This is a genomic window from Synechococcus sp. MIT S9504 (assembly GCF_047497135.1).
Taxonomy (GTDB): domain Bacteria; phylum Cyanobacteriota; class Cyanobacteriia; order PCC-6307; family Cyanobiaceae; genus Synechococcus_C.
The window spans coordinates 3,070,598-3,125,093 of sequence record NZ_CP138942.1; the positions used below are offsets into that span (position 1 = coordinate 3,070,598).

Below are 54,496 nucleotides of genomic sequence, written 5' to 3' on the forward strand. Positions count from 1 at the left end.
CCCGGCGTTGTGGACCTTCAGGTGCGTCGTCAGCTCAAGTTGATCACGAATCCATCCCGCTACTGCTCAAGGGCAGCCGAAGCATTTCGCAGAGACGTGCTTCCGGTCTTTGCCAGTGCGGACAGCCCCTTGCGCCAGGGAAGGACCGGCGCCCTGCCTCAGGAGATCAGCTCCGAAGACGCTGTCGAAAGCGGTCAGAATTGATCTGCTTCCGGAGTGATTCCCACGGTGTCATCCGCCACGCCCCGGGTCAGGAACTTGTTCTGTGTGATGTCGGTCTGATAGACGCAGCGCACAACAGGTTTGTCCCGCACTGAACCGATGTAGGCGAAAGTGTTCATGCGCTGTTTGCATTCACGCTCCTGAGCTGAAGTAATGGCCCCTTCCTTGCGTAGCACCGCCCAGTTCTCTCTTCGAATCACGCAACCAGGCTGCAGGGTCGGCTGGGTGACAAAACTGCTGGACGGATTCAGCGTCGTGTACATCTCGATATCCATCACAAAGGCACTGGCCCCCCACTGTCTGCAGAACTCCGGGTCTGGAACCGCCATGTCGAGCTGCTGGGAGCTGGCGATGTTGCCCTGGTCGCCCTGAGTGGTGCTGGTGACGGCACTACCGATTCCGATCCCAACAATCAACACTCCAGCCAGAACCGCAATGGTGGCTGTGTTCAAGCTCATGCCGTTGCCACCTGTCTTTGGGGGTGGTGGTGGCCCTCCATAGCCTCGACCGTCTCGACGGTCATCCCTGCGGGGCTGATCACGGCGACGTTCACCGTTTCTCCGGTCGTAGCCGGAGCCGGAACGGTCGTAGGGCGAACGACTCACAGCAGTTCAGGGGTTCTGGGAAGACCCATCGAATAGTTGAGGACGCGGCAGTCGGGGTTGTAACTCAACTTTCCGGCCTGGAGCAGCTCCCGGATACATCCTTCGAGTTCTGTGCCGATGCGACGCAGGTTGTAGTCATTCAGAGCTTGGCCGTCATGGCTTTTAACCAGCTCGCGGAAGCGTTGCTGGACAATCTCGATGGTGTGATCAGTCCAGACGAATTCGTTGTCGGGATCCAGGTCGAGGGTGAGTTGACTCGGGTCGGCGACCAGATCACCATTCTCGACCCGTGCCGTGAACAGGCGCACGTGACGGGTGGTGCTCTTCAGCAGGGTCTCGGCCATGAATCAAGCGGAGCGATGTGGACATCGCGCAGGCGTATTGCCAATGACTTTAGGAAGCGGAGAGGAGACCTCTCCTTTTAAGGTTGTTTTCAACTTGTGTTCAGAAGCATGCGCGTCGCCATCGCGGGGGCCGGACTGGCAGGTCTTTCCTGCGCCAAGTATCTGGCCGATGCTGGTCATACCCCGGTCGTGGTCGAAGCTCGCGACGTGCTTGGTGGCAAGGTCGCTGCCTGGAAGGACGAGGACGGTGATTGGTACGAGACCGGGCTTCACATCTTCTTCGGGGCCTATCCGAACATGCTTCAGATGTTCAAGGAGCTGAACATCGAAGACCGGCTTCAGTGGAAGAGTCATTCGATGATCTTCAACCAGCCGGAGGAACCTGGCACCTACAGCCGCTTTGATTTTCCTGATCTGCCAGCCCCTGTGAATGGTGTGGCCGCGATTCTGGGAAATAACGACATGCTGAGTTGGCCCGAGAAAATCAGCTTCGGATTGGGCCTTGTGCCAGCGATGCTCCGGGGGCAGGGGTATGTCGAAGAGTGCGATAAATATTCCTGGACCGAGTGGCTGCGGGTCCACAACATTCCCGAACGGGTGAACGATGAAGTGTTCATCGCCATGAGCAAGGCGCTGAATTTCATTGATCCCGATGAGATCTCCGCCACGGTCGTGCTTACGGCTCTCAATCGCTTCCTGCAGGAGAAGAGCGGCTCCAAAATGGCTTTCCTTGATGGTGCGCCGCCCGAGCGGCTCTGCCAGCCGATGGTGAAGCACATCGAAGCGCTCGGTGGTGAAGTTCATCTCGATTGCCCGCTGCGTGAAATCAAGCTCAATGACGATGGCTCTGTCGCTGCCTTCCATATCGGTGGCATCAAGGGCAAGGAGAGCTTCGACCTCACCGCTGATGCCTACGTGAGTGCTCTACCGGTGGACCCCTTCAAGTTGCTGCTGCCGCTGCCCTGGAAGCAGATGGACGTCTTCAAGAAGCTCGACGGCCTTCGCGGAGTGCCTGTGATCAACCTGCATCTCTGGTTCGATCGCAAGCTCACCGATATTGATCACCTGTTGTTCAGTCGTTCGCCGCTGCTCAGCGTCTACGCCGACATGAGCATCACCTGCAAGGAGTACGAGGACCCTGACAAGTCAATGTTGGAGCTCGTGTTTGCACCCGCCAAAGACTGGATCGGACGCTCGGACGAGGAAATCATCGAGGCCACGATGGGTGAACTCCACAAGTTGTTCCCCACCCACTTCGGTGGAGACAGCCCCGCCACGCTGCGTAAATACAAGGTGGTGAAGACACCCCTGTCGGTTTACAAGACAACGCCAGGATGCCAGCAGCTTCGTCCTGATCAGACCACGCCAATCAGAAACTTTTTCCTGGCAGGTGATTACACCATGCAGCGCTACCTCGCATCCATGGAAGGCGCGGTTCTGAGCGGCAAACTCTGTGCAGGGGCGGTGGACCGCAAGAGCGATCAGCTGGCATCATCGTCCCCTGTCAGCGAGCCGGTCTCGGCCTGAGTCATGCCTCTCGCAGCTCCGGACCTCGACGCAGCCTTCGAGGCCTGTCGTCGGGAGACCGCCGAGTGGGCCAAAACGTTCTATCTCGGAACGCTGCTGCTCCCCTATGAGAAGCGTCGGGCCATCTGGGCGATCTATGTCTGGTGCAGGCGCACGGATGAGCTGATGGATAGTCCGGAGGCTCAGGCTCGTCCTGTCGAGGAGCTGGCTGATCGTCTGAATCGCTGGGAGTTGAAAACCCGCGATCTGTTCAAGGGGTATGTCAACGATGAGCTCGATGCGGTGATGGTCGACACGCTCGAGAGGTTCCCCCAGAGCATTCAGCCCTATCTCGACATGATCGAGGGCCAGCGGATGGACCTCACCTGGACTCGCTATCCCCGTTTCGATGATCTCAGGTTGTACTGCTACAGGGTTGCAGGAACAGTTGGCCTCATGACTCAGGGGGTCATGGGTTTGGATCAGGCCTACAGCTCTGCTCCTTGGAGTGATCGGCCAGACACTTCAGATGCCGCCGTTGCCTTGGGAATCGCCAATCAGCTCACCAACATCCTCCGTGATGTCGGAGAGGATCGCGGTCGTGGTCGGATCTATCTGCCTTTAGAGGATCTCGAGCACTTCGGCTACAGCGAAGATGATCTGATGGCAGGTCGTATGAATCAGGCCTGGAAGGATCTGATGGCGTTTCAACTGCGTCGCGCCCGTGAGTGGTTTGATCGCTCCGAGGCCGGGGTGCGTTGGTTGTCCCGTGATGCCCGATGGCCTGTCTGGACCTCTCTGCGCCTCTACAGGGGAATTCTCGATGTGATTGAGCGCCACGACTACGACGTCTTCAATAAGCGTGCCTATGTGGGAAAGCTCAACAAGCTGCTTGATCTTCCTCGCTCCTTTGTCCTCGCTCAGTCTCGCTAGAGCGTGATGAACAAAAAAACCGGTCATCTCAGATGACCGGTCGGGAAAGTGTTTCAAACAGCCGTTTTCTGATCGGCAAGCAAATCCTTGAGCTTTGACAGTTCACCAGCCCAACGAGGATCGGGGGCTTCTTCAGCTTTGGCATCGCTGTGAACAACCTTGTTGACAGCTTTGCGCGCTGAGCCCGGTGCGTGACCGCCGGCCTGTCCGCGTCGGCCACCGCCGCCGCCGGCATTGCTGTCTCGTCGCTCCGAGCGCTCGACACGGAGTGCATTTCCTCCGAAATCCTTGCCGTTGAACTGCTCAATCACGGCATCAGCGACTTTTTCGTCATCGACGTTGGCGAAACCGAACCCCCGGCAGGCTCCGGTTTCGCGGTCGAGAACTGCTTTGAAGCGAACTCCCTCCCCAACGCTGGTGAGCTGAGCCTCAAGCTCTTTGCTCTCAAAATTCTGCGGCAAGTTGCCGATGTAAAGACGCACGCTCATGAAACGGGGAAGGGAAACGGAAGACTGCGTGTCAGGCCGATCGTTGTCGTCACTGCAAGGGCAGTTAATCACAGGACCCATCCGGGTCTGTCTGAACCGCTTGGTGGGACAACCAGGATCGGGCTGCGTTCAGCGCCTGCTCGCGAGTCGAAACACGACCATACGCACGCTCAAGGCTCAAGTGTCGAAGGAGGGCGCCCAAGGTTGGTCCTGGCGAGATCTTGAGGGCTTCCTGAAGGCTTGTGCCATTCAGTGGAGGGCGTGGATGGAAGAGGCTGTCCTGGAGATCTCTCCAGCGCTCAAGCCACTGCTGCTGGAGTCCTGCAGGCCAGGTCAGGATGAGCGCAGGCAGATCCTGTTCAAGATCCATGTGCAGCCGCAGTCGTTCTTGCTCAGTCAGTTCCTCGGGGCAAGGACGTCCTTCGCTGGATGTTGAACGCTTGATCCAGTAACGCAGACGTTCACAACGTCGTAACTCCCGGCGACTGAAGCGGAGCTCTTTCAGTCCGACATCCGGCAGCAGCTGGGTGAGCCTTGCCAGCGGCAGGGCTTGCCTGCGTTCCATGTCTGTCAGCAGTTCGCTTGTCTGCGCACCCCTGACAGGCCCTTCGTTCCCAGCTGCCGCGTCTTGCTTGGTCCAGGGCTCTAGCATCCCCAGCCCCTGGATGGTCGCCATGGCGCGGTCTGCGGCAGGTGCTGCGACAAGGCGCACCAGTTCGGCCTGTATCCGTTCCGGCGCGGCACGGGCAAGCAGGGCACGGTTGCGCTTGAGCATTTCCAAGGTTGGATCATCCAGGTGCATGTTCAGCTCCGCAATCAGGCGGAGGCCTCTCAACAAGCGAAGGGGATCCTCCCGAAGGTTGGCTTCACGGACTGCGACGATCCTGGCCTCCTGCAGATCCTCAAGGCCACCAGTGGGATCCAGCAGCCTTGGAGATCCGTCGAAGCTCAGGGCAATGGCATTCAGCCTGTAATCACGACGGTTCAGATCGTCGTCCAGCGTCTCTCCCTCCTGTCGGGCTAGATCGATCGTCCATCCCCCCAGCACCAGGCGGGCCATGTCCCGTTGTTCATCGAGCACAACGCAGGCACCTCCAAGCTTCTGGGCGAGCTGTCGTGTGCTCCTCAGAGCGTTGTCAGGCACCACCAGGTCCAGGTCAGGGGCATCAGAAAGCCTGTCCAGGAGGGCATCACGCACCGCTCCTCCCACCAGCACTGATCCTTTCGGGAGCTCTGTTGGCCGCACCGGCCAGCTGTTCGGTTTCAAACGCTGCCAGATGATTTCAGCCAGCTTGTCCCGATCTCCCGTCAGAATGGGTGTCGAACCGGAGCGGGGGGGCATGTGCATCTGTGTGGACTGCCGCTGGGTGGACCGCTGTCAGGCCTATCACGCTGTGGAGCGACAGCATGGAGCTCCTCATCTCGCCGAGACACCTGATCTGAAGCCTGCTGATCCTCGAATCCACATCAGCGTGATGGACCTGCCGGCCGGGCAGGTTGGTGTGGAATGGGATGTGCGCGGCTGTGGATCATTTCAACTGGATCGAGGTCGTTGGAGTCGACTCCGGCCCGGTGAGGAGGTTCCTACATGAGCGGCTGGCTGCTCGCTCTGCACAGCTCCACAGAAACTCTTGGGATCGCACTGGTGGGCGCAGAAGCCCCTATGCAGGAAGCCCGCGTGATCTGTCGTTCGCTTGGACGAGCTCTCACCAATGAGCTGGTGATCTCGCTTCAGCAGCTCCTTCCCGCTGATCAGTGGGCAGACATCAGCAGGCTTGCCGTGGCCACGGGACCAGGCGGATTCACGGGAACCCGTCTCACCGTTGTGCTGGCCCGCACGCTGGCTCAGCAGTTAGGTGCGCCCCTGCATGGAGTGAGCAGCTTCGCCTTGATGGCTCCCAGGCTGCGCGAACAGCTGCCGAAGCCGCAGCGGGACGCGCCGTTCTCAATTGTGCAGACCCTTCCCCGCAGAGGGAAGGTCGCCGGCCGCTACAGGATTGCGAACACAGAGGTGGAGGAACTGGAATCCCCTCGCTTGCTCAGCGATGGCGATCAGCCTGCACCAGCTGTTGCGATGGCCGTGGATGTGCCTGCGGATGTGCTGCAGCTGTTGCGCTGTTGTCATGAGTGTCATCAGCGCGATCTCCCAGGCCCATGGGATTCGGTCCTCCCGATCTATCCCACCTCGCCTGTGGGGCCAGTCTGATGGCGTTGGGTGGTCGCCTGCTGCTTCTCTGTGCTGCGGTTGTGGCCGGAGCCGCTGTGGGGGGTCCCCTGCGCCCCTACGTGGAAGCTGCTCTCACCAATCATCAGCCCCAGCGCATTCTCGTTCTCGGAGGCGATGCTGATCGAGAGCGCATGGGTCTGCATCTCGCCCGTCGCATGAACCTGCCTCTGGTCGTGAGCGGGGGAACCAATCCTGAATACGCCCAGTCCCTGGTGCGTGATGCAGGTCTCACGCAGGACAGGGTTCGACTGGATTACAGGGCTGAGGACACGCTTGGGAACTTCACGTCATTGGTGGATGAACTTGAGCGAGACGGGGTGCATCATCTGCTCTTGGTCACAAGCGAAGACCATCTGCCCCGGGCAATGGCTGTCGGCGGCATTGTTGCCGGCAGCCGTGGAATCCGGCTCACGGGCGTTCCAGTCAGCTGTCAGCCCAAATGCCGTGATGAAAGCCTGGGCAAGCGTTTTGGAGATGGATTGCGTGCTGCTGCCTGGGTGATCACTGGTCGGGATTTGAAGCCCTGGGCTCGCAGGAACTGGCCTCAGCTGTTCAGCGCTCAATAATCAAGCAGGGCGTTGATGCGTCTCTGGAGTTCGCGTGTGGCTGCTTCCAGGTCTGGCTTGCGTCTGCTGCTTGGTGCGGGAACGGGTTCGCCAATTCGCATTTCAAGCTTCACCAGTCGCGGCAGATTGCGACCCATGCCAAGGGCTCTGTGGCTGTTGAGAATGGCGACTGGCAGCAGTGGGGCTCCTGATCTCGCCGCCAGAAGCGCTGCGCCCGGCATGGGTTGGTTCACGCGCCCGTCAGACTGTCGGGTTCCATCGAGAAAGACGCCGATGGCCCAGCCTTCATTGAGTCTTGCCGTGGCGGTCCGGATCGCTTCACGATCGCTCGCACCACGCTTCACCGGATAGGCGCCGCAGGCCCGGATCACAAGGCCCAGGACAGGGATGCGGAACAGCTCGGCTTTGGCCATGAACGACACCGGTCGCCCAAGGGCATGGCCGAGCAAGGGTGGATCGAGATGGGACCCATGGTTGGCCACAACAACAAGTGGGCCTTCCATCGGCACGTTGATGTTGCCGCGGGTACTTCCTCGGAACAGCATCCTGAACACCGGAAACACCAGCAGGCCACTGACCAGCCTGTAAGTGAGGCTTGGACGCGGCGTCTTCAGTGGCTGCAGGCCGCTGGCATTGGTTGCAAGGTTGCTGCTCACATTCACAGACCCAGGTCGCCAGCGCTCGCCAGCTGAGAGGTGGTGACCCCTTTCATCGCACGTTTGGCCAGACCGCTGAGCACATTTCCAGGACCGATTTCAACCATGGTGTCCACACCGGAAGAGGTCATTGCCGCCATCGTTTCTCGCCAGCGCACGCCAGTGGTCATCTGGCGACGCAGTCGTTGCTTCAGCTCAACGGCATCGCGGCTGGGGGTGGGGTCGGTGTTGCTGAAGACCGGGAAACGTGCGTCTTCGAAAGCCACCCCGTCTAGATGGGAGGCGAAGGCCTCTGCCGCCTTCGCCATGAAGGGGGAATGGAAGGCACCTGAGACGGCAAGGGGAATGGCCCGCTTGCAGGTCAGTGCTTCGCTCAGCTCGTTCACGGCCTCTGGACGTCCTGACAGCACCACCTGGGCATCGCTGTTGTCATTGGCAATCACCACCCCCTCAGTGGCATTCACAAGGGTTTCCAGTTGGCTGCGATCGAAACCGATCACTGCCGTCATCGCTCCTCCCCCTGCGCTGGCCATGAGCTCTGATCGGCGTTGCATGAGCTCCAGGCCCGTCGCTGCATCAAATACACCAGCCGCATAGAGAGCCACCAGTTCGCCAAGGCTGTGCCCGGCCACCAGTTCGGGTTGCCTGCCCTGACGCAACAACTCATCGACAATCAGCGATTCCACTGCAAACAGGGCCGGCTGCGTGTTCCGGGTGTCGTTCAGGTTGGAGAGGCCGCTCGTCTCTGCACCCTCACCTCTGCAGATCGAGAGAAGGTCCCTGCCGAGCAGGTTCGAAGCCAGAGCGAAGCGTTCCTCCGCGCCAGGCAAGCTGAGGACGGGCTCGGCCATGCCGTTTTTCTGAGATCCCTGTCCGGGGAACACCCAGGCGATCGACATTCACAGTGGCGCAACGGTGCTGGGAGCCTAAGCGGGACCCTGCCAGCGGAACAGGGCGGCTCCCCAGCTCAGACCAGCTCCAAAACCACTGCTTGCCAGCAGCTGTCCAGGCCGGATTTGGCCATCCCGCACTGCTTCATCCAGAACCAGAGGGATGGTTGCCGCTGAGGTGTTGCCGTAGTGCGCCAGGTTGCTCAGCACCTTGGCCCTGGGAATCGCAAAGCGATCGGCAACGGCATCCAGGATGCGCTGATTGGCTTGATGCAGCAGCAGCCAGTCGATGGCCTCCGGGCCAATCTCACAGCGTTCAAGCAGGCATTGCAGGACCGCCGGGACTTCACGCACGGCGAACTTATACACCTCCTGACCGTTCATCTCGATCGGTCGGTAGCCACCCTGTCGATGGCGTGTATCGGCAGCCAGGGGTTTATCGCTGTCGAGTGCAGGCAGGTTGAGTACTCCACCGCGTGCTCCATCACTGCGCAACAGAAACCCCAGGAGTCCATCGTTGTCGGCAGCTTCAATGGCGACAGCTCCGGCTCCATCGCCGAACAGCACACAGCTGCGTCGGTCATCCCAGTCCACGAAACGGCTCAGCTGGTCGGCGCCGATCACAAGCGCCCGTCGCATGGCTCCTGTGCGCAGGTACTGAGCGGCCGTCACCAGCGAAAACAAAAAGCCGCTGCAGGCGGCTGTGAGATCAAACGCCACGGCATTCGAAGCCCCAAGCCTGGCCTGCACTGCTGGCGCTGAGCCAAACAGATCATCCGGAGTTGAGGTCGCCAGCAACACCAAGTCGAGGCTGTCGGCGGACCATCCGGCCATGTGCAGAGCAGATCGGCCGGCTTCAGCGGCAAGGTCGTTCAGGCTCTGATCGGGGCAGCTCACCCGTCGAGTGGAAATACCTGTGCGGCTGCGGATCCATTCATCGCTGGTCTCCACTCGTAGACCCAGCTGGTTGTTTGTGATCACCTGGGCTGCCTGGGCGCTACCGCTGCCGACCAGAGCGACGCCTCGAGAGTGCGGTGATGCTCCAGCCAAAAGAGGGTCCAAGCAGTGGCGTCAGTCAATCACAGTCCGCCAGAACGCCTGTCAGGCAAGGGGGTTGATCAGACCCTCAGTTCTGCGAGTCGAGTTGTGACTGCCGAGTTCTGCTCTGTTGAAGCCTGCTGGCTGCTTAAGCCCGGAAGGTGGCTTTGGCCCCAAGCTGGGCAAGATGGTCCATCACACCATGACTGGCGGCGGAATGGGCCAGCCGCAAGGCACTGACCACTGACAAGGCTTTGCTGCTGCCGTGGCCGATCACGCAGATGCCATTCACGCCCAGAAGCAGTGCTCCGCCATGTTCGGCGTGATCCAACCGCTTCTTGATGCGCTTGAGGTTCCTGCGCAGGAAGGCGGAACCCACCTTGCCTCGACGCCCACGTGGCAGTTCGGCTCTGAGCACACCAAGAAGCACACTGCCGACGGATTCAAGGAACTTCAGCAGGACATTGCCGGTAAAGCCATCACAGACCACCACATCGAACTCACCCGACAGCACATCCCGCCCCTCACAGTTGCCGGCGAAGTGCAGACGTGATTCCTCGATGAGCAGCTCATGGGTGCGAACGGAAAGATCATTGCCCTTGCATTCCTCCTCGCCGATGTTGAGCAGTCCGATCCTGGGTTGGCTCACCTGCAGCACATCCCTGCAGTAGATGTCTCCCAGCAGGGCGAATTGGTGCAGGTAGGAGGGCTTGCAATCCATGTTGGCGCCCACGTCGAGAACCAGCACTGGCTGGCCGGGATCTTTGGTGGGAAACAGGGCACCGATGGCGGGTCGGTCGATGCCGGCCAGTCTTCCCAGTCGGAAGATGGCTGAAGCCATGACAGCCCCGGAGTTGCCTGCTGAGTAAACGGCCTGGGCCTCGCCTCGCTTCACGAGATCCATGGCCACGTTGATGCTGGCGTCGCGTTTGCGTCGCACCACCGTGGCCTCCTCATGCATTTCCACGGAGTGGCCGCTGGTGATCAGTTCCAGCAGTCCTGCATCGATCGCCGCATTCAATGCTTCAGCCAGTCCTGCTGTAGAGGCGGCTTCCAGCACCCGGTCCGTTTCGCCGACGAAGCGGATTTTCACGGCCAGCCGTTCGATGGCCTGGAGGCATCCCTCCAGAATCGGAACGGGCGCGTTGTCACCCCCCATTCCGTCGACGGCCACCCAGACGCGGTCACGGTCATCGATTTCGAGTTCCTCGCCAGGGACCCCGCCCTGAAGGCGCCGGAGCGGATCCATCACGGGTTGGAGAACGGAGCCGGCCATGCTTCCGGCACTGTTCACCACAGTTCCCGCCATTGAAGTGACGGAACCTGCCACATTGCCGGCCGCATTGGCTGAAGTTGTTGCGGTGTCAACCAGGCTGGTCACTGCAGCATTGCGCCGGTACCAAATCACAAGGCGTCGAACAGCCTTGGATCGGCGGGCTTTGATCCTCGGCGCAGCGTCCGGGGTGAGGTCAGGATCCTTCGGAGGCAACAGAATCGACGATGCGCTGGAACAGGTAACCGGTGCCGCGAGCGGTGAGGATCAGCTCGGGGTTGGCCGGGTCGTCTTCCAATTTGGAACGAAGACGTGAGATATGAACATCCACGACCCGGGTGTCGACGTGGCGTTCAGGGGTGTAACCCCACACCTCCTTCAGGATCTCACCGCGGCTGAACGGTTCGCCCGATCGGCTCACAAGCAGTTCAAGCAGACTGAATTCCATCCCGGTGAGACGGATCCGTTCGTCGTTGCGGAACACCTGCCGCTTGTTGGTGTCGATCTTCAGGTCTGAGACCTGGATCACTCCGGAGTTGGGGATGCCGGCAGCGTGCTCTTTTTCCACGCGGCGCAAAACGCAGCGGATTCGTGCCTCAAGCTCCTTCGGACTGAAGGGTTTGATCACATAGTCGTCCGCTCCGAGCTCCAGACCGGTGATCCGGTCAGCGACATCGCCCAGCGCTGTAAGCATCACAATCGGAACATCCGACTCCTTGCGCAGTTCCTGACAGACCCCGTAGCCATCCAGCTTCGGCATCATCACGTCGAGCACGACCAGATCCGGGTTGCATTCCTGGAAGCTTTCCAGGGCTTCGGTCCCGTCGCAGGCAGTGACGACGTTGTACCCGATCATCGAGAGGCGGGTTTCGAGGATCCTGCGGATGCTGGCCTCGTCATCCACCACGAGGATGGTTTCCTTGGAGGTGGAGGGTGCTGAGGCCGTCATATCGCCGGCAAGGAGCGAAGATAGTGCTCACAAATAGGTGATTAGCGGGTTCAGTCGTTCACGTAGCGCCAACTTTCTTCATCATTCGACGTGCCCCGATCGGCCAATTTTTACGTCTGTCAGAGCTGTGGTGCCCAGACACGGCAGTTCTTTGGGCGGTGTAGCAGCTGCGGTAGCTGGAATTCTCTGGTGGAGCAATCGGCACCCAAGGACGACGGCCGCCGCCGTCGCTCCGGGGGCGATCCCTCAGCGGCACCGAAGGCGCGTCGTTCCACGTCGATGGCATCCCTCGGCGATCAGCCCCTTCAGCGCATCGGCAGTGGTTACGGGGAGCTCAACCGGGTTCTTGGCGGGGGACTGGTCCCTGGATCGCTGGTGCTGGTTGGGGGTGATCCTGGTATCGGCAAGAGCACACTGCTGCTGCAGAGCGCGTCGGCCATTGCGCGGGATCGTGTGGTGCTCTACGTGAGCGCCGAGGAATCTGCGCAGCAGGTGAAGCTGCGCTGGCAGCGGCTCACTGCTGACAGCAGTGATCTGCAGCTGCTGGCGGAGACGGATCTCGAGCTGGTGCTGGAGGAACTCGAGGCTCTGAGGCCAGATGTGGCCATCATCGACAGCATTCAGGCCTTGCACGACGCCGAACTCTCCAGTGCACCTGGTTCTGTCGCTCAAGTGAGGGAATGTGCTGCGGCTCTGCAGAGACTGGCGAAGCGTCAGAACACCGCGCTGCTGCTTGTGGGACACGTCACAAAGGAAGGCGTGCTGGCCGGACCCAAGGTGCTTGAACACCTTGTGGATGCGGTGCTCACCTTCGAGGGCGACCGCTTCGCCAGCCATCGCCTGCTTCGGGCTGTCAAGAACCGGTTCGGGGCCACCCACGAGCTGGGGGTCTTTGAGATGCGTGGTCAGGGCCTCGAGGAGGTCGGCAATCCCAGTGAGTTGTTCCTCAGTGGAGAGCGGGCCAATGGGGTGGCAACGATCGTTGCCTGTGAAGGCACCCGGCCACTGGTGGTTGACCTGCAAGCCCTGGTGAGCTCCACCAGTTATGCCAGCCCTCGTCGGACCGCCACCGGCATCGCCGTGAACCGCCTGCATCAGATCCTGGCTGTGCTGGAAAAGCACATGGGCTTGCCACTCTCACGGTTCGATTGCTATCTGGCCGTGGCTGGTGGCCTGGATGTGGAGGAGCCCGCAGCAGATCTGGGAGTGGCGGCGGCAGTGGTGGCCAGTTTCAGGGACCTGACTCTGCCGGTCGGTACTGTCCTGCTCGGGGAACTTGGTCTGGGCGGTCAGCTTCGACCGGTAGGACAGCTGGAGTTGCGATTGCAGGAGGCTGTGCGTCTTGGATTCAGACGTGCGGTCGTGCCGCGGGGAAGCGGCCTGGGTCCGATCGCATCTGGCCTCGATCTGGAACTGCTGGAGGCGGGATCCATCACCGAAGCCCTCGTGCTGGGGCTAGGTGTGAACCCCGAGGATGGCGAGAACTGAGTCGCTGTTATGCCTCAAAAGTAGACGTCCACGTTGCTGCGGCCGCTGGATTTGAGCCAGTTCTCGATGTCCAGATACCCCCCTGGATTCAGTCGCACCGCCTGAGTCCAGGCTTCAGCGGCTTTGTCTAGCCACACATCTGCTTCATCGCGCCGACCCTCTTCCTCGGCAATCCGGCCGCGCTTCTCGTAGATCAGCCCCATGTTTTTGAGACAGGAGGGCTGTTTGGGGTTTTCATCCAGAGCCTGTTGATAGGTCTCGATTGCCCTGTCTTCTTCGCCATTGCTCATGTAGATGATCGCCATGTTCTTGAGGGTTTCTCCGCGATCGATCGGGTTCTCCTCAAGCTTCAGGCTCTCTTCATAGTTTTCGAGAGCTTCGGCGTAATCACCGTCGTTCTGAGCAGACAGTCCGTCGCGGTAATACACGTAGGCCTCCTTGGCCCGGGCATTGATCGGCAGCAGCTTCACAATCAGGTCGGCCATGACCGTGAAGCTCTTGTCGATGAAGTTGTCGTTGCGGTTGCTGCGTGGCACGGAAAGCCGGACGGATTAAACCATCCTGAACCCAACAGGTGCTGCCTAGCGTGGAGTGGTGTGAACCGTTGAAGTGTCAGCAGCGTCTTCCCATCCATTGGACCCGACCGCACAGTCCCATGCTGTGCTTCTGGATGTGGAGGGGATGAAGTGTGGGGCGTGCGTTCGTGCAGTGGAGCGCACGCTGCTCGCTCAGCCAGGTGTGAAAGAGGCCAGTGTCAACCTTGTGACCCGCAGTGCCTGGCTGCGGCTTGATGGCGAGGCGACATCGTCCTCTCAGCCGTTGCTTGATGACGTGCTGGCGGCCTTGCGTGGCCGAGGTTTTCCAGCACAGCCCCGACAGAGCGGACTCTTCTCCAAGGAAACGGAGCCCGAGCGAACCAGGGGATGGTGGCAGCAGTGGCGACAACTGATGGTCGCTCTTGTGCTGCTGCTGCTGTCGGTGCTTGGTCACCTCGCTGAAGCTGGGACGCTCTCTCTGCCGCTGATCGGCACGCTCAGCTTCCATGCTGCCCTGGCCACGGTGGCTCTGCTCGGGCCCGGTCGCCCGATCCTGGTCAGTGGCTGGTCTGCGCTGCGCAGTGGTGTGCCAAGCATGGATACCCTCGTCAGCCTTGGTGTCGGAAGTGCCTATCTGGCGAGTCTGGTGGCACTGATCTGGCCTGCCGTGGGGTGGCCCTGTTTTTTCAACGAACCTGTGATGCTTCTCGGTTTCGTTCTGCTGGGGCGATTCCTGGAGGAACGTGCACGCCGTCGTACGGGCAGGGCTCTGCAGGAGCTTGCTGCCCTGCAGCCCGATACGGCGCGTCTGTTGATGGCTGATGACACGGTTCGCGAGGTGCCCGTCTCTGTGCTCCGTCCAGGCGAATGCATCCAGCTGCTTGCTGGAGACAGGATCCCTGTGGATGGTGTGGTGCGGAACGGCTGTTCTGCTGTTGATCTGTCAAGTCTCACCGGTGAACCGCTGCCGCTCGAGGCCGAACCCGGCACGGAGCTCAGTTCCGGTTGTCTCAATCTGGAGGCCAATCTGGAGATGGAGGTTCAGCGTGTCGGCAGCGACACGGCCCTGGCTCGCATCATTGCCCTTGTTGAGGAGGCTCAGGCCAGACGAGCTCCCATCCAGGGACTGGCTGACAGGGTGGCTGGCCGTTTTTGCTACGGCGTTGTCAGCCTGGCGCTTGTCACCTTCCTGTTCTGGTGGCAGCTGGGCAGCCGTCTCTGGCCTCAGGTCCTGGAGGTTCCTGTGGTGCTCATGGATCATGGCCATGATGCTGCGCTCCATGGCTCCCTTGGAGCCGGAGCTCAGACACCGTTCGGCCTCGGACTTCAACTGGCCATTGCCGTGCTTGTGGTGGCCTGTCCCTGTGCCCTTGGCCTGGCAACGCCCACAGTGATCACTGTCTCTTCAGGACTTGCCGCACGCCAGGGCTGGCTGTTCAGAGGCGGAGATGTGATCGAGCAGTCCGCCTCCGTTCAGCGGATGGTCTTTGACAAGACCGGAACGCTCACCCTGGGTCGTCCGCTCGTGGCTGCGGTGATGGCCAGTGAGGATGCCTCCCGCACGATCCAACTGGCAGCAAGTCTGGAACAAACGAGCCGGCATCCTCTGGCCCATGCGCTGTTGCAGGAGGCCCAGCGGCTCAATCTCACGCTCTTGCCGGTGACGGACAGTCGGACCCTGCCAGGTTCCGGTATGAAGGGCAAACTCGAGTCCCTCAAGGGACAACTGCGGGTGGGCTCTCCTGAATGGCTTCAGCAGGAAGGTGTGGTGTGGTCTGCAACGCAACAGCAGGCTGTTGAGGAAGCTCTGCAACGCGGACAGACGCTTGTGGCAGTTGGTCTTGGTGCCGAACCGCTGGGCGTGGTGGCCATTGATGACCGCCTCAGGCCCGATGCCCCTGTTGCACTTCAGCGTTTGAGGGATCAGGGGCTGACACTGGGAATGCTCAGTGGTGATCGTCGTCAGGCCGTTGAAAAGATTGCGCAGATGCTCGGCTTCGCTGATGACGAACTGGCCTGGCAACTCCTCCCGAATCAGAAGCTGGAGCGCCTCGAACACTGGCGCGCAAACGAGACTGTGGGAATGGTTGGCGACGGCATTAATGATGCCCCTGCCCTGGCCGCGGCGGATCTGGGTATCGCCGTGGGCACGGGTACACAGATTGCTCAGGACACCGCAGATCTGGTGCTGCTTGGCGATCGGCTCGAGGCTTTGCCGGAAGCCCTGACTCTGGCCAGACGCACGATGGCCAAGATTCGGCAGAACCTGTTCTGGGCATTCGGCTACAACATGATCGCTTTGCCAGTCGCTGCAGGCGCTCTCTTGCCGGGCTTCAATCTGCTGCTCTCTCCGCCGCTTGCTGCACTGCTCATGGCCCTCAGCTCCGTGTCGGTGGTTTTGAATGCCCTCAGCCTGCGTCTCCGCTGATCATGGTCGGGCGTTTTCTGGTGCTTGAGGGCATCGATGGCTGTGGCAAAACCACGCAGCTTCGCCATCTGGCTGATTGGCTTCCAGCCAGTGGCTTGATGCCTTCCGGAGCCACGCTGCATCTCACGCGTGAACCCGGCGGCACACCCCTTGGTCGTGCGTTGCGCGAGCTCCTGCTCAATCCACCGCAAGAGTCGGCTCCGGCTCCCATCGCTGAATTGCTGCTTTATGCCGCAGATCGCTCTCAGCACGTTGAACGCCTGATCCGCCCAGCTCTGCAGCGAGGAGACTGGATCCTGAGCGATCGTTTCAGCGGTTCCACCATCGCCTATCAGGGGGATGGCCGGGGACTCGATCTGCAGACCATCCTCGATCTGGAGCGCATCGCCACGGTTGGTGTGACGCCGGATCTCACGTTCTGGCTTGATCTACCCCTGCAGGAGAGCCTCAAACGGCGCGGTGCACGCAGCGATGACCGGATCGAAGCCGAAGGTGAGGCCTTTCTGGCGCGGGTGTCTGAGGGTTTCCAGCGCCTGTCCGCGGAGCGCGGATGGACAGCTGTGGCGGCAGACCAGAGCGCTGATCAGGTGCAACAGCTCATTCGCAGACGGCTGAGGGATTGGTTGGCTAAGGCATCGCTGTGACTGAGATGTTGTTCGGCGAATTGCAGGGTCAGCCGCTGGCGCAACGGTTGCTCATTGCGGCTCTGCAAAACCGTCGACTGGCTCCCGCTTATTTGTTCAGTGGCCCAGAGGGAGTGGGCCGACGTCTTGCGGCGCTCCGTTTCTTGGAAGGTCTGCTGGGTGGAGGTGACTCGATTCCACGCGAACGCAGGCGGCTTGAAGAACGCAACCATCCCGACTTGCTCTGGGTCGAGCCCACCTACAACCATCAGGGCCGTCTGATCCCACGATCGGAAGCCGAGTCCATGGGCGTGAGCAAGCGGACACCACCGCAGGTGCGCTTGGAGCAGATCCGTGAGCTGAGCAGATTTCTGGCCCGTCAGCCTTTGCAGTCGCCGAGGGGTTTGGTGATTCTCGAACAACCTGAGGCCATGGCGGAGGGAGCGGCCAACGCACTGCTCAAGACTCTTGAAGAGCCAGGACACGGACTGTTGATTCTGTTGTCCGCTGCACCGGAAAGACTCCTGACCACGATTCGATCGCGATGTCAGCAGATCCGTTTCACACATCTCAGCGAGGTTTGCATGCGCTCAGTGCTTGTGCAATTGCCGGACGGGACAGGTGAGCAAGCGCTTGCTCTGGCGGCCAGTCATCCAGAGCTCCTGGCCCTGGCAGGTGGATCGCCTGGGGCTCTGCTGGAGCATGTGCGGGTTTGGAACACCATCCCAGAGGAGCTGAGGCAAAGATTTCAAAGCCTTCCCACCACACCATTGCAAGCTCTCGCTTTGGCGAGAGATGTGACAGAGCAGCTCGAAGGAGATCAGCAGCTCTGGATGATCAACTGGTGGCAGCACAGACTTTGGAATTCATCTAATCAGCCTGAGCGTCTTAAAAGGCTGAATCGTCTTCGCCAGCATCTGCTGTCGTTTGTTCAACCCAGGCTTGCCTGGGAGGTGGCACTACTCAAACTGATTGAAACTTGACCAACCTCGGATCAAGCGCTGGCCCGACTCTCCTGATCTTTCTGTTCACGCTCCTGGCGTGCCTGAGCGAGAACGTCTTGAAGACCTTCGAGCTGGGCTCCGGTTGGAAGCTCCAGGCAATAACCGGCTCCATAAACAGTTTTGATGAAGCGCGGTTTACGGGGATCTGGCTCAAGTTTTGTGCGCAAGTGCCTCACATGCACTCGGATGGTTTCGATGTCGTCGTCTGGCTCATATCCCCAAACCTCCTTGAGGATGAGAGACGGTGCAACGGTCTGACCATGACGCTGCAAAAGACAGTGCAGCAATTCAAATTCAAGGTGAGTGAGGCGCACAGGTCGATCGAACCAGATCGCTTCAAATCGCTCAGGAACAAGGGTCAGCGGACCGTAACTGAGGATTTCGTGATGGTTGCTAGTTGTCCCAACCGGTGCTCGATCGCTGCGGCGTAACAATGCCTTGACCCTCACCTGAAGTTCCTCCAGGTCGAAGGGCTTGGTCAGGTAATCGTCCGCTCCGGAATTGAACCCACTCACCTTGTCTTTGGTTCCACCAAGTGCAGTGAGCATCAGGATTGGGATTGCCGCCGTACGCTCATCGCGTCGAAGACGCTGGCAGAGAGTGAGTCCATCGACTTTGGGCAGCATCAGATCCAAAAGAATCAGATCCGGGCTGTATTGCAGAGCCAGTGCCTGGCCCTTGATCCCATCGTCAGCACTTTGAACATCGAAGCCACTGTGCTCAAGGTGACCACTCACCAGTTCACGCATGTCCCGGTCGTCTTCGATTAGCAGGATGCAGGGCTTCATCGACAGAGCAGCGGAGGAAAAGTTGGACGAGGGTATGCCGCGTCATTGCTTGACAGATTCTCTCAAGGTTCTTTCTGGCTTGCAGAGATGTCCTGATGGGGAGTGAACAGGATTACTTGGTTGAGAAGTACTGCTATAACTAGTTTTTTCGGCTAATTCGACACGGCTTGACTTCGTGGCCTCTAAAGAAAGTCTTCGGTTTCGAGGGGCAACTGTTAAGGAAATTCCGTTTTTCAGGGCATTTTCAGGCAGGGGATTCAGCTGCTGGAACGTTCAGTCCTCAACCTGGTGAGAGTCGGTGGGACGTTTTCAACAAAAATCACCACAACTCAATGAGCCGTGGTGATGAAATTGAACAGAACTCCCCGGGCGGGATTCGAACCTGCGACCAATCGATTAACAGTCGACCGCTCTACCGCTGAGCTACCGAGGAATGTGACGTGGAGAACCTACCCCTCAGCCATGCCGTCCCGCAAGGGGTTCAAGTTGATTTCGCAGCGATGGTCCGTTCTGCCAGGCGCCGACTCGTCCCCGCTCCATTCTGGCGGCTCCATCGGCATGATCCAATTCTCCAAGTCGGTGGGTGATCCAGAGAGCTGTCAAGGGAGACCTGGACCGGTGGCAGAGCTGTTGGACCGTGCTCAGGATGGCTGCCTGACTGGTGGGATCCAGCAGTGCTGTGGGTTCATCGAGGAGCAGAAGCGTTGCTTCGCTTGCCAGCGCGCCGGCGATGGCCAGACGTTGCTTCTGGCCGCCACTCAGGGTGTGAATCGGTCGTCCTGCCATATCTGCCAGTCCGACCTGCTCCATCAGTCGATGGATTCTGTGACGCTGTTCATGACGGCTCAAGCCGGAAGGCAGATTGAGCAGAAGCTCGCTGCCGCAGCTGGGCAGTAAAAGTTGGTGGTCTGGATTCTGGAAAACAAGAGCTGGCCTCAGCTCTTGGCTAACAAGGCCTGACTGAGGGCTGATAAGGCCGCTGATGATTCTGAACAGGGTGCTTTTTCCGCTGCCGTTGCTGCCCACAAGCATCCAGAGTCCCGGTCCGGGAATCTGGAAGCTGCAGCGATCAAGAGCTTTTGTGCCGCAGGGCCAGCTGAAACTGACTCTCTCGAATCTCAGTCCTGCCTGCGCGGCCTGTTGATCCGGGCTCATGCAGGTTCAGCCATCCAGAGAGAAGCCCGGACGCTTGCTTCCACCCGCAGCCGCTGTTTTTTCGTAGATCTGCACTGCCAGCAGATCATTGGTGAGCACGCTGAGACGTTTGCCTTCAACCTTTTCGCAAGTCAGTTCGAGCAACTTTGGTTGCCCCTGCTCAAGGGCCGACCGCACCTGTTGATAAAGCCCTTCGGCAGCGTCAAGCTCCTTGCGCTGCACGGAAACGGGCATCGGGCTCATGCGCAGAGCCAGCTCAATCACGTACACGGTCGGAATTCTTCACTCAGGTCATCTTCGCGAATGAAGGGCAGGTGTGTAGTGATGAGCATTTCTACTCATGTCGAAAGCAATTTTTGAATCATTGCCCACAGAATCGCCGACTCCAACTAGGCTCGGCACGTAAAGCTTCATGAAGCTCTCTCATGACGATCGCTGTAGGACGCGCGCCACAGCGGGGATGGTTTGACGTCCTCGATGACTGGCTCAAGCGCGACCGCTTCGTTTTTGTCGGCTGGTCCGGCATTCTTCTCTTTCCAACGGCCTATCTGGCCATCGGTGGCTGGCTCACAGGCACCACTTTTGTCACCTCTTGGTACACCCACGGCATTGCCTCCTCGTACCTGGAAGGTTGCAACTTCCTCACAGCTGCTGTGTCCACCCCCGCTGATGCGATGGGTCACAGCCTGCTGCTGCTCTGGGGCCCTGAAGCCCAGGGCGACTTTGTTCGCTGGTGTCAGCTCGGCGGCCTCTGGGCCTTCGTGGCCCTGCACGGTGCCTTCTCCCTGATCGGCTTCATGCTGCGTCAGTTCGAGATCGCCCGTCTGGTCGGCATCCGTCCTTACAACGCCATCGCCTTCTCCGGTCCGATCGCGGTGTTCGTCAGTGTCTTCCTGATGTATCCCCTCGGCCAGAGCAGCTGGTTCTTCGCGCCCTCCTTCGGTGTAGCAGCGATCTTCCGTTTCCTGCTCTTCCTGCAGGGCTTCCACAACTGGACCCTCAACCCCTTCCACATGATGGGCGTCGCCGGCATCCTCGGCGGTGCACTGCTCTGCGCCATTCACGGCGCCACCGTGGAAAACACCTTGTTTGAGGATGGTGAACAGGCCAACACCTTCAAGGCGTTCGAACCCACCCAGGAAGAAGAGACCTATTCCATGGTCACCGCCAACCGTTTCTGGAGTCAGATCTTCGGGATCGCCTTCTCCAACAAGCGCTGGCTGCACTTCTTCATGTTGTTCGTGCCTGTGATGGGCCTTTGGACCAGCTCCATCGGCATCATCGGCCTGGCCCTCAACCTGCGCGCCTATGACTTCGTGTCACAGGAAATCCGCGCTGCAGAAGATCCCGAATTCGAGACCTTCTACACCAAGAACATCCTTCTGAATGAAGGTCTGCGTGCCTGGATGGCACCGGCTGACCAGCCACACGAAAACTTCGTCTTCCCTGAAGAGGTTCTACCTCGCGGTAATGCGCTCTGATTGTTTCAAACCATCCATGCCAGGGCCCCGAAAGGGGCCCTTTTTTTGTGGTCTGATCGAAGACCCATGCTCCTAACGTCTGGGACATGCCATTTTCAATGCGCTATTCCAGGGGAGTGCGATTAACGCATTGGTTGATTGTCGGTCTGGGATCTGCGGCCGTTCTGGCACTCATGATCGGTTTCATCCAGCTTCTGCTCGCTGGGTTCGGCGCTGGAGTCAGTGCTGATTCAGGTTGGTTCCTGCTCGCTTTGGCGCTGGCGGTCGTGATGGCATGGGGGCGCATCTCCCCATGGATGACGCGAATGCTGGCCGATGCAGACGAGCCTGCCCATCGTGCACGTCGACTGGCCGTTTGGTTGCTGGTCGCAGCAGCGATTCTGTTGATTGCCGTTTTAAAGATCAGCGCAGCAGACATTGATGCCTACAAAAGGCTTGTCTTCGGCGAAGGTGGCCTGGTCGAGTGGAGCCAGGTGCTCGTTCTGGCCGCAGCCTGTCGTGTGGCCTGGCTGATCGGGGCAGATCTCAGGCGACAGTTGGCGCACCCAGCTCCATGCCTGCTGGCCAGAGGATTTGCACTGCTTCTTGGTCTGTTGCTTTTGGAAGAGCTGGCCTGGGGGCAGGTGATTTTTGGCTGGCAGACGCCGGAATCAGTTCGATCCATCAATGCCCAGCAGGAGACCACCATTCACAACATTGGCTGGTTTCAGGATCGTCTTGATCTCTTCACGTTTCTGGCAACGCTGGCTTTGCTGGCTGCTGTACTGCTGCTTCCTTGGATCTGCAGGAGAGCCCTGCGTCGATCGTCAGCGCAGCGAAAAACACTTGTGCAGGCATTGATGCCTGCTCCTTACGCCTGGCCACTCTTTCTGCTGGTGGTCGGCCTTGCCTATTGCGTGGCCACGGAGTCATGGTCTGATGTCGTCCACAACCGCGACCAGGAATGGGGTGAGCTTGTTCTGTATGGATCGGGCTTATTAATGCTTCTCAGGACGCATGTCTTGCTGGGAGCCTTCGAGCACCAACCCGGTGAACTGTGATTCAAGCAATCCGTAGCCTGCTCGAACATCAAGTCAGGGCTGCATGAGCGACCCCTACCCAACAGGTGTTTCAGCCCCCTGGTCATTTCCTCGGCCTGTCATTCTCTTGGCGGCAGGTTTCTTTCTGCTGTGTCTGGCCATTCAGATCTGGCGGCTGGAAAGTCTGAGCGCCACCTACGACCAGGCTTTGTTTTTGCAGGAGCTCTGGTCGACGGCTCAGGGGAGGCCTTTTGAAAGCAGCCTTTCCTCTGTTTTATCGGGTCCTGTGAAGGTGGGTGGGGAGCTGCCCCGCATCGGTTATCTGCACCTTGGTCAGCATGCCAATGTACTCACGCTGATCGTTGCTCCGCTGCTGGCACTCATCGGCAGCTGGGCATTACCGCTAGCGCAGGTGTCCTTGCTGACGGCGGCAGGTCTTGTGTTGTGGAGGATCGCTTCAAGGCGTCTGCCACACTCTCTTGCCCTCAGGATTACCGCCGCCTACTACCTGAGCGGAGCGGTCATTGGGCCTGCACTTGAGAATTTTCACGATCTCATCTGGTTGCCACTGCTTGGATTTCTTGTTGTGGAGGCTCTGCTCGAAGACCGTCGTGGTCAGCTGATCATCACCGCGCTGCTGCTGTTGCTGGTGCGTGAAGACAGCGGTCTGCTGTTGTTTTCGCTTGGGCTCTGGGGTCTTGTGAGGCGGCCGGGTATGCGCTGGATGTCTGCCGGCTTGATGTTGATGTCATTTGTCTGGGTCCTGCTGGTCACGGGCTGGATTCAGCCAGCGGTGGATTCCTCTCTTTCTGATCGCTTCCTTCAGGAGAAGTTCGGACATCTGGTCGAGGACGTTTCAGGTGGCACGTTTGCGCTGATGCTCGGCATGCTCCGCCAGCCTCTGGAACTGCTGCAGGCGATTGTGTCTCCGCCAGGCAGCACGCTCGGCTTCCTGCTTGCGCTGAGTCTGCCGTTGCTGTTCATCCCGCTGCTTTCCGTTGATTCGTTGCTGCTGGTGGCCGCTCCTCTGTTCATCGCTCTGGTCTCTCAGGGACGTTCAGCGCTGTCAGTCACGCTGCGTTATGTCTTGGCACTGGTTCCCGGCCTGTACCTGGGAGCGGTCCTCTGGTGGCAGGCGCACCCTGCCATCTGGTCCAGACGCTGGATTCGTCGATGCTGGACAGGAGCCCTCAGCCTCGGGCTGCTGCTCACACTGGTTGGCAATCCCCATCGCAGCCTTTCAGCACTGGTTCCCGACAGTTTTTCTCCCTGGGTGCATGTGCCTCCAGCCGAGATGCTCGATCGAAGGGCCGCTGCGCTTGAGGCCGTGGCCATGGTCCCTGAGCAGGCTTCCGTTTCAGCGGATACCCCCCTTCTGCCGCTTTTGGCTCAACGGGATGTGGTCATCCGCTTCCCGAAAAGTGTTCAATACCGCGATCGAGATGGAGATCCGCAGGATGTTGATTGGGTGGTGGCATTCCCAGGGTTTTATTCACCGCTCGCGCCGGTGTTCGATCTTGAGCACAACCAGCAGCGTTCGATTCGGCGTGCGTTGAACAAGCTCACTGAATCCGGTGATTATCAGTTGATGCACTGCCGTGAAGGAACAGTTGTGTTGCAGCGACAGCGCGGTTTTGTTGGATCAGCACTCAACAACGTCGGTTCTGTCGGAGCTTGTCCGTGGATTGAATGATGATCTCTGCGGTGATGAATTAAAAGTCGGTCGGTAGATTCTTGAGCGGGATAAGAAACGTCTGCTGTCTTTCGTCGATCCAGCCGTTATCGCTGGATGATGCGATACGACGAAGTGTTTTTTGATGATCTTCTGGCATGGCCTGATATGTCTCCTCCCAGAGAAAGCTTCCTGCTAGATGACTAGCCCCTGCTTGCTTCAGTTCCGTCATCCGCGATGGGGTGATTTTCTCGCTGGAGATGAGCCAACCCTGGCGACGGGAGAGATTGAGGAGAGTTGGGTCTGGGCCGGTCACCGTGATCAGTCGGGCATCGGCCGGGAGCTCATTGCGGATGGTCGTCGCCAGTGGCATCCAGATTCTGCTCTGGCGAACCTCGACAGCCCAGTAATCAAGTGAAAGCACAACCATGCTGATGGTCATCCAAAGCCCCAGAAGCGCCCAGATCAGTCGTCCGTTTTGCTGCTTCTGCCAAGAGTCCCAGCCCACTCCAATCAGCGGTGATGTGAACAACAGCAGCGGGAACTGGTAGTAGTCATGAACGGTGCTGGACCGCATGGTGGCGACGGTGCAGAGCAGCAGCCCGATCAACCCTCCGATCGCAATGCGCCCTCCGCCTGTCGACCAGCTGCGAATCCCCCCAAGAATCAGGAATGGGATGCCGATCACACACAACACCCTGATGCCAGTTCGTATCGTCAGATTCAGCCAGCTGGAGAGATTCAGAATCAGGCCGATGTTGCTGCGATCGCTGTCTCCCCCCCAGAAGCCGAAGCTCAACCCGCTGGCTTCACCAAGGTGGTAGGCATGCAAATACCAGGCTGAAAGAATCGCAATCGATGTTCCGCTGTAGATCCAGAAACCCGGAGATCGCAACAGCCTGAGCAACTGTTGAGCAGTCGCTTTGAGCGTGGTTGCCTGCTCGCGTGGAGCGGGGGTCAGATGCACAAGGAGCAATGGAAGTCCCATCCAAAGCAAAGGAATAACTTTGATCAGTGCAGCAGTTGTAAAAAACAGCCAACTCAGAATCAGCCACCATTTTGATTTCTGATTTGATTTCTGACTGTTCCAAACGCTATGGCATTCGAGTGCTGCTGCAGCACAAAGCAACATCAGCGCTTCTGCTTGAAAGCTGCGGCCGTAATAAACGCCCAGAGGAGCAACAGCCATTGCCATTCCGCCCCACCAGCCAGCTGTCGGATTAAACCAGCGTCGACCTAGCCGAATGACGAGCCAAATGGTTAATCCGCTGCAGAGGATCGAGATGCAGCGTCCCAGCCACTCGTGAAGGCCAAAAAATTGATAAAGCTGACTTGTCAGGTATGGGAAGAGTGGGAACTCTGATTCCACATAGCCAGCTGATGCACCTGCCCAGTCGATCTGTGGTAGCCAGATCGGAGTCTTTGAAAGATGGAAATGTCGGGCCATCGCGGCAGTATCGGCTTGCCGCCAGCTGTGGATACCGGTGATGGGCATCCAGACCTGAATGCCGCGCAGGATGACTCCCAGACTGATTGGAATCCAGGTTGCAGCAGCAAGGAGATTTTGCTTTCTGCTGCCAAGGCAACTAGCTGTCATTGAAGGACCCTCTCAGGGAGTGTTCCAGACAAATCGGGATGACGCCGCATAATTCCAGATGTAAACCACAATGATTCCTGATAGTTGTGCAATCACCGCATTGGCCTGAACCAGGTTGTAGAAAACGGTTGCCAGTCCAATATTGGCGAGTGAAGGAAGAGAGGCGACGAGTAAGAATTTGAGAAGACCTTTGAGCAGTCTTCGGCCATGCTGGCGTTGGTCTTTGAATGTCAAGCTGTTATTGATTAGATAATTTGAGCTTGCGGCTGAAATAACAGCAACAGGCAGGGCTTGTTGAAAGCTCAATCCAAGAGCCATGACCAACGACGTGATGATCAGTTGTACGACCACTCCAGAGACTCCCACGAGGCCAAAACTGATTGCTCGTCGCGGAAGGAGTCTGAACAGGGCAGTGTGAATCAGTGATACAACAAAATCCCAAAGTACGGCGTAGTCCAGCTTTGAAGTTCCATGCAGTCGTGGTTGAAAATTCAGTGGGATTTCACTGATTCTTAGCTTTCCTTTGCTAATAGCAAGTAGTTCGTACAGGAATTTGAAGCCGTTGACATCCACTTTTCTGACCAGCTGAACGCAGCGATTGAGGTCCATAGCAATGAAGCCACTCATGTAATCGGTGAGTTGGCAATAGCTGTTGGGCAGACTCCATCTCGCCAGGCGATTGGCCAGATTGGAACCCTCGGTGCGGCGTTCACTCAGCCCGTGGATTTCAGAGTTGACAAGAAAGCGACTTCCAATCACGAGTTCAGCGCCGTTATGAAGATGCTGAATGGCTGATAAGACGGAGGAGGGTTCATGTTGTCCGTCACTGTCCATGGCAATTGCAAAGGGATAAATGGCAGCGATCAGCCCTTCCTTGATCGCGCTTGCCAGGCCTGAACGCCCCACGCGCTGGATTAACTTGATCCGGGAATTCTGTCTCGCCAGTTTCCGTACAATGTTTGCAGTCCCATCCTGGGAATCATCATCAATAACTAAAATTTCGACTTGGTATTGATTGGTGAGTTCAAGAAGTGAGGAAACCATTGTCTCGATTGATCCGGCTTCATTGAATGTCGGCAGAATGATCGATAAGCCTTGGACTTCGATATTTTCTGATCCAGTTGTGAAGGGCACGTCTTTAATCTTCTGGAAGCATGTTATCGCAATCAGTCAAAGTCCACTTTTGATGTCTGGCCAAGATTTCACAATGATGTTGCTGCTTGTCGCTCAAGCGCAGTCTCTTGTCTGAACGGTTTCGGGGAATTCTCTGCTTCGCGTACCAATTCAGGCTGGGCCTTTCGTCATGCCCCACGATGGTGATTGGTTGTCCATGCCCACGAGTTGTTAGATCGGCAACCGGTTGAACAGGCCATGTTTCATTGAGTTCCCAGTGCCAGAGCGGTGAGCTGAAGATCAGTGCCAGAGCCCCCAGATTTCCGCAAACAAGGCTGAAGGCGCCCAGTCGTCTTTGACGGATGCTGCTGGTCATCAGCAAGGACCCGCCCACGCTCCAGCCCAGCCCTAGAGCTGCGGCGGGCCCTCGATAGTCGCTGAACGCAGATGCGAGCGGCGTCATGCTGGCTCCCAAGAGGATCAACAGCAGAAGGCCCATCAGAGTCCAGAGCCGTGGAACTCTGGTGAGAACTCCTCGCAGCAGTAGAGGTGTGTCAAGGGATGGGGATGCCCTCTGGTTCACGATCCAGGCCAGTAGCGGTGCGCAGAGCAGGGCCACCGGCAGCCAGAGAGGGTGGCTGTACCAAGGCAGCTGGGTGCGCAGAGGCAGGATCGATGCACTCATGACAACCAGAAGGCTCAGGCTCCATCGTCCCCAGCGTGTGGTTTTGAGCTGCCAGGCCCACAGCACCGCGATCGGGAAGAGGGCGAGCCAAGGCCAACCTCCTTCGAGCATTTCGATCAACGGCACTCGCCAGCCGAGGTCACTGCCCTCGCCTGCGTCGAGAAGAACGCGTCCTGCGCCATCACCCCCCCAGAGCCAGAGTGCGGATTGACCTCGCACCAGGGCATGCCATCCATGCCATGCAAGGCCTGGCAGCAATCCTGCTGCAATCCCCAAGCCTGTCTCGGGCAGTTGCCAGTGCCGCCATTCTTTTCCCCAGACAATGGCCACCGCTCCGGCAGCGGCGGCGGGAACCAGTAGGGGAGCTTTCAGCAGCAGCATCGCGCTTGCTGCTAAGCCGGTCAGCAGTCCTGCTCGCCGTGGCTGATGCGTTGAGGTCAGATGCATCAGTCCCAGCCAAAGCGCCGCCATGACTGTGAGTTGAGTGCCGTCGAGCATGGCCATTCGCCCATGGCGAGCAACCGGCAGAAGCGTCATCAGAATGGCGCTCATGGCAAGAGTGCTCGATCGGTCTCCAGGCTGAAGCCTCCACTGCAGCAGTCCGCCCAGCGGCACAACCAGTGTGGAGAGAAGAGCCGGTGCAATTCGGATCGTCCATTCATCAGGAAGTCCTGAGGATGGGTTGATGCCAATCATCGCTGCGATGATCAGATGCAGGCCTGGCGCTTTATTGAGATAGGGATTTCCCCAGAGTGTTGGCAGCCATGCCGCTTCGCCTTGACCCTGGTGAAGTTCGAAGGCCACTCTCGCCACGGTGGCTTCATCAAAGTCCCTCAGTGGCACATCGCCCAGGCCGACTAGGGACAGAACAGCTGCGACAAACCAGAGAGTGAACAGGATCCGCCAGGGAAGCTTGGATGACATGGGGTTGGAGCCCACGGGTACTCCACAGGGCCGACGAATCTGAGTATGGTCCTGATGTACAGAATGCAGCGTCGTGAATTCAGGTTTTGCTCCCCGGAGCCCCTCCTGATTTCGAACGCGTCGCCGGCATTCACAATCCTTCAGGAGGAGGTGTCCATGAGTTCCAGTTCTTTAATTCAGGGTCTGCTGATCGCGGAGAACGCCGGCTGACGGCACCTTCCTTTGAGTGATCAATCGGTTCCGCGCCAAAGTGGACCCGGCGAGAGCCCCCGATCGGTTTCCGGTCGGGGGCATCGTTTTGAAGTGGTGCTGTTATTCGCGCTCGTTTGCCGAGATGCATTCAGGGACTGCACGTTTGGTCGCCGTTCTTACACAAATTGCTGATTTTGGTGCTCATCGATACATGTCAGGGCTTCTGGTGTCACAGCAGGTGGCTCTTTGGCCAGGACAATCAGCCACATTCAATGTGGCGTTTTATACATGCGCCGGTTCTGTGTGTGAGGACCCTTCTCCATGAAATTGTTCAAGCAACTGCTGGTTGCTCCTGCTGCCCTGGGCCTGTTGGCTCCCGTAGCTGCCGTTGCAACTGAAGTCAATGTTGCCGGTGTCTCCGACTATGCCTCCGTGTCCGAGGACGCGGTGTCTGTCGAGCAGGTCACCAGCATCACCCAGTTCTCTGACGTCTACCCGACCGACTGGGCCTATCAGGCTCTCAGCAACCTGATTGAGCGCTACGGCTGTGTCGCCGGTTATCCCAACGGCACCTACCGCGGCAACCGCGCCATGACCCGCTTTGAGGCGGCTGCACTTTTGAATGCCTGTCTCGACCGCGTCACCGAAGTGACCGACGAGCTCAAGCGCCTGATGAAGGAGTTCGAAAAGGAACTCGCCATCGTCAAGGGCCGTGTTGACGGTCTGGAAGCTCGTGTTGGCGAACTGGAAGCAACCCAGTTCTCCACCACCACAAAGCTGAAAGGTCAGACCACCTTCGTGATCGGCGCCAACAGCTACGGCGGTACTGCCACATTGCCCGGTGGTAGAGCAGTCAACGATGCGGCAGCTGCTGCATCCGGCGCAACCACGTTTAACTACGACACCCGCCTCTTCCTGGACACCAGCTTCACTGGTAAGGATCTGTTGCGCACCATGCTGCGTGCGGGCAACTTCAAAAACTCCGCCTTCAACGGTAACAGCCCTTATTCGGGTCTGACCACGTTGGAGACTGCCTACGAAGAAGGCAGCCCCGACCAGATCAATGTCAACAGAATCTGGTACCAGTTCCCCATCGGGTCCAGCTTCACCGCCACAGTCGGTGGCCGGGTCCGTCAGGACGACATGCTGGCTGTCTGGCCGAGTGCATATCCCGCTGACACCGTTCTCGACTTCTTCACCTACGCGGGTGCTCCTCAGACCTACAACCTGCAACTCGGCGCAGGTGCTGGTATCTGGTGGTCTGACAACGACTTCAGCATCAGCGTCAACTACGTGAGCGGTAACGGCAAAAACGGCAACCCCACTGTCGTTGACGCGGACAATGCTTTTGCTCGTCGGGATGCCGACCAGGACTGTGGCGGAATCGGTACTGACTGCTCGTCAAGCAGCGGTACTGTTCAGATCGCTTATGCCCCTGATAACTGGGGTATCGCTGCTGCATACAACTATGCATCAGGTGATAACGGTGCTGGCATATATGCCGGAAATGGAACTCCTCTTGCCAACTTGTTCAATAGCTTGGGAACTACCAATTCTGTCGGTGTGAGTGCTTGGTGGACGCCTGAAAATGCAGGCTGGTTCCCCAGTATCAGCACAGGCTGGGGTTACAACTCAGTTGACATCAAAAATGCCAATCTTGGCCCCGCGGATTTGGGTAGCGGCTCCATTGACGGTGCAACATCTCAGTCCTGGTATGTCGGCCTTCAGTGGGCTGATGTTTTCCTGAAAGGCAACGCTGCTGGTATGGCTGTCGGCCAACCGACCTTCGTGACCAGCTGGGACAATAATTCCAGCATTAACGACGGAAGCGACTTTGTTGCTGATGGCAACTACGCCTGGGAATGGTGGTACATGTTCCAAGTGACAGACAACATCTCTGTCACCCCCGCCATCTTCTACTTGAGCCGTCCTCTTGGATATAACACCAGTGGTTTGGCGGCTACGGACGACGACGACACCTTCAATAACTTTGGTGGTCTTGTCAAGACAACCTTCCGCTTCTGATCCTGAATCGGTTTTGGTGTATTTAGCCTCCCGTTTTTAAGGGGGGCTTTTTTTATTGGGTTGAGTTTTTAGTGAGTCGACGCAGGCAGAATTCCAGTTCCTGATCTGCGTTTGTGATGATTGGATGGAGTTGAAGCAGCATCAGTCACCCGACCCGCATGCCGATCGCTCCCGACATCACAGCGTTGGTGGGTCGTACGCCCCTGGTGCGGCTCAATCGTCTTCCGCAGGCCTTCGGCTGCCAGGCCGAAATCGTGGCCAAGCTTGAGAGCTTCAACCCCACAGCTTCGGTGAAAGACCGCATCGCAGGGGCGATGGTGGAGGCGGCGGAGCAAAGCGGCACAATCCTGCCCGGCAGCACTGTGCTGGTGGAACCCACCAGCGGCAATACGGGTATCGCTCTGGCGATGGTCGCAGCGGCGAGAGGTTATCGACTCATTCTCACGATGCCTGACACCATGAGCACGGAGCGGAGATCGATGCTGCGTGCCTACGGCGCGGAATTGCAGCTCACCCCAGGCAATGAAGGAATGCAGGGCGCTATCGCTCTCGCCAGGGAGCTGGTGGAAGAGATTCCAGGGGCATATCTGCTTCAACAATTCGATAACCCTGCCAATCCCTCCGTCCATGCGACGTCCACCGCAGAGGAAATCTGGCAAGACACAGATGGCCGACTGGATGCCTTGGTGGCGGGAGTGGGGACGGGAGGAACCATCACCGGTTGTGCCCGCGTGCTGCGCAGCCGACAGCAGGATCTTCAGGTGATTGCAGTGGAGCCTGCTGCCAGTCCAGTGCTTTCGGGCGGAGCGGCCGGTCCGCATCGCATTCAAGGCATCGGGGCCGGCTTTGTCCCTCCGGTTCTGGAGAAGGAATTGATTGATGAGGTCATCGCAGTGACCGATGAGGAGGCCATGGATCTGGGTCGGCGTCTCGCCCGGGAAGAAGGACTGCTCTGCGGAGTGAGCAGCGGAGCGGCTGTTGCAGCAGCGTTGAGGCTGGGCCAGCGTCCAGCGATGGCCGGTCGACGAATCGTGGTGATTCTTGCCAGCTTCGGCGAGCGTTATCTCTCCACTCCGATGTTCAGTGCTGCAGCTGTTCTGCCGGCGCGCAGGGATGGTCAGCTTTGAGCCCTGCATTTCCCAATCGCTCGGATCATCCCCTGGATCCCTATGAGGTGCTTGAGGTGACATCCAACGCCACCCAAGCCGAACTCAAAGCCGCCTATCGCCGACTGGTGAAGCAGCACCATCCCGACGCAGGGGGCGATGAAGAGCGGATCCTGGCGCTCAACGCCGCCTGGGAACAGCTCGGTGATCCCGAGACCAGGCGCTGCTTTGATCGCGAGCAGGGATCCCCGCAGTCCGTCCGCGAGGAAGCACGAGCCCGAGGGGCCCGCAATGCCAGAGCCAGTCAGGCCGCACGGCGTGCATCAGGCCAGGGAGCTAGCGAAGACCAGGCACTGTCCACATGGCTGCAGAAGGTCTACGCCCCGATTGATCGTCTGCTCGGGCAGGTGATCAATCCTTTCGCTGCGGAATTGAAAGCTCTTTCAGCTGATCCCTATGACGATGACCTGATGGAGGCGTTTTGCACCTATCTGGAGCAGAGCCGAAACCGTTTGGACAAGGTCAAGAATCTGTTTCAGTCCTTGCCGACTCCGCCATCGGCCCGTGGCTTTGGCCTGAGCGTGTATCACTGCCTCTCTCAGGTGGAGGATGCCGTTGCAGAGCTGGAGCGTTACACGATGGGTTACGTCGATAGCTATCTCCATGACGGTCGGGAGATGCTTCGGGAGGCACGACAACGGCGCCAGCGTCTTCAGCAGGAAAGGCGCAGGTTGGAGATCGGTTGATGAGTGCCTGGGCGTTCCGTGTCTGCCTGATCCTGGTCTGGCTGCTGTCCACCGTTGCTGATCGTCTGTGGTGGGGCTATCACGCTGGCTTGCCGTCCTGGGATCAGGCGGATTACCTCAACAGCGCGCTTGACCATGGCCGTGCTCTCGGTGTTCTGGCTGGAGGCGGTTGGCAAGGGTGGAATGCTCTGCTCGATCTCTCGCCCAAGATCCCCCCTCTGGCGTCGTTGGTGAACGGCACGGTGATGGCCGCGGCTGGCGATGTTCCCGCCCAGGCGGCATGGACGTTGAGCCTCTGGAATGCTCTGCTGCTGTTCTCAAGTGCCGGCTGGGCACTTCAACTCCTGCGCCCGAGAGGTTCAGCCAGGGGTTTCGCCCTGCTGGCCACCGCCGCTGTGGCCCTGGCACCGATGCTCCTGGAACTCAGGACCGACTACGTGCTTGAGCTGCCTTTGACCGCCATGGTCACCCTCGCACTCTGGCGTCTGGGTGCCTGGTGGAGTCCTCGTAGCGGCGGCCAATGGTGGCAGGCATGGCTCGCTGCCCTTGCGGTGGCGTTGTCACTGCTGGTGAAACAGAGCGCTCTGCTGGTTCTGCTCCCCGCTCTGGCTTGGTCACTGGTCGCCGCTCAACGCATTGGTCGAGGCCGTCGACTTCAGGCGCTGGCAGGACTGATTCTGGTTCTGATCTCAGTGTTTCCCTGGCTTCGGCACAACTGGATCACGACCCTCGGTGGCACCAATCGAGCTGTGATTGAATCTGCGGCCCGTGAAGGTGATCCAGGGGTCTTCAGCTTGTCGGGCTGGTTCTGGTATCTGCGTCAGGTGCCTCTTCAGATCGGCTCGGCACTGCTGTGGATCGGTTTGGCCGGCCTTGTGTTGCTGGTCGTGATGCGCTGCAGGCCTCCAATGGCAACGATGAGCAATCAACAGGATCGAGGCGATGCCTGGAGCTGGTTGGTGGGAACGCTGGTTCTGGGCTGGTTGGTCACCAATCTCAGCCCCAACAAGGATGCCCGTTACATCGCCCCTTTGTTGCCGCCGTTGCTGATATCGCTGAGCCGCGGCTGGTGGCAGTGGGGGCTGTGGATCCGGCAACGCTGGCCCGCCCGATCAGCCTGGCTGCCTGGATTGGCTCTCACTGCGGGAGCACTGGTCGCGATCGCACCGGCTTGGACTGCCCAGTCCGCTCGTCTGCGCCCCCGCAATCGTCATCCGCTTCAAGCGATCGTTGAGAGGGCTGGTGGCGCCGATCCCGTCGCGGCGCCCAACACGTTGATCGTTGTTCCCAGCACTCCAGATCTCAATCAGCACAATGTCAGTTACTACGGTCGTCGCAACGGGGGGCGGTTGGTGGGTCGCCAGCTCGGCGGCAGCACGGATCACATTCAGCCCGTGCTGGCCCATGCCAACTGGGTCTTGCTTGCCGAAGGTGACCAGGGGTCGGTGCGCAGTTCTGCAAGTTCCTTGGATCAGGCCGTGCGTGAGAGCGGGGTTTTTGAGGAGGTGGAGGTGTTTCCGCGTCCAAAGGGAGGCAGTTACTCGCTCTGGAAGCGACGCATCGATTCAGAGTCTCCCGTTGGCTTCGAACAGCGGTTTCCCCAGCTCGCTGCAGGACTGGCCAAAGGTCCTGCAGGACTCGATCCCGTTTTCAGCAGTGTGGCGATTGAACACATGCTTGACGGTCATTTCAGCTATCGAGCACCACTGCGGCAAGCGGCTGTTGAACGCCTGGAGCAGGATCCATCCGATGTGTCTGCTCGCTGGACTCTGGCTCTGCTGGCGGTATTGGCCAACAGGCCGGCTGAGGCCGCTCACCATTTCGAGCTGTTGGAGAATCTCCAACCTGACAGTCCCTGGCCCAGCGCTTATCGCAGTGTGGTGCTGCTTGCGGGCTGGAATCCTTGGTCTGCTTCCTCGGTGGCCTCAGCGGCTCTTGGGCGACATGGGCGACACCCAATTCTGGAGAGCCTTGAATCACTCTCCGCTGTTCTTGGTGGAGCCATCTGGAGAGTTCCTGAGGCTGTTCAGTCGCTGCCCGCAGCAGTCTCCACAGTTGAGGAGTCGCTGAATCCTCAGGCGAAGGGTTCGAGCTGATCGATGCGTAACCAGACATCAGGAACTGGACGCCGCCAGCGCACCTGGCCGTAGTCGCCCTTCACCACCAACAGCTCTCCAGGACCCTCGAAGATGTAGGCCGGTGGACAAGGATCGCTGGCTCCAGCCTCCACACTGCCGGCATAGGCCGCCCGATTCACCCTCACCAGCGCGCCTTTCTTCAGGGGTGCGGGGGGTTTGGCAGCTGCTGCAGGGCTCGACTCTGTCTCTGCCATCACGGGACGTTATTCGCTGGCCAGGCTAGAACCCTTCAAGACCACTTCCATCGTTGGTTTGGACACCGGCCTCTCTCTCTATCTGGTCGCATTCGGTGGTTTGCTGCTGGTTGCAGTGCTGCTGGATGACCTGGCGGCAAGGGTGAGGGTGCCTGGAATCCTCATGGTGCTGCTGCTCGGTCTGCTGATCGAAAATCACGTGGATGTGGCAGGCAGCCATGAGATCCAACTGCTGAGTATTGATCAGGCCAAGCAGATCACTCAGGCGGCTCTGGTGCTGGTGCTGTTTTTTGGAGGTCTCACCACGAACTGGCAGCAAGTGCGTGGCGTGATTCCTTCAGCAGCTCGTCTGGCCACCATCGGCGTCATGATCACGGCCGCTCTGATCACGCTGGTGGTCCTCGGCTTCGGTCTGTCGCAAGGCACGGAATCGATCTCCGCTCTGCTCCCGCGCAGTCTTTTCGTTGGCGCCATGGTTGCGAGCACCGACGCCTCGGCTGTTCTGGCTCTGCTGCGTCCTCTCCAGGGCCGTCTGCCGAAGCCGTTGACGGATCTGATCGAGTGCGAGTCGGGTTTCAACGATCCCATTGCTGTCGTTCTCGCCGGACTGGCTCTGGCACTGGCCGGTGGTGAGGGTGTCGGAGCTGGAGTGCTGGTAACCGATTTGGTCCGTCAGTTCCTGCTTGGGATTCTGATTGGCTTCCTCGGCGGCAGTCTCACGGTGCAGCTGCTGGGAACACGCATGGGGCTGAACCAGACCCAAATGCTGCCCGTGGTCAGCCTTGCCTTGCTGATGGTGCTGAGTGGTGGTACTTCACTGCTGGGCGGCAGCTCTTTGCTTGCGGCCTATGTGGCAGGTCTGGTTCTTGGCAACAGTGCCGATCTAGACCAGAACTGCTTGGAGGAAGCGCATTCCAGCTACGCAAAAATGGCCGAGCTCCTGCTGTTTCTCTGCATGGGGCTTGTAGTGAATCCGCAGGATGTCGTTAAGTCCGCCGCTCTCGCGTTTGTGCTGTTTCTGGTGATGCAGCTGGTGCGTCTGTTGATGGTGCAGATTCTGCTCTGGCGTACGCCGTTCAGTTCCGGCGAAAGGATCTTCGTGTGCTGGGCGGGCCTGCGCGGTGCCGTGCCCATTGCGATGGCTATCCAGGCCTGGTCGACGACGGGTGTGAGCTGGGGTGTGACCATGCCTCCGCTCGCTCTGGCGGTGGTTCTGTATGGCCTCTTCATTCAGGGCTTTGCCTTGGTGCCCATGGCGCGCAAGATGAATCTCACCTTGCCCCTCGAGGACACCGATCCCTCCATCGCTTCCTAACCTCGACAACTTGACGTCGCCATTGCCATGCGCCTTCTGCTGATCGGATGCACGGGCTTGGTCGGCCGTGGTCTGATTCCCGTTCTGCATGCCGCCGGTCATCAACTCACCATCGTCAGTCGGCGTGCCTCGCCGGCTGCCTTCCCGGCTGACGTTGCAGGAGATCTTCAATGGATTCAGGTGGATCCAGCTGCGGCGTCCAGCTGGGCAGTGTCCACACCTCTGCATGATGCGCTCACCGCCAGTGACGGTGTTGTGAATCTCGCCGGTGAACCGATCGCAGAGCAGCGCTGGACTGCCCAGCATCTAGAGACGTTGGAATCCAGTCGTCTCGGCACAACGCGTCATCTGGTGAGTGCCCTGGCCACGCTGGCCAAGCCTCCATCGGTGCTGGTGAATGCCTCTGCTGTTGGCTATTTCGGCACCAGTCTTGATGGCCGCTTTGAGGAGAGCAGCCCGACCGGTCAGGATTTTCTTGCGCGTCTTTGTCAGAAGTGGGAGCAGGCTGCTGCCGAAAAGCCAGCAGCAACTCGGCTTGTGGTGCTGCGAATCGGCATCGTTTTGTCAGCAGATGGTGGGGCTCTTGCCAAAATGCTGCCCGTTTTCCGCGCAGGCTTCGGTGGCCCGATCGGCTCTGGTCAGCAATGGATGAGCTGGATAGAACGTGGTGATTTATGCCGGATCATTCAGAGTTCTCTGGAACAAAACTCCTGGTCTGGAGTGATCAACGCCGTGGCGCCCGACCCTGTGACCATGGCTGTCTTCGCTGGAAGTCTTGGCCGTTGTCTGGGCAGACCGAGTCTTCTGCCGGTGCCAGGTCCCATGCTGCAGCTGCTGCTGGGTGATGGCTCCAAGGTTGTTCTGGAGGGTCAGTTCGTGAGTTCGAGTCGACTCGAACAACTGGGATTCAACTTCCGCTGTCCGACCCTGCCCGTTGCACTCGACGTTGCCACCAGCTCAAGCAACCGCTGAGCAGGGCTGCGCCCATGAGCAGGCCGATGGCGGGTGTGAACAGAGGTTCCCACAGGCGCATGAACACTCGCATCGGCGCTTCCAAACCCTGACTGCTGCCGATAACCGCGATGGCGAACCAACCGGCGCCGGCGATGACCAGGAAGACATTCAGAACAAGGACGCGGTCCAGCCAGCGCTTCCAGATGGGTTCATTGTTCGGTTTGCTCATTCGGACGCCCGCAGCAGTTGCGAGATCGATGCCGCCATCCTGGCCCCGCCGCCGGCCTCGCCGAGGCGGTTCAGCGCGATGTCCTGGCAGAGGCGCTGCAGCTGCTGATCACGGTGGCTGCGCTCCAGAAGTTCGAGGGCTAACGCCGCAGTGCGTTGGAGGGTCGTTGCTGTGCCCGCCTCGCCATCCACGCAGAACACCGTAGGCCCCAGCAAACGGCGCTGAGCCTCCGCGAATCCTGCTGTGAACTGAGGCCCTTCACCCACCAGCTGCAGGACCGGTCTGGCCAGACCCACGGCTTGTTCGGCTGCTGTTCCCGCCATACACAGCAGAAGATCGGAGCTGTGCAGAACTGCTCCAAACCCTCCCCGGCGGATCCGCACTTGATGAGCATCTCTTCGCAGCAGAGTTGTTGTCCCGCTGTCGGCGGTTTTGAGGCTCCAGCCGATCGGTGCAACCAGCTCTGACAGTGAAGTGTCGGACAGGGAGGACACCAGTGCCAGCTCAAGCTGCAGCTCACCACTGCTCAGCAATGCTGCCGGCAGATGTTCAACCACTCCCAGCAAAAGGACCAGGTTCTGCTCCAGCTCAGGCCGTCTGCTCCCCGGCAGCAATCCCAGTCGGCGGCGTGCTTCAGGTAGGCGTCGATCGTCTCTCAGGATCGGATCCATGAACGGATTGCCCAGAAACGTGACTGGCTTGCGCAACTGTTCACTCAGATCGTCCGCACTGAGCTGGTCCCGGCTGAATACGGCCTGAAAGCGAGTGCTGCGCAAGCACTCAGCGCATGGCCAGGGCAGGCGCAACCTTCCCTCATAGTGACTCGAGTACGCCACCAGGTAGGTGGCCACAGGCCGTCTGCAGAGCCAGGCAGCCATCACCGGAATCACATCTCCAATCACCACCACCTGGTCGTAACGGTGGGCGATGCGCAGCAACCTCAGCAGGCGGCGCAGCAGATAGACCACCTGTCCCTGCAACAGCTCGGTCAGACGACCACGCAAGCTGGTGTAACCAAGGCCACCCGTGCTGAATTCCTGAGTGCCTCCGATCAGTGCGATGCCAGCGTCCCGATAGGGCTGTCCCTTGCCAACCAGGGGAAGAGCGTCCACTGCATGGCCTTCGGACTGGAGTGCCTGTCCCAGCAGAGCACCGGAAAGATCTTCTCCATGGCCGTTGCTGAGCAGCAGCAGTCGGCCCACTTCAGAGCTCCAGCCAGGCCTTCACCTTGAGCAGCGCCGGCCAGTCCGGTCGGCGTTTGAGACCGTCTTCGATGGATTCCTTCAGTTCAGCCCCCACTTCAGGTGCAAGAGCCATCACCTGCTGAACCACTTCAATCTGATCTCTCACGCCTTTGGCTTTGGTTTCCAGCATCGCCAGACACAAATTGATCCGGGCCTGAGGATCCTGATTGTTGAGCTTCACCGCCATCCGCGCAGACCGCAGTGCCTGTTCGGACTGATCGCTCAGCAACTGAAGCCACGCCAGACAAGTCCAGCCTGCTGACTGTCGAGGGGCAGCTGAGGTGATGGTCTCAAAATCAGCGAGTAACTCCTGAGCCGGAGCTCCTTGCTGGTAACGGTTCATCGCCTGCTGGAAGAGACTTTCCTGGCTGGACTCCATGGAGTGCTGATCTGTCGGGCAATGTCTTCAGATTCCCACAGCAGCCAGATGCTCACGGATCGATCAAACGGCGAAGGAGCTTCCGCAGCCGCAGGTTTGGGTGGCGTTGGGGTTGGTGAAATTGAAGCCGCCGCCAATCAGCGCTGTGCTGAAGTCCAATTGCATGCCATAGATGTAAAGCAGGCTTTTGGGATCACAGATCACTTCAAAGCAGGCGCCATCAGGTGCTTCGTACTGATAGCGCTCATCATCTTTTTGAATGTCTGATGCAGGCACGAAATCCATCGTGTAACTCATGCCGCTGCAGCCTCCCGAGCGCACGCCCACTCTCAGAACCTGTTGGCTTCCTTGGTCGGTGCAAAGTCTTGCCAGCTGCTGCATGGCAGGCCCTGTAATCAGGATGCCCTTGCCGTCTCTGGCGGTGTGAGACTCACTGGAGGTTGTGGTCTCAGCTGTGATTTCGCTGCTGGACATTGGAGGCAGTGGCACGAGGACCTTTCTTCACTTTATGAAGCCCTTGCTTGTTCTGCCTAAAGCAGTTCAGCCTGATCAATTCATAGAGTCCTCGCAGTTGCACTCATGACGGTGCGGGTCGCGATTGTGGGTTCTGGGCTGGCTGGCCTCTCCGCTGCTGTGGATCTGGTGGATGCAGGCCATGAGGTGAATCTCTACGAGGCTCGTCCTTTCATGGGCGGAAAGGTGGGCAGCTGGGTGGATCCGGATGGCAACCACATCGAAATGGGATTGCATGTCTTCTTCTTCAATTACGCGAACCTGTTCGCACTGATGCACAAGGTGGGCGCTTTCGACAATCTGCTGCCCAAAGACCACACCCATCTGTTTGTGAACCAGGGTGGTGACCTGCGGGAACTGGATTTCCGATTCCCTGTAGGTGCGCCTTTTAACGGTCTCAAAGCGTTCTTCACCACTCCCCAGCTGGGTTGGATTGACAAACTGCGCAACGCTCTTGCTCTCGGAACAAGTCCGATTGTCAGAGGCCTGGTGGATTACGAAGGCGCGATGCGCACGATCCGAGCTCTGGATTCGGTCAGCTTCAAGGACTGGTTCGTGGGGCATGGCGGCAGTCCGGAGAGCATCCGCAGGATGTGGAACCCGATCGCCTACGCGCTTGGGTTCATCGACTGCGAAACGATTTCCGCCCGATGCATGTTGACCATCTTCATGATGTTCGCGGCCAAAACCGAAGCCTCCAAACTCAACCTGCTTAAGGGTTCACCCCATCGTTGGCTGACCGGTCCCATCCTCGATTACATCCAGGAGCGTGGAGGCAAGCTGCACCTACGCCATCCGGTCAAGCAGGTCGAGTTCAGTGACGGGGATCACCCCGAAGTGACTGGCCTGAAGCTGAGTACCCCTGATGGGGAAAAGCATGTAGTTGCCGATGCCTATCTGGCCGCTTGTGATGTGCCCGGTATCCAGCGCCTGCTCCCAGGCGAATGGCGTCGTTTTCCACAATTTGAGGCCATTCACCATCTCGAGGCGGTTCCGGTGGCCACGGTTCAGCTTCGCTACGACGGTTGGGTGACGGAACTCGGTGAGAGCAATGGTGAGAGTCGTCGCGACTTAAGTCACCCCGCTGGTCTCAACAACCTGCTTTACACGGCCGATGCCGACTTCAGCTGTTTTGCCGATCTTGCCCTGGCCAGCCCGGAGGATTACCGCAAGCACGGTGAGGGTTCCCTGCTGCAGTGTGTGCTGACACCTGGCGATCCCTGGATGCGGAAGTCTGTTAAAGACATCGTTGAGCACACCGATCGCCAGGTTCGAGCGCTGTTCCCATCCGCCGCAAACCTCACACTCACCTGGAGCAATGTGGTGAAGCTGGCGCAGTCCCTTTACAGAGAAGCGCCTGGTATGGAGCCTTATCGACCTGACCAGAGCACTCCGATCAGCAATTTCTACCTTGCTGGGAGCTACACCCGTCAGGATTACATCGACTCGATGGAAGGAGCCACCATGAGCGGACACCTCGCCGCTGCCGCCATCCTGGGGCAACCGGCTCGACTTGCCGTGAACACCGCAGTTGCCTGAACCGATGGGACGCTGGCTCGAACATTCCGTAACCACAGAAGTCAAGGCTCCCGTTGATCGGGTCTGGGATGTCTGGAGTGATCTGGAGGCAATGCCCAAGTGGATGCGCTGGATCGAATCCGTGAAAACCCTCGACGATCCTGACCTCACCGACTGGACACTGGCAGCCCAGGGTTTCCGTTTTCATTGGAAGGCCCGCATTACCCAGAGGGTTGAGGCCCAGCAACTCCACTGGGAATCGGTTGGAGGTTTGCCCACCAAAGGTGGAGTGCGCTTCTACGCCGAACAGCCCCAGCTCACGGCTGTGAAACTCAGCGTCACCTACGAACTCCCAGGTGTCCTTGCTCCCTTGATGGAACCCAGCATCCTCGGTGGAATCGTGACAAAGGAACTTCAGGCGAACCTTGACCGATTCCGAGACCTGGTGGAAAGCGGATACGCAGCTCAGACCTGAGGTGACTACTCCTCACAGTCCAGCCCCAGTTTCCTGTGCAGCTTGGCTTCTGGCGTTCGCTTTGGCAGGCCTCGGCGGATGTGGAAAGCCAGAGGACACCCAGTCATCAGCCGCTGCGATCTCGCCTGATGCGCCCGTTGCTGAGTTGTCTCCGCCCCAACCCTCCACAGCTGCGACTGGACTGATCCCTCTGCCCACTCGTGAACAGGTCTTGTCATCGGTGGCGGAGGGACGAGAGGACCCTTTCGCACCAATTGTCGGCGTCTCGTCGGCCGTCACCTCTGAGACGGATCCTGAGGCCGCAGCCACGCCCGCTTTCGAGGTCATGGGTGTTATGGCTGTCGGATCTGAACTTCGGGCGCTGGTCAGAGGCCCCGAAGTCTTTGGAACGGTCTGCGTCGGTCAGCGCGGCCGTTGCACGGATAATCCTGATGCTCCGCTGCCGATGGGCTGGACTGTGCAGAGCATTGATTTGGGACTGGGCTGTCTGAGACTTTCAATCTCTGGAGAGTCTCAGCTCCGCTGTATTGCCTGAACGCAGGCTTCCACCAGTCCTTCCAGGTCGTGAGGCGTGGCTTCCTGATCCACTCTGCCGAGCAGTTCCCTGCAGCGTTTGCTGGTCTGTGGACCGATTGAAACCACAGCAGGCTTACTGAACAGCTGTTCAGTGCCTGAATTCCCGAGTGCGCTCTGCAGCAGCTGCACGGTGTGGGTCACGGTTTTGCCGCTACTGAAGCTGATCACATCAACGTCTCCATTCTCCAGTGCTTTCAGGGTGTCTGGCGGAATCGACGTTGGGCAGCGGGATTCGTAAGCCGCCACTTCCACCACCCGTGAGCCCGCCTCTGCGAAGGCTTCTGCCAGAAGAGTGCGTCCGCCGCTCTGCACCCGCGGCAACAGGATTCTCAACCCCCATCCAGAGACAGGGAAGTGGTCGATCAGGCTGTCGGCCACGAATGTGGGGGGCACGAAATCAGCAGGTGCCCCCAGTTCTTCCAGCCGCTGAGCGGTTTTCCGCCCCACGGCTGCGATCTTGAGGCTTTCAGGCCGTTGCATCAGTCCCTTGCCTCTGAGCTGCAGTCGTTCCTCCACCGCTTCCACCCCGTTGGCACTGGAAACAATCAACCAGTGAAAGTTCTCCAGATCGGCGAGGGCATCGTCGAGGGGAGCCCAGCTGTCAGGGGGGCCGATTTCCAGAGCTGGCAGGTCGAGAACCCTGGCACCAAGTGACTGCAGCAGCCTGCGGCCTTCGCTCTGCTGTTCACGGGCACGTGTGATCACCACGGTGTGTCCCCGCAACGGCAGGGGTTGATCGCTGCTCATGCGCTGGCCTCATCGTCCAACTTCACGAGTCCATGCACCTGGGCCTGCAGGGCGCTGGCTTCTCCCTGCCGCTCCTGTGAGCGCAGCAGCGCGATCGCCTGGCGGAAGCCTGCACGTGCTCCATCGATATCCCCTCCCATCAGCCTGGCCACTGCCAGGTTCTGGTGGCTTTCCGCGTGGGAGGGATTCACGCTCAGGGATCGCTCGTAAGCCTTGATCGCCGCCAGCAGGTCGCCACGACGGCGCTCCATCAAGCCCAGGTTGTACCAGGCCAGTGCCACTTCGGGTGCTCGTTGACAAGCGGTTGTGGTGAGCTGAATGGCTTCCTCCAGTTCGTTGCGCTGCATCAGCAAGGCCGCCAGGTTCAGACGTGCACCAAGGCTTAAACGAGTCTCCAGCGGTTGCTCCAGTGCCTCTCGGTAACACTTCACGGCAGCGTCGCTGTCTTCGGTCGCCAGAGCGATTCCCAGATTGAGCAGCAGTTCATAGCGTTCAGCACTGCTGCCATCGCCCGCGGGCAACTGCTCCAGGCCGCGGCGAAGAAGACTGAGACCACGTTCTCGGTTGCCGTCACTGACCTCCAGAGCACCAAGCTTGGCGCAGGCATAGGGATCATTGGGCTGATCGTTCAGCCAGCTCTCCATTGATTGCCGCAGCCTTGCCGCTTTGTCGGATCCAGCCAGCAGATCCGGTCGATACCCCTCATGCAGCAGGGCTGGTTCGGTGCAGTTGGCAATCCGCCAGCCGGGCTCTTCCTTGAGCAGCGTATCAACGCTCTCGTCGATCATCGAGTGATAAGGCTTGCTCCATCGGATGCGCGGATGTCGGCGAAACAGGCGGCTCACATTGGAGTAGGGAGCCATGGTTGCTCCCAGTTCGTGGCGCAGCAAATTGATCACCAGCACATCCGGCTGGGCCATCAGGGCTTTGAGCTGCGGGATTGCTTCCGAGCGCAGCTGTTCGTCGGCATCGAGCACCAGCACCCAGTCACCCTTGACAAGTTCAAGGGCTGCATTGCGTGCCGGCGCAAAGTCTCCGGGCCAGTCCATCCGTTCCACCTGAGCGCCGCAGGCTTCGGCGAGGGTGATGGTGCCATCCACTGAGCCGGTATCGAGAAGAACCATCTCATCCGCGAAACCCTTGACAGAGCGGATGCAGGCCTCGATCTGCGCTTCCTCATCGCGCACGATCATCGAGAGGCTGAGCATGTTGGTGAGGAGCACTGCCGCAGAGGTTAAGGCGGTTCCAATGGAGCGGTTTCGACAGGCTTTGTTGGTCTAGTCCGTGAAGTCCTGGCGTTGGTGCGCTTCGCTGCTGAACCCCCACATCCGATTCAACAGCTGCTGCTGAGCTTCAGGCATCTGCCCAGGGCTGTAGCCCGCAGCGATGCTGTCCGGGATCAGCTTGCGCAGAGAGTCCCAGTGGTAAGGACAGCCATAGACCGCCAAACCGCAAAGGCGCTGAACACGCAGCAACTGCTCGATGGCTTCAGCCCAGGGTTCATGGCGCTGCTGGCCGGCGCGGAATGGATTGCCGCGCAGAAACAGTTGCAGGAAGACAGGGCCAGGCCCCAGACGTTCAAGGTCAAGCCCCCCAGTGGGGTCTTTGTCAGTGCTCCAGGGCTCAATGCCCCTGTCATGGCAGATCAGAGCCTTGTATCCATGACGTTCGGGTGTGCTGATCGCAGCGGCATCAGCACACAGGAATCTGCAGGGGAGCACCCCATCCACCCGGATCAAGGTCACTCCATTCTGTGCGGGCTGGGTTGGAAGTTGGGGGCCCTGCACCTCCAGTGAGCTGTCGATGAGCTCCATGCACAGCCGGCGGTCCGTTGCTGTTTCGAGCTCGATTTCGGGCGTAGTGGCAATGGCGGTGGCGGAAGGCTTTTCACAACCTTGCAGGGCTTCTGTTCGTCTCTTCAGCGAATCGTGCAGACGGGATTCAGAGATCCTGCCGTCGGCCAGTGCTGTGCAGAGTGCATCAATCGCCGCATCGGCATCGGCGGGCATCAGGATCAGGTCCGCTCCAGCTGCGAAGGCCTGAACCGCGGCTTCTCCAGGCCCTGCCCTGTTGCTGATGGCCTCCATCACCAGTGCATCGGTAACGACGAGGCCAGTGAAACCAAGTTCTGTTCGCAGTAGATCTGTCAGCACTGCTCGCGACAAGGTCGCCGGCTGCGAGTCGTCCAGTGCCGGGATCAGCAGATGTGCTGTCATCACACTGGCGATTCCTGAGTCGATCAGTCGCCGGAACGGCACCAGTTCCACGCGGTCGAGCCGGCTGCGTCCGTGCTTGATCAGAGGCAGCTCCAGGTGGGAATCCTGGTCAGTGTCGCCATGGCCAGGGAAATGCTTGGCGCAGCCCAGCACGCCAGCGGCGTTGAGGCCCCGTTGAAATGCTCTCACCAGATCCGCTACGGACTCAGGCTGATCGCCCCAGGCCCTCACATTGATCACCGGGTTGTCCGGATTGCTGTTGACATCGCAGACAGGAGCCAACACCCAGTTGAGGCCGCATCGTTGTGCCTGATCCCCGGTGGTTCGGCCATAGCGCTCGGCCAGCCTCAGAGCGTGCTCCGGGTTGGTTTGATGCAGCCGGCCCAAGGCCATCGGTGGCGCCAACCAGGTGGCCCCTGGGAATCGCTGGCCAATGCCTTCCTCCACATCGGCGCAGAGCAGCAGCTCTCCGCTGTCGCTCCAGCTTCTGAGTGTTCGACATCGTTGCTGTAGCTCCGTGGCTGTGCCACCCAGCAGGATCACACCGCCAACGCCTGATTGCAGCAGCCTCTGCAGCTCACCATTGGAATGTTCCCAGTGGGGGTACTGACGTTGCCGGTCTTCGGCATGGCCGCTGGCACGAATCACCAGAAGCTGGGCAACGGCCCTACGACGCTCAGCTTCAGTCATTGAAGTTGGGAGTCTCGGTGTCGTCGCTGCCGGAGTGGATGCTGCCCTTCACCTCTCGCTCCCGCTCTAGTTTTCCGAGCAGGTGCAGAACGTTGGTTCCCCTCTCCAGCCCGCGGTCGAGTTGGAAAACCACTTCAGGGGCTCGTCTCATCTGCAGACGTCGACCCAGTTCTCCCCTCAGGTAGCCACTGGCTGCCTGCAGACCGTCCATGACTTCTTTGCGAGCATCGTTGTCCGCCAGGACGCTGACAAAAATCTTGCAGTGCTGAAGGTCGCCGCTGACCTCAACATTCGTGATGCTCACCATGCCCTGATGCACGCGCTCATCACGGATCCCATTGATCAGCAGTTCACTGATCTCACGCCGGATGAGGGCTGCCACGCGTTCAACCCGACGTCCCGGGGCCATGTCAGCTCTGCGGTGCTGAAGACACCATGGCACGCAGGACAAAGCTCAGACTGAGGAAGCCACTGATCAAAGCCCCGATCAGGGCCACCGCGGTCACCGGGTTGCTGCGACGACGGGCGAGTGGCTCTGCCACGGAATTAATCACGCCCAGGCTGAAAGCGATCAAGTAGCGCGGATAGCGGGTCACGTTGATGAAAAATTCTTTCATGGCCAGTTATCGCAGGGTGTCTTGTTGAGTCGGGTGTTTCCGGAATGACTGAGGCTTGCTGCAGAGGAGAGGGCACTCAACGGCAAGCAGCAAGTTCTCAATAAGAGGGCCTTATTGACACATTTCAGTCTATCTGGAGCAAATACAGACGAAGAACGACCTTCCGGCTCAGGGGCTTTTCGCCCAGGTGACCTGGGACCCCGGAACACTCCGAGCAGCAAATGAGTCATTCGCTACAGCGCCTAGTGATTTTTGTCGATTGAATTAAGAAGAGGTTGATGACCTCTGAATCACACCAAGATTGGGGGAGTCGGCAGCGAGTCTCCTTTTTTTGAGCTTTACAGGCTCTGGGCAGCTCTGCTGGATGAGCCCCTTGGGTTTCTGTTTGATCAGTTTCGGCATGCGAAGTGTTTGCTAGTGAGGGATTCCATGTTGTTGAGCTCGGAAATGAAAGGTTTCTTCCTTTTCAAGGCGATGCTGCTGCTCGGGTTGTGCGGCGCTGCCTATGCGGGATCTGTCACGGTTGAGGGCATGGATCGAGAGATCACCATCAATCAGGCTCAGAGCAAGGTGCCCCAAGGGAAAAAGGTGACCGACACCTCCTGCACAACCATTGAGGTCCGTCTGGATCCGAGATATCGCTGCACTGTGATCTGGGAGTGAAACCACATCTGCTTCAGTCGTCTCATCAATGCTCTGATCTGAGTGATGGACATCCTCAGGAGCTGAATCAGCAATCGGGCAGTTTTCATCGCTGTGGACAGTCAGCTCAAGTTGTCGCTGGCACCATGCGGTGCAGTTTTTGCTCGAATCTTGGAGATCCTCGATCTTTTCCCAAGATCCATTTTCAAGGGCCACCTGCCTGAGTCGCTGTTGAATCAGCTGCTCAGCATCAGCGCCGATGTGCTGGCTCATCCTGGCGCCAGTCTTGATGCTTCAGCCAAGCTTGCTGGTCAGCTCAGCCAGCAAAGAGAGCTCAGTAGTGGGCATCCTGCGATTCAGCAGTTGTGTTCAACGCATGTGCTTCCAGCCTGTGACCGCTGGATCAATCATGTGATGGGGCGTCAGCCTCCACAGGGGCGGGGGCCTTGGGTGCCTGGTCGCTATCAGCTGCAGATGGTTGATCTGTGGCTCAACTGTCAGCGGGCTGGCGACTACAACCCCACTCATACCCATGGGGGCAGTTTTTCAGGGGTGATCTTTCTGAAAGTTCCACCACAGATCAATGGCCAATGCTTTGACGGTCAGCTCTGCTTCCATGGCCCTGAGGATTGGCATCTGCAGTCGTTTCGTACGGGCATGGCTCACTATGTGCTGCCCGTGCCAGGGGAGTTCTACGTTTTCCCCGCCTGGCAACCACACTCCGTTGCTCCCTTTCGGGGAGACGGAGACCGTTGGTCGATTGCCTTCAATGTGCTCGCTCTTCCTCTTCAATCTTCCCCGTCGGCTCATTCCGCTGGAGTCTCCACCACGCATCGCATCGGGACAGGATCGCCTCGCAGGTCTGAGTCGAAGCCTAGAAATGTCTCGCTTTCAAGTGGTCGAACAATGCCTAGGGGATTCTGAACAAGGTCTGGGTCAGTCGTGAAGGCTGCTCCGGTGCTGATGGCGAGGTGAAGATCTGGATGGCTACCGTTCCAGCGCCTGACCCGGCTTGGACATGCTGGAGCTTCATCAGTTTCGTCACTCAGCTTTCTGTCTCAAGGTGCGGATGGCTTTGCAGGCCAAGGGACTCAGTTTTCGCGAGGTTGAGGTCACCCCTGGTATCGGCCAGATTGCCCTGTTTCGGCTTTCCGGTCAGCGGCAGGTCCCCGTTCTTGTGGATGGTGATGAGGTGGTCTCTGACTCCAGTGCCATCTGCCGATATCTGGAGGAACTCAGGCATGAGCCGGCCTTGATTCCTGCTGATCCCCGCCAGCGTGCTCAGATGCAGTTGATCGAAGACTGGGCCGACACCACCCTTGCCGCTGCGGTCAGGGCCGCGCTTGTTCAGGCGGCTGCGGATGACACTCAGCTTCGGGATGTCCTGCTTCCTGATGATGTCCCCTCCCCGGTGCGCCAGGTGATGTCTGGTCTTCCGGGTGGTTGGCTCAGCAGTCTTGGTGAATTGCTTGGCCAGGAACAGAGAGCGTCGATGCTCAGCAGTTTGTGCGCCGTTGCCGATGGCCTGGATCTCAACGGCTTTTTGGTTGGAGATGCCATCAGCCTTGCGGACCTTGCTGTTGCTGCCCAGTTGTCGCTGCTGCGTTTCCCTGCTTCTGCAGGAGATTTACTTGCCGGGCGAGGGGTTCCAGGGCTCAGCGATCATCCCCATCTCCAGGATCTGTTTCGCTGGCGAGATCAACTGGAGACGCGACTGATCAACCTTCATCCAGCCTCAGCGGTTTAAGCGTCAGCCTGAAACGGCTGCTGCGCCCCTCCAGTGTCTGATCAGTCTTCAGGCCAGGTCCTGCATGACTCACCTGACGCTGGTCGGCGCAGATGTCCGGTCCACAGCGCTCATAGTGCGTGAGGGTCTCAATTCTGCTCAATCGTGGAGCGCCCGGTCCGTGCAGGATTTGCAGAACCAGTTCATCGCTGAAGAAATCAGAGGCCGCCTTTGGACTCGTTTCTCGACGCCCGATCACTGTGGTTTCGAGCAGCACATCGTCTCGAAATCTCGCCAGCTGACGATTCACCTTGTTGGGATCCTGTTCGACCGAAAGCAATTGCTCCCCAAGCAGAGCTTTCCCGACGGAAGTCGCGTTGTAGGGGCGGTCACCGATGAGTTCGTTGCGACGGTTTCGCAGGAAACGGACCTTGTGCACAAGGGGGCGATCGTCGGGAATGGCTTGGCCTGAATCATCCAGTGCCTCACTGGTCACTTGCCATGTCCCTGAAAACCAGTCGGGATAAATCAGGTCCTGTTTGGCGCGCGGACGGGGCAGAGGTGCCGGCAGCGACCATTGCGGCCAGCTTTCGAAACGCTGCTCAAGAAAGTCAATCCCGCGATCACTAGCCGCAGCGGCGGACTGGACTGACACAAGCTGCAGCAGCATGGTGATCAGCAGTGTCAACAGCGGTTTTGCCATGTCCGACCCTCTGATTCGATCCCTTGATCACTATGTGGTGCTGGTGCCAGGCGAACCTGAACAGCTGCTCACAGCGGCCGACACGATGACATGGCTGGCCGGTCGGCTGCAGGATCTTGACCCCTGGCCCTCGGATCTCAGCAGTTGCGAGAGCCCGCAGCAGGCGGCACTTCGCTTGATGGATACAGCCTGTGAACTGGAGATTTCGCCTGGGATCGCTCTGCAGTGGTACGCGGTGCGTCTCGATCCACCTGGCTCCTGAACCTCATTCCGGTCGTTCTTTGGGTGGATCCTTGATCAATTCCGGCAGCAGCTGAATGATCCCGTTGGCAACGACGTCTGGTGTTTCTGATTCGATCACCACTGTGAGATCCGCCTCGTCGTACAGGGGGCGTCGCTGCTTGAGGATCGCGTCAAGTGTTTCGGCAGGATCTTCCGTCATCAGTAGCGGTCGCTGAGTGGAGTCGGCCTGCAAGCGTTGCAGTAGCTGACGGCGTTCGACATCGAGCCAGATCACAATGCCCTGGTGCATCATTCCCCAGTTTTCGGAACGCGTGACAACGCCGCCCCCGGTGGCCACGACAAGTGAATGACGTTCACTGATGGACCTCAGCACCTGCGTTTCAAGGCTGCGGAAGTCCTCTTCACCGTCACGTTCAAAGATTTCTGAGATGGTGCAGCCGGCTACCTGCTCGATCACTGCATCCGCGTCCACGAATCCATACCCCAGCCTTTCCGCCAGAGGCCTGCCGGTGCTGGTTTTGCCGCTGCCCATCATGCCCACCAGGTAAAGACTGCGCCCTCCCAGACGCTGCCGCAGAGTTGGACTGGTCTCCACCATGACTCGGAATTGCCCGTAGCTCATTAGGATGCCTCCTGGCCGGACCGTCACATGACTGAAATGAAGTCAATTGCTCACGGTCGCGGACGTGGCTGCGTCATCACCCGACGCGCCTGCTTCAGTGCAAGCCACCGCTACTGGTTGCCTGAATTGTCCGCTGATGACAATGCCGCGCGCTTCGGGCCCTGTGCGCTGGCTCCTGGTCATGGTCACAACTATGAGTTGATCGTTTCGATGGCCGGTGGCCTCGATGCTCATGGAATGGTGCTCAACCTCTCCGAGGTGAAGCACGCCATCCGCAGCGAGGTGACTGGCCAGCTCGACTTTCGCTTTCTCAACGACGCCTGGCCCGAATTCGATGTGTCGAAGCCGGAGGGTTGCCTTCCCACCACTGAGGCCATCGTCCGGCAGATCTGGGCTCGTCTGAGTCCTCATCTCCCCATCACGGCATTACGCCTCTACGAACAACCAGGCCTCTGGGCCGACTATCTCGGACATCCCATGGACGCCTTCCTCACGATTCGCACCCATTTCGCTGCTGCCCATCGTCTGGCAAGACCTGAGCTCAGCCAGGAGGAGAACGAACGTATCTACGGCAAGTGCGCACGTCCCCATGGTCATGGCCACAACTACCTGGTGGATGTCACGGTGCGAGGCCCCATTGATGCCCGCTCAGGCATGGTCTGCGACCTGTCCGCGCTGCAACGCCTCGTCGACGACCTTGTGGTTGAGCCGTTTGATCACACATTCCTCAACAAGGACGTGCCCTTCTTCGCCGAATGTGTTCCCACCGCAGAGAACATCGCGCTGCACATTGCTGACCGCCTGTCGTCTCCGATCAAGGCGATCGGTGCCCATCTCCACAAAGTGCGCCTGCAGGAAAGCCCCAACAACGCGGCTGAGGTCTACGCCGAAGTTCCTCAGTTGGAGATGACTCCTTCAATGCTTGAGGCGGCGGTTCCTGTCTGAATCCATCGCCTTGGCTGAGCAACCCACGCTTCGTCTTGTGCTTGCAGTGAGTCTCGATGGTCGTCTTGCTCCACCGAGAGGAGGAGCAGCTCAGTTGGGTGGATCAGGTGATCGTCGTGTTCTTGAGGAGGCGCTCGCCTGGAGTGATGCGGTGCTGATCGGAGCAGGCACACTCAGGGCTCATCAATCCAGCTGTCTGATCCGGGATCAGGATCTGTTGAACGAACGTCGATTTCAGGGGCGCTCGCCTCAGCCGGCAGCGCTGGTCGTCAGTCGGCAGGCTGGATTTCCTCTTGAGTGGCCCTTTTTTCAGCAACCGTTTGAACGTCATCTGCTGTCTGTAAGCGATGGGTCTGCCCCTGGCTTCCAGTCATGTTGTCGGCTTTCGTCCCGCTGGAGCCAAACGCTGCAGAATCTGCGCGCCAAGGGCTGGTTCAGGCTGGTCCTGCTTGGTGGTGCTGTCCTGACTCATTCGTTGCTGGTCCAGGATGCGGTCGATGAGCTGCAGCTGACGCTCAGTCCCAGGCTCCTGGGCGGATCCTTCACCTGGTTGCTGCAGACGGAGACAGCGCTGCCAGCGTCGCTCACGTCTTCGCAGGCTTGGAGTCTGGTGGATGCCCGTTCGCTCGGAGACAACGAACTGCTGGTGCATTACTGCCGTAATCGCTCCAGCAGTTCCTGAACGGGAATCTGCTTCAGGCTGGATTGGGACAGGCCAGTCAGGGATGCCAGGCAACGACGAATCACCACTTGCGCGTCGTCGCCGACCTTGCCTCTCAGCAGTTCCGTCAGCACCCCCAGCTCTCTGCCACTGCGGCTGGTTTCTCTGATCAGACACTCACTCACAGGGCGGGCAAGCCTTCGGCAAGGCTGCTCAACAGCCGAGTTCAGCCAGCTTTTTGGAGCGATCTCGTCTGCAACGCCATCCAGAGCCTGTTCAGCCAGCTGACGGCATTCGCTCACAAGCTTGCGTTCGATTCGTGGTTGCAACAGCTGAATCAATGGTTGGAACAGCCCCGCATGGGCAGTTTGATGCACGGAGCTCACCTCCAGACAAAGAGGTGAGATCAACAGAGGTGTGATCCATCTCAGGCTGTGCCGAGATGATCTGGGCATGACCCTGGCCCAAAGGTGTCTTCATTGTCTCCCCTTCTGGTTTCGCTGGTTAGTGTCGTTGTCGAGTCGTTTCAATTGGCCCTGGATGGCATCGCTCACGGCTCGTTGGCACCGCAGCATTCATGAGATCCCTCAACCCCAATGGGAGGAGTTGCTCGCGGAGCGCGCTAGCCCCTTCTATCGCTGGTCTTGGCTGGAGGCTTTGGAAAACTCAGGCAGTGTGGCTCCCGATCAGGGTTGGCAGCCACTGCACCTGTCGCTTTGGAGGGGCGACGAGAGTCTGATTGCCATTGCACCTCTTTATCTCAAGGGGCACAGCTACGGAGAATTCATCTTTGATCAATCTTTTGCACGCCTGGCCGGTGATCTTGGACTGCGCTACTACCCCAAACTGATCGGGATGAGTCCCGTCAGCCCTGTTCAGGGCTATCGCTTCCATATCCACCCGGATGAAGATGCTCAGGGCATCACGGTCATGTTGCTTCAACTGATCGATGAGTTTGCCGCTCGCAACAGCATTCTCAGCTGCAACTTTCTCTACGTGGATCCTGTATGGCAGCCCTTGGCGGAGGCTGCGGGCTGTGCGGGCTGGGTGAATCATCAGAGCCTGTGGTCTGCAGAAGACCAAAAAGATTTCTCCGACTATCTCGCTGGCTTCAATGCCAATCAGAGGCGCAATATCAAGCGGGAACGCAAAGCGGTCAGCCAGGCAGGACTGGCCGTGACACCACTGACCGGCTCAGAGCTCACCCCGGAGCTGCTGGCGCGGATGCATTGCTTCTATGCGCAGCACTGCGCCCGCTGGGGTCCCTGGGGAAGCAAATATCTTCAGGGCTCATTCTTTGATCGACTGGCTGAACCTGAACTCGCACAGCATGTGGTGCTGTTTAGTGCCCATCGAGGAGATCCCTTTGAACCGGTGGCGATGTCCCTTTGCATCCAGGACGAGTCCCATCTCTGGGGGCGCTACTGGGGTAGTGAAGAAGATATCGACTGCCTTCACTTTGAGGTCTGTTACTACGCGCCGATCGAGTGGGCCCTGCATCAGGGCCTTCGCAGCTTTGATCCAGGAGCGGGTGGCAGTCACAAGCGCCGACGTGGCTTTGTGGCTCAAGCTCGTACCAGCCTGCATCGCTGGTACGACCCGCGCATGGATGGCCTCATCCGCTCCTGGCTTCCAAGAGCGAATGGACTGATGGAGGAGGAGATCGAGGCCATTAACGCCGAGCTTCCCTTTCGCACCAAGCCGCCTGAATTGATGGCCTGAGGCGATCATTTGTAAGGTGTGACGATGGCAGAAGGCACTTCCTCGATTGATGACCAGCTTTCACAGCGATTCATCGAGCTTGACCCGTCTGGTTACTTCCTGATCAAGCTGGACACTGATGTCGGTGAACTCGTTGCGGAGCACTACAGCAATGATGTGGATGAAAGGGGCCGAGCCACTGATCCGGAAACTGGTGAAGTTCTGGCCTGTCGTGGTGGTGGCCCGCGTCAGCCGAGCACAAGCTTTCGCGGCAGAACGGCCAAGGAACTTGGCATTGCTCTGACCGAAGCGGATACCCCACTTCCCGTCAGCCGTCTTGACCATGCTCTGTACTTAGGCAGGGAATTGCAAAAAGCCGAAGCCTGCCTGAAAGCTGGACTGCCCTACAGGCAGGATTGAGTCAGGTCAGGCCGTCAGCAACTCGCAGGAAGTGCTGGGTTCTTCGGGAGGAAGCGATTCCAGCTGTTCGCGGATTTCGCGTTGAACGATCGCGCGATATTCCAGGAAGTGTTCGTTGTGGGCCAGCACCACCAGGAACTGCTCCAGCATGGCTGGGTTGCGTCGAGCCATGCTGAACATGTACCGCCAGAAACGACTGCGGGTATCGCGTTTGATGCCCTGCCTCCAGACCACGATGGACAAAGCCCTGATATCAGTCCAGGTTGGCAGTTTTGATGTGCCCTTCCAGCGTGGCGCTCCCATTTTCAGGTAGTAGGAGTAAACGCGATCCATGTATGCGTTTGGTTCATAGAGCGCACAGAAGGCATCGACGTATTCGTTGGCGATGTCCCGGATCGGACGCGTGGGTTTGAAATTGAGCAGGTTGGTTTGGTTCACGCCCTTGGCGGCGGACTCGTCCTGAATCAGACGCCCCTCTTTCTCAAGGCGATGCCAGAGGGCTGTGTTTGGAAGCGCCTGCAACATGCCCATCATGGCTGCCGGAATTCCGGTTCTGGTCACGAAATCAACAATGCGTCCGCCGGCGCCGTCTTTTTCACCGTCGAAACCAATGATGAATCCTGCCATCACGCGGATGCCGTTCGCGGTGATCCTGTCAACGGCAGCATCCAGAGGATTGCGTGTGTTCTGAAGTTTTCGGGAGGTTTCCAGACTCGCCTCATCCGGAGTTTCGATGCCGAGAAACACAC

At 58.9% G+C, this 54,496-nt stretch carries 61 protein-coding genes and 1 tRNA gene (2 of these 62 cut by a window edge); 31 read left to right on the forward strand and 31 right to left on the reverse strand.

The window, feature by feature from the left end; translation table 11 throughout:
* Positions 1-204, forward strand: partial view of a LysR family transcriptional regulator gene (locus SIB58_RS16350; protein WP_066909033.1) — the end only. It extends 801 nt beyond the left edge of the window; 204 of the gene's 1,005 nt are visible here — the last part of the coding sequence; its start codon lies off the left edge, out of view; it ends in the stop codon at positions 202-204.
* Here the strand turns inward: SIB58_RS16350 and SIB58_RS16355 are convergent.
* Positions 195-827, reverse strand: coding sequence for a DUF3172 domain-containing protein (locus tag SIB58_RS16355; protein WP_066909030.1), 633 nt, complete (start codon positions 825-827; stop codon positions 195-197). The two genes, SIB58_RS16350 and SIB58_RS16355, sit on opposite strands and share 10 nt — an antisense overlap.
* A complete protein-coding gene (ndhM, locus tag SIB58_RS16360) occupies positions 824-1,171 on the reverse strand; it encodes an NAD(P)H-quinone oxidoreductase subunit M (protein WP_066909028.1) in 348 nt (115 codons plus the stop codon). Before ndhM ends, SIB58_RS16355 begins: the two co-directional genes overlap by 4 nt.
* Positions 1,172-1,279: 108 nt before the next feature.
* Here ndhM and pds point away from each other — a divergent pair, with 108 nt between their 5' ends.
* Both pds and SIB58_RS16370 read left to right on the forward strand, forming a co-directional pair.
* The gene (pds, locus tag SIB58_RS16365; RefSeq protein WP_066909025.1) at positions 1,280-2,698 is read left to right on the forward strand and encodes a 15-cis-phytoene desaturase; all 1,419 of its coding nucleotides are present in this window, start codon (positions 1,280-1,282) and stop codon (positions 2,696-2,698) included.
* Between the two features lie 3 nt (positions 2,699-2,701).
* Entirely contained in the window at positions 2,702-3,610 is a 909-nt protein-coding gene (locus SIB58_RS16370; protein ID WP_066909022.1) for a phytoene synthase, read from the forward strand.
* Between the two features lie 53 nt (positions 3,611-3,663).
* On the opposite strand, the gene SIB58_RS16375 is transcribed toward SIB58_RS16370, so the two are convergent.
* Together SIB58_RS16375 and SIB58_RS16380 are read right to left on the reverse strand one after the other, a co-directional pair.
* The gene (locus tag SIB58_RS16375; protein ID WP_066909311.1) at positions 3,664-4,098 is read right to left on the reverse strand and encodes an RNA recognition motif domain-containing protein; all 435 of its coding nucleotides are present in this window, start codon (positions 4,096-4,098) and stop codon (positions 3,664-3,666) included.
* Between the two features lie 64 nt (positions 4,099-4,162).
* Positions 4,163-5,440: a tRNA nucleotidyltransferase gene (locus tag SIB58_RS16380; RefSeq protein ID WP_066909019.1), complete on the reverse strand. Its 1,278-nt coding sequence runs from the start codon at positions 5,438-5,440 to the stop codon at positions 4,163-4,165.
* Here SIB58_RS16380 and SIB58_RS16385 point away from each other — a divergent pair.
* From SIB58_RS16385 to SIB58_RS16395, 3 genes are read left to right on the forward strand one after another with little or no spacing between them, the layout of a single operon-like run.
* On the forward strand, positions 5,439-5,690 hold the full coding sequence (locus tag SIB58_RS16385) for a Ycf34 family protein (protein ID WP_066909016.1): 252 nt from the start codon (positions 5,439-5,441) through the stop codon (positions 5,688-5,690). The genes SIB58_RS16380 and SIB58_RS16385 overlap by 2 nt on opposite strands.
* Entirely contained in the window at positions 5,687-6,304 is a 618-nt protein-coding gene (gene tsaB, locus SIB58_RS16390) for a tRNA (adenosine(37)-N6)-threonylcarbamoyltransferase complex dimerization subunit type 1 TsaB (protein ID WP_066909013.1), read from the forward strand. The genes SIB58_RS16385 and tsaB overlap by 4 nt, the downstream gene beginning before the upstream one ends.
* Complete coding sequence (locus SIB58_RS16395; RefSeq protein ID WP_066909010.1) at positions 6,304-6,891, forward strand: YdcF family protein; 588 nt, start codon at positions 6,304-6,306, stop codon at positions 6,889-6,891. The genes tsaB and SIB58_RS16395 overlap by 1 nt, the downstream gene beginning before the upstream one ends.
* Here the strand turns inward: SIB58_RS16395 and SIB58_RS16400 are convergent.
* The 5 genes from SIB58_RS16400 to rpaB all read right to left on the reverse strand — a co-directional run bounded on the left by SIB58_RS16400 (position 6,885) and on the right by rpaB (position 11,697).
* Complete coding sequence (locus SIB58_RS16400; RefSeq protein ID WP_066909308.1) at positions 6,885-7,547, reverse strand: lysophospholipid acyltransferase family protein; 663 nt, start codon at positions 7,545-7,547, stop codon at positions 6,885-6,887. The two genes, SIB58_RS16395 and SIB58_RS16400, sit on opposite strands and share 7 nt — an antisense overlap.
* Before the next feature lie 2 nt (positions 7,548-7,549).
* Positions 7,550-8,446, reverse strand: a complete 897-nt coding sequence (gene fabD / locus SIB58_RS16405) for an ACP S-malonyltransferase (protein ID WP_066909007.1) — start codon at positions 8,444-8,446, stop codon at positions 7,550-7,552.
* Between the two features lie 27 nt (positions 8,447-8,473).
* Positions 8,474-9,487, reverse strand: coding sequence for a beta-ketoacyl-ACP synthase III (locus tag SIB58_RS16410; protein ID WP_066909305.1), 1,014 nt, complete (start codon positions 9,485-9,487; stop codon positions 8,474-8,476).
* Between the two features lie 136 nt (positions 9,488-9,623).
* Positions 9,624-10,964, reverse strand: coding sequence for a phosphate acyltransferase PlsX (gene plsX, locus SIB58_RS16415; RefSeq protein ID WP_066909004.1), 1,341 nt, complete (start codon positions 10,962-10,964; stop codon positions 9,624-9,626).
* Positions 10,945-11,697 (reverse strand): response regulator transcription factor RpaB, encoded by a 753-nt coding sequence (rpaB, locus tag SIB58_RS16420; RefSeq protein WP_066909001.1) that lies wholly within the window; start codon positions 11,695-11,697, stop codon positions 10,945-10,947. The genes plsX and rpaB overlap by 20 nt, the downstream gene beginning before the upstream one ends.
* Before the next feature lie 90 nt (positions 11,698-11,787).
* On the opposite strand from rpaB, the gene radA reads away from it, so the two are divergent.
* Positions 11,788-13,185, forward strand: coding sequence for a DNA repair protein RadA (radA, locus tag SIB58_RS16425; protein WP_066908998.1), 1,398 nt, complete (start codon positions 11,788-11,790; stop codon positions 13,183-13,185).
* A 14-nt stretch (positions 13,186-13,199) separates the two neighbouring features.
* Here radA and SIB58_RS16430 read toward each other — a convergent pair whose 3' ends face one another.
* Positions 13,200-13,721 carry a photosystem I assembly protein Ycf3 gene (locus SIB58_RS16430; RefSeq protein ID WP_066908996.1) on the reverse strand — a complete coding sequence of 174 codons (522 nt, stop codon included), beginning with the start codon at positions 13,719-13,721 and terminating at the stop codon, positions 13,200-13,202.
* 97 nt (positions 13,722-13,818) lie between these two features.
* Here SIB58_RS16430 and SIB58_RS16435 point away from each other — a divergent pair, with 97 nt between their 5' ends.
* Genes SIB58_RS16435 through SIB58_RS16445 form a run of 3 tightly spaced genes read left to right on the forward strand, consistent with a single transcriptional unit; the run spans position 13,819 to position 17,755 of the window.
* The gene (locus tag SIB58_RS16435) at positions 13,819-16,149 is read left to right on the forward strand and encodes a heavy metal translocating P-type ATPase (protein ID WP_255355643.1); all 2,331 of its coding nucleotides are present in this window, start codon (positions 13,819-13,821) and stop codon (positions 16,147-16,149) included.
* Positions 16,150-16,151: 2 nt separating this feature from the next.
* Complete coding sequence (gene tmk / locus SIB58_RS16440; RefSeq protein WP_066908993.1) at positions 16,152-16,793, forward strand: dTMP kinase; 642 nt, start codon at positions 16,152-16,154, stop codon at positions 16,791-16,793.
* 5 nt (positions 16,794-16,798) lie between these two features.
* Complete coding sequence (locus SIB58_RS16445) at positions 16,799-17,755, forward strand: DNA polymerase III subunit delta' (RefSeq protein ID WP_066909300.1); 957 nt, start codon at positions 16,799-16,801, stop codon at positions 17,753-17,755.
* A gap of 11 nt (positions 17,756-17,766) precedes the next feature.
* On the opposite strand, the gene SIB58_RS16450 is transcribed toward SIB58_RS16445, so the two are convergent.
* The 4 genes from SIB58_RS16450 to SIB58_RS16465 form a co-directional block, all read right to left on the reverse strand.
* Positions 17,767-18,564: a response regulator transcription factor gene (locus SIB58_RS16450; RefSeq protein ID WP_066908990.1), complete on the reverse strand. Its 798-nt coding sequence runs from the start codon at positions 18,562-18,564 to the stop codon at positions 17,767-17,769.
* A gap of 361 nt (positions 18,565-18,925) precedes the next feature.
* Positions 18,926-18,997 (reverse strand) — tRNA-Asn (locus SIB58_RS16455).
* Between the two features lie 23 nt (positions 18,998-19,020).
* On the reverse strand, positions 19,021-19,719 hold the full coding sequence (locus SIB58_RS16460) for an ABC transporter ATP-binding protein (protein WP_066908987.1): 699 nt from the start codon (positions 19,717-19,719) through the stop codon (positions 19,021-19,023).
* A 6-nt stretch (positions 19,720-19,725) separates the two neighbouring features.
* Positions 19,726-19,989, reverse strand: coding sequence for a hypothetical protein (locus SIB58_RS16465; RefSeq protein WP_066908984.1), 264 nt, complete (start codon positions 19,987-19,989; stop codon positions 19,726-19,728).
* Between the two features lie 155 nt (positions 19,990-20,144).
* Between SIB58_RS16465 and psbD the strand changes: the two genes are divergently transcribed.
* The 3 genes from psbD to SIB58_RS16480 all read left to right on the forward strand — a co-directional run bounded on the left by psbD (position 20,145) and on the right by SIB58_RS16480 (position 23,912).
* On the forward strand, positions 20,145-21,200 hold the full coding sequence (gene psbD / locus SIB58_RS16470; RefSeq protein ID WP_186538906.1) for a photosystem II D2 protein (photosystem q(a) protein): 1,056 nt from the start codon (positions 20,145-20,147) through the stop codon (positions 21,198-21,200).
* An 86-nt stretch (positions 21,201-21,286) separates the two neighbouring features.
* On the forward strand, positions 21,287-22,240 hold the full coding sequence (locus SIB58_RS16475) for a pectate lyase (protein ID WP_156486798.1): 954 nt from the start codon (positions 21,287-21,289) through the stop codon (positions 22,238-22,240).
* A gap of 43 nt (positions 22,241-22,283) precedes the next feature.
* On the forward strand, positions 22,284-23,912 hold the full coding sequence (locus SIB58_RS16480; protein WP_066911728.1) for a DUF2079 domain-containing protein: 1,629 nt from the start codon (positions 22,284-22,286) through the stop codon (positions 23,910-23,912).
* A gap of 19 nt (positions 23,913-23,931) precedes the next feature.
* Here SIB58_RS16480 and SIB58_RS16485 read toward each other — a convergent pair whose 3' ends face one another.
* Genes SIB58_RS16485 through SIB58_RS16495 form a run of 3 tightly spaced genes read right to left on the reverse strand, consistent with a single transcriptional unit; the run spans position 23,932 to position 28,210 of the window.
* Entirely contained in the window at positions 23,932-25,488 is a 1,557-nt protein-coding gene (locus tag SIB58_RS16485) for an ArnT family glycosyltransferase (RefSeq protein ID WP_231857190.1), read from the reverse strand.
* A 12-nt stretch (positions 25,489-25,500) separates the two neighbouring features.
* Positions 25,501-26,622 carry a glycosyltransferase family 2 protein gene (locus SIB58_RS16490; protein ID WP_066911731.1) on the reverse strand — a complete coding sequence of 374 codons (1,122 nt, stop codon included), beginning with the start codon at positions 26,620-26,622 and terminating at the stop codon, positions 25,501-25,503.
* Positions 26,623-26,626: 4 nt separating this feature from the next.
* Entirely contained in the window at positions 26,627-28,210 is a 1,584-nt protein-coding gene (locus SIB58_RS16495; protein WP_067327415.1) for an ArnT family glycosyltransferase, read from the reverse strand.
* A gap of 86 nt (positions 28,211-28,296) precedes the next feature.
* On the opposite strand from SIB58_RS16495, the gene SIB58_RS16500 reads away from it, so the two are divergent.
* The 5 genes from SIB58_RS16500 (at position 28,297) to SIB58_RS16520 (ending at position 34,375) form a co-directional block, all read left to right on the forward strand.
* Entirely contained in the window at positions 28,297-28,440 is a 144-nt protein-coding gene (locus SIB58_RS16500) for a hypothetical protein (protein ID WP_156486799.1), read from the forward strand.
* A gap of 283 nt (positions 28,441-28,723) precedes the next feature.
* Positions 28,724-30,427 carry an iron uptake porin gene (locus SIB58_RS16505; protein ID WP_066911736.1) on the forward strand — a complete coding sequence of 568 codons (1,704 nt, stop codon included), beginning with the start codon at positions 28,724-28,726 and terminating at the stop codon, positions 30,425-30,427.
* 158 nt (positions 30,428-30,585) lie between these two features.
* The gene (gene cysK / locus SIB58_RS16510) at positions 30,586-31,554 is read left to right on the forward strand and encodes a cysteine synthase A (RefSeq protein ID WP_066911739.1); all 969 of its coding nucleotides are present in this window, start codon (positions 30,586-30,588) and stop codon (positions 31,552-31,554) included.
* The gene (locus SIB58_RS16515; protein ID WP_231857191.1) at positions 31,551-32,279 is read left to right on the forward strand and encodes a J domain-containing protein; all 729 of its coding nucleotides are present in this window, start codon (positions 31,551-31,553) and stop codon (positions 32,277-32,279) included. The genes cysK and SIB58_RS16515 overlap by 4 nt, the downstream gene beginning before the upstream one ends.
* A complete protein-coding gene (locus tag SIB58_RS16520; RefSeq protein ID WP_197461210.1) occupies positions 32,279-34,375 on the forward strand; it encodes a phospholipid carrier-dependent glycosyltransferase in 2,097 nt (698 codons plus the stop codon). The genes SIB58_RS16515 and SIB58_RS16520 overlap by 1 nt, the downstream gene beginning before the upstream one ends.
* On the opposite strand, the gene ndhO is transcribed toward SIB58_RS16520, so the two are convergent.
* Complete coding sequence (ndhO, locus tag SIB58_RS16525; protein ID WP_066911745.1) at positions 34,354-34,611, reverse strand: NAD(P)H-quinone oxidoreductase subunit O; 258 nt, start codon at positions 34,609-34,611, stop codon at positions 34,354-34,356. The genes SIB58_RS16520 and ndhO overlap by 22 nt on opposite strands.
* Before the next feature lie 58 nt (positions 34,612-34,669).
* On the opposite strand from ndhO, the gene SIB58_RS16530 reads away from it, so the two are divergent.
* Both SIB58_RS16530 and SIB58_RS16535 read left to right on the forward strand, forming a co-directional pair.
* A complete protein-coding gene (locus SIB58_RS16530; RefSeq protein WP_066911748.1) occupies positions 34,670-35,926 on the forward strand; it encodes a cation:proton antiporter in 1,257 nt (418 codons plus the stop codon).
* Positions 35,927-35,953: 27 nt separating this feature from the next.
* A complete protein-coding gene (locus tag SIB58_RS16535) occupies positions 35,954-36,898 on the forward strand; it encodes a TIGR01777 family oxidoreductase (RefSeq protein WP_066911751.1) in 945 nt (314 codons plus the stop codon).
* Here the strand turns inward: SIB58_RS16535 and SIB58_RS16540 are convergent.
* The 4 genes from SIB58_RS16540 to SIB58_RS16555 form a co-directional block, all read right to left on the reverse strand.
* Entirely contained in the window at positions 36,834-37,109 is a 276-nt protein-coding gene (locus SIB58_RS16540; protein WP_074159391.1) for a hypothetical protein, read from the reverse strand. The two genes, SIB58_RS16535 and SIB58_RS16540, sit on opposite strands and share 65 nt — an antisense overlap.
* On the reverse strand, positions 37,106-38,311 hold the full coding sequence (locus SIB58_RS16545) for a lipid-A-disaccharide synthase-related protein (RefSeq protein ID WP_066911754.1): 1,206 nt from the start codon (positions 38,309-38,311) through the stop codon (positions 37,106-37,108). Before SIB58_RS16545 ends, SIB58_RS16540 begins: the two co-directional genes overlap by 4 nt.
* 1 nt (position 38,312) lies before the next feature.
* Positions 38,313-38,732, reverse strand: coding sequence for a tetratricopeptide repeat protein (locus tag SIB58_RS16550; protein ID WP_066911757.1), 420 nt, complete (start codon positions 38,730-38,732; stop codon positions 38,313-38,315).
* A 63-nt stretch (positions 38,733-38,795) separates the two neighbouring features.
* Complete coding sequence (locus SIB58_RS16555) at positions 38,796-39,206, reverse strand: HesB/IscA family protein (protein ID WP_066911760.1); 411 nt, start codon at positions 39,204-39,206, stop codon at positions 38,796-38,798.
* A 111-nt stretch (positions 39,207-39,317) separates the two neighbouring features.
* On the opposite strand from SIB58_RS16555, the gene zds reads away from it, so the two are divergent.
* The 3 genes from zds to SIB58_RS16570 are packed head-to-tail and all read left to right on the forward strand — an operon-like array spanning position 39,318 to position 41,773.
* On the forward strand, positions 39,318-40,784 hold the full coding sequence (gene zds, locus SIB58_RS16560; protein ID WP_066911843.1) for a 9,9'-di-cis-zeta-carotene desaturase: 1,467 nt from the start codon (positions 39,318-39,320) through the stop codon (positions 40,782-40,784).
* 4 nt (positions 40,785-40,788) lie between these two features.
* On the forward strand, positions 40,789-41,238 hold the full coding sequence (locus SIB58_RS16565; RefSeq protein ID WP_066911761.1) for an SRPBCC family protein: 450 nt from the start codon (positions 40,789-40,791) through the stop codon (positions 41,236-41,238).
* Positions 41,189-41,773 (forward strand): hypothetical protein, encoded by a 585-nt coding sequence (locus tag SIB58_RS16570; protein WP_156486800.1) that lies wholly within the window; start codon positions 41,189-41,191, stop codon positions 41,771-41,773. The genes SIB58_RS16565 and SIB58_RS16570 overlap by 50 nt, the downstream gene beginning before the upstream one ends.
* Here SIB58_RS16570 and SIB58_RS16575 read toward each other — a convergent pair.
* The 5 genes from SIB58_RS16575 to SIB58_RS16595 all read right to left on the reverse strand — a co-directional run bounded on the left by SIB58_RS16575 (position 41,752) and on the right by SIB58_RS16595 (position 46,084).
* Positions 41,752-42,561: a uroporphyrinogen-III synthase gene (locus SIB58_RS16575; protein WP_066911766.1), complete on the reverse strand. Its 810-nt coding sequence runs from the start codon at positions 42,559-42,561 to the stop codon at positions 41,752-41,754. The genes SIB58_RS16570 and SIB58_RS16575 overlap by 22 nt on opposite strands.
* Positions 42,558-43,769 (reverse strand): glycosyltransferase, encoded by a 1,212-nt coding sequence (locus SIB58_RS16580; protein WP_066911845.1) that lies wholly within the window; start codon positions 43,767-43,769, stop codon positions 42,558-42,560. The genes SIB58_RS16575 and SIB58_RS16580 overlap by 4 nt, the downstream gene beginning before the upstream one ends.
* A 69-nt stretch (positions 43,770-43,838) precedes the next feature.
* A complete protein-coding gene (locus SIB58_RS16585) occupies positions 43,839-45,467 on the reverse strand; it encodes a glycoside hydrolase family 3 N-terminal domain-containing protein (RefSeq protein ID WP_067327418.1) in 1,629 nt (542 codons plus the stop codon).
* Positions 45,460-45,876 carry a 30S ribosome-binding factor RbfA gene (rbfA, locus tag SIB58_RS16590; RefSeq protein WP_066911772.1) on the reverse strand — a complete coding sequence of 139 codons (417 nt, stop codon included), beginning with the start codon at positions 45,874-45,876 and terminating at the stop codon, positions 45,460-45,462. The genes SIB58_RS16585 and rbfA overlap by 8 nt, the downstream gene beginning before the upstream one ends.
* A 1-nt stretch (position 45,877) precedes the next feature.
* Positions 45,878-46,084: a DUF751 family protein gene (locus SIB58_RS16595; protein ID WP_066911775.1), complete on the reverse strand. Its 207-nt coding sequence runs from the start codon at positions 46,082-46,084 to the stop codon at positions 45,878-45,880.
* Positions 46,085-46,531: 447 nt separating this feature from the next.
* On the opposite strand from SIB58_RS16595, the gene SIB58_RS16600 reads away from it, so the two are divergent.
* The 3 genes from SIB58_RS16600 (at position 46,532) to SIB58_RS16610 (ending at position 48,473) form a co-directional block, all read left to right on the forward strand.
* The gene (locus tag SIB58_RS16600; protein WP_066911778.1) at positions 46,532-46,747 is read left to right on the forward strand and encodes a hypothetical protein; all 216 of its coding nucleotides are present in this window, start codon (positions 46,532-46,534) and stop codon (positions 46,745-46,747) included.
* Positions 46,748-46,897: 150 nt separating this feature from the next.
* Entirely contained in the window at positions 46,898-47,650 is a 753-nt protein-coding gene (locus SIB58_RS16605) for a putative 2OG-Fe(II) oxygenase (RefSeq protein ID WP_067327428.1), read from the forward strand.
* Positions 47,651-47,744: 94 nt separating this feature from the next.
* Complete coding sequence (locus tag SIB58_RS16610) at positions 47,745-48,473, forward strand: glutathione S-transferase family protein (RefSeq protein ID WP_066911781.1); 729 nt, start codon at positions 47,745-47,747, stop codon at positions 48,471-48,473.
* Here the strand turns inward: SIB58_RS16610 and SIB58_RS16615 are convergent.
* Entirely contained in the window at positions 48,445-49,122 is a 678-nt protein-coding gene (locus tag SIB58_RS16615; RefSeq protein WP_066911785.1) for a DUF6816 family protein, read from the reverse strand. The genes SIB58_RS16610 and SIB58_RS16615 overlap by 29 nt on opposite strands.
* 31 nt (positions 49,123-49,153) lie before the next feature.
* On the opposite strand from SIB58_RS16615, the gene SIB58_RS16620 reads away from it, so the two are divergent.
* Entirely contained in the window at positions 49,154-49,417 is a 264-nt protein-coding gene (locus SIB58_RS16620; RefSeq protein ID WP_066911847.1) for a chlororespiratory reduction protein 7, read from the forward strand.
* A 3-nt stretch (positions 49,418-49,420) separates the two neighbouring features.
* Here SIB58_RS16620 and SIB58_RS16625 read toward each other — a convergent pair whose 3' ends face one another.
* On the reverse strand, positions 49,421-50,020 hold the full coding sequence (locus SIB58_RS16625) for a shikimate kinase (protein WP_369818670.1): 600 nt from the start codon (positions 50,018-50,020) through the stop codon (positions 49,421-49,423).
* A 27-nt stretch (positions 50,021-50,047) separates the two neighbouring features.
* Between SIB58_RS16625 and SIB58_RS16630 the strand changes: the two genes are divergently transcribed.
* Both SIB58_RS16630 and SIB58_RS16635 read left to right on the forward strand, forming a co-directional pair.
* Positions 50,048-50,965: a 6-pyruvoyl trahydropterin synthase family protein gene (locus SIB58_RS16630; protein WP_066911790.1), complete on the forward strand. Its 918-nt coding sequence runs from the start codon at positions 50,048-50,050 to the stop codon at positions 50,963-50,965.
* Positions 50,966-50,975: 10 nt separating this feature from the next.
* On the forward strand, positions 50,976-51,647 hold the full coding sequence (locus tag SIB58_RS16635) for a RibD family protein (RefSeq protein WP_066911793.1): 672 nt from the start codon (positions 50,976-50,978) through the stop codon (positions 51,645-51,647).
* Here the strand turns inward: SIB58_RS16635 and SIB58_RS16640 are convergent.
* Positions 51,617-52,081 carry a hypothetical protein gene (locus SIB58_RS16640; protein ID WP_066911796.1) on the reverse strand — a complete coding sequence of 155 codons (465 nt, stop codon included), beginning with the start codon at positions 52,079-52,081 and terminating at the stop codon, positions 51,617-51,619. The two genes, SIB58_RS16635 and SIB58_RS16640, sit on opposite strands and share 31 nt — an antisense overlap.
* 85 nt (positions 52,082-52,166) lie before the next feature.
* Between SIB58_RS16640 and SIB58_RS16645 the strand changes: the two genes are divergently transcribed.
* Positions 52,167-53,348, forward strand: a complete 1,182-nt coding sequence (locus tag SIB58_RS16645; protein WP_066911799.1) for a GNAT family N-acetyltransferase — start codon at positions 52,167-52,169, stop codon at positions 53,346-53,348.
* Positions 53,349-53,372: 24 nt separating this feature from the next.
* Positions 53,373-53,747, forward strand: a complete 375-nt coding sequence (locus SIB58_RS16650) for a DUF4346 domain-containing protein (RefSeq protein WP_066911802.1) — start codon at positions 53,373-53,375, stop codon at positions 53,745-53,747.
* Between the two features lie 6 nt (positions 53,748-53,753).
* On the opposite strand, the gene SIB58_RS16655 is transcribed toward SIB58_RS16650, so the two are convergent.
* Positions 53,754-54,496: the 3' end of a B12-binding domain-containing radical SAM protein gene (locus SIB58_RS16655; protein ID WP_066911804.1), read on the reverse strand. It continues 832 nt past the right edge of the window; the window shows 743 of its 1,575 coding nt (coding positions 833-1,575); its start codon lies beyond the right edge, outside the window; its stop codon occupies positions 53,754-53,756.

Bases quoted from the DNA above. Each gene is read 5' to 3' on its own strand.
- ndhM (WP_066909028.1), bottom strand. From the start codon at position 1,171: ATGGCCGAGACCCTGCTGAAGAGCACCACCCGTCACGTGCGCCTGTTC.
- pds (WP_066909025.1), top strand. From the start codon at position 1,280: ATGCGCGTCGCCATCGCGGGGGCCGGACTGGCAGGTCTTTCCTGCGCC.
- SIB58_RS16370 (WP_066909022.1), top strand. From the start codon at position 2,702: ATGCCTCTCGCAGCTCCGGACCTCGACGCAGCCTTCGAGGCCTGTCGT.
- SIB58_RS16375 (WP_066909311.1), bottom strand. From the start codon at position 4,098: ATGAGCGTGCGTCTTTACATCGGCAACTTGCCGCAGAATTTTGAGAGC.
- SIB58_RS16385 (WP_066909016.1), top strand. From the start codon at position 5,439: ATGTGCATCTGTGTGGACTGCCGCTGGGTGGACCGCTGTCAGGCCTAT.
- SIB58_RS16380 (WP_066909019.1), bottom strand. From the start codon at position 5,440: ATGCCCCCCCGCTCCGGTTCGACACCCATTCTGACGGGAGATCGGGAC.
- tsaB (WP_066909013.1), top strand. From the start codon at position 5,687: ATGAGCGGCTGGCTGCTCGCTCTGCACAGCTCCACAGAAACTCTTGGG.
- SIB58_RS16395 (WP_066909010.1), top strand. From the start codon at position 6,304: ATGGCGTTGGGTGGTCGCCTGCTGCTTCTCTGTGCTGCGGTTGTGGCC.
- fabD (WP_066909007.1), bottom strand. From the start codon at position 8,446: ATGTCGATCGCCTGGGTGTTCCCCGGACAGGGATCTCAGAAAAACGGC.
- rpaB (WP_066909001.1), bottom strand. From the start codon at position 11,697: ATGACGGCCTCAGCACCCTCCACCTCCAAGGAAACCATCCTCGTGGTG.
- tmk (WP_066908993.1), top strand. From the start codon at position 16,152: ATGGTCGGGCGTTTTCTGGTGCTTGAGGGCATCGATGGCTGTGGCAAA.
- SIB58_RS16445 (WP_066909300.1), top strand. From the start codon at position 16,799: ATGTTGTTCGGCGAATTGCAGGGTCAGCCGCTGGCGCAACGGTTGCTC.
- SIB58_RS16450 (WP_066908990.1), bottom strand. From the start codon at position 18,564: ATGAAGCCCTGCATCCTGCTAATCGAAGACGACCGGGACATGCGTGAA.
- SIB58_RS16460 (WP_066908987.1), bottom strand. From the start codon at position 19,719: ATGAGCCCGGATCAACAGGCCGCGCAGGCAGGACTGAGATTCGAGAGA.
- psbD (WP_186538906.1), top strand. From the start codon at position 20,145: ATGACGATCGCTGTAGGACGCGCGCCACAGCGGGGATGGTTTGACGTC.
- SIB58_RS16475 (WP_156486798.1), top strand. From the start codon at position 21,287: ATGCCATTTTCAATGCGCTATTCCAGGGGAGTGCGATTAACGCATTGG.
- SIB58_RS16480 (WP_066911728.1), top strand. From the start codon at position 22,284: ATGAGCGACCCCTACCCAACAGGTGTTTCAGCCCCCTGGTCATTTCCT.
- SIB58_RS16485 (WP_231857190.1), bottom strand. From the start codon at position 25,488: ATGACAGCTAGTTGCCTTGGCAGCAGAAAGCAAAATCTCCTTGCTGCT.
- SIB58_RS16495 (WP_067327415.1), bottom strand. From the start codon at position 28,210: ATGTCATCCAAGCTTCCCTGGCGGATCCTGTTCACTCTCTGGTTTGTC.
- SIB58_RS16505 (WP_066911736.1), top strand. From the start codon at position 28,724: ATGAAATTGTTCAAGCAACTGCTGGTTGCTCCTGCTGCCCTGGGCCTG.
- cysK (WP_066911739.1), top strand. From the start codon at position 30,586: ATGCCGATCGCTCCCGACATCACAGCGTTGGTGGGTCGTACGCCCCTG.
- SIB58_RS16520 (WP_197461210.1), top strand. From the start codon at position 32,279: ATGAGTGCCTGGGCGTTCCGTGTCTGCCTGATCCTGGTCTGGCTGCTG.
- ndhO (WP_066911745.1), bottom strand. From the start codon at position 34,611: ATGGCAGAGACAGAGTCGAGCCCTGCAGCAGCTGCCAAACCCCCCGCA.
- SIB58_RS16535 (WP_066911751.1), top strand. From the start codon at position 35,954: ATGCGCCTTCTGCTGATCGGATGCACGGGCTTGGTCGGCCGTGGTCTG.
- SIB58_RS16540 (WP_074159391.1), bottom strand. From the start codon at position 37,109: ATGAGCAAACCGAACAATGAACCCATCTGGAAGCGCTGGCTGGACCGC.
- SIB58_RS16550 (WP_066911757.1), bottom strand. From the start codon at position 38,732: ATGGAGTCCAGCCAGGAAAGTCTCTTCCAGCAGGCGATGAACCGTTAC.
- SIB58_RS16555 (WP_066911760.1), bottom strand. From the start codon at position 39,206: ATGTCCAGCAGCGAAATCACAGCTGAGACCACAACCTCCAGTGAGTCT.
- SIB58_RS16565 (WP_066911761.1), top strand. From the start codon at position 40,789: ATGGGACGCTGGCTCGAACATTCCGTAACCACAGAAGTCAAGGCTCCC.
- SIB58_RS16575 (WP_066911766.1), bottom strand. From the start codon at position 42,561: ATGAGCAGCGATCAACCCCTGCCGTTGCGGGGACACACCGTGGTGATC.
- SIB58_RS16580 (WP_066911845.1), bottom strand. From the start codon at position 43,769: ATGCTCAGCCTCTCGATGATCGTGCGCGATGAGGAAGCGCAGATCGAG.
- SIB58_RS16585 (WP_067327418.1), bottom strand. From the start codon at position 45,467: ATGACTGAAGCTGAGCGTCGTAGGGCCGTTGCCCAGCTTCTGGTGATT.
- rbfA (WP_066911772.1), bottom strand. From the start codon at position 45,876: ATGGCCCCGGGACGTCGGGTTGAACGCGTGGCAGCCCTCATCCGGCGT.
- SIB58_RS16595 (WP_066911775.1), bottom strand. From the start codon at position 46,084: ATGAAAGAATTTTTCATCAACGTGACCCGCTATCCGCGCTACTTGATC.
- SIB58_RS16600 (WP_066911778.1), top strand. From the start codon at position 46,532: ATGAAAGGTTTCTTCCTTTTCAAGGCGATGCTGCTGCTCGGGTTGTGC.
- SIB58_RS16610 (WP_066911781.1), top strand. From the start codon at position 47,745: ATGCTGGAGCTTCATCAGTTTCGTCACTCAGCTTTCTGTCTCAAGGTG.
- SIB58_RS16615 (WP_066911785.1), bottom strand. From the start codon at position 49,122: ATGCTGCTGCAGCTTGTGTCAGTCCAGTCCGCCGCTGCGGCTAGTGAT.
- SIB58_RS16620 (WP_066911847.1), top strand. From the start codon at position 49,154: ATGTCCGACCCTCTGATTCGATCCCTTGATCACTATGTGGTGCTGGTG.
- SIB58_RS16625 (WP_369818670.1), bottom strand. From the start codon at position 50,020: ATGAGCTACGGGCAATTCCGAGTCATGGTGGAGACCAGTCCAACTCTG.
- SIB58_RS16630 (WP_066911790.1), top strand. From the start codon at position 50,048: ATGACTGAAATGAAGTCAATTGCTCACGGTCGCGGACGTGGCTGCGTC.
- SIB58_RS16640 (WP_066911796.1), bottom strand. From the start codon at position 52,081: ATGCCCAGATCATCTCGGCACAGCCTGAGATGGATCACACCTCTGTTG.
- SIB58_RS16645 (WP_066911799.1), top strand. From the start codon at position 52,167: ATGGCATCGCTCACGGCTCGTTGGCACCGCAGCATTCATGAGATCCCT.
- SIB58_RS16650 (WP_066911802.1), top strand. From the start codon at position 53,373: ATGGCAGAAGGCACTTCCTCGATTGATGACCAGCTTTCACAGCGATTC.